The 57,671-nt window shown below is 50.8% G+C and carries 55 protein-coding genes and 1 riboswitch (1 of these 56 cut by a window edge); of the genes, 9 read left to right on the top strand and 46 right to left on the bottom strand.

What is annotated here, in order from left to right:
* Nucleotides 1-289 precede the first annotated feature (289 nt).
* A complete protein-coding gene (locus ACE41H_RS14670; RefSeq protein ID WP_375356073.1) occupies nt 290-1,891 on the bottom strand; it encodes an amidohydrolase in 1,602 nt (533 codons plus the stop codon).
* Nucleotides 1,892-1,897: 6 nt separating this feature from the next.
* Complete coding sequence (locus tag ACE41H_RS14665; RefSeq protein WP_375356072.1) at nt 1,898-2,596, bottom strand: 4'-phosphopantetheinyl transferase family protein; 699 nt, start codon at nt 2,594-2,596, stop codon at nt 1,898-1,900.
* Between the two features lie 264 nt (nt 2,597-2,860).
* On the opposite strand from ACE41H_RS14665, the gene yhbH reads away from it, so the two are divergent.
* Nucleotides 2,861-4,021, top strand: coding sequence for a sporulation protein YhbH (gene yhbH, locus ACE41H_RS14660; RefSeq protein ID WP_375356071.1), 1,161 nt, complete (start codon nt 2,861-2,863; stop codon nt 4,019-4,021).
* Between the two features lie 141 nt (nt 4,022-4,162).
* Nucleotides 4,163-5,605, top strand: a complete 1,443-nt coding sequence (locus ACE41H_RS14655) for a SpoVR family protein (protein ID WP_375356070.1) — start codon at nt 4,163-4,165, stop codon at nt 5,603-5,605.
* Nucleotides 5,606-5,797: 192 nt separating this feature from the next.
* Here ACE41H_RS14655 and ACE41H_RS14650 read toward each other — a convergent pair whose 3' ends face one another.
* The 8 genes from ACE41H_RS14650 to ACE41H_RS14615 all read right to left on the bottom strand — a co-directional run bounded on the left by ACE41H_RS14650 (nt 5,798) and on the right by ACE41H_RS14615 (nt 13,555).
* Complete coding sequence (locus tag ACE41H_RS14650) at nt 5,798-6,814, bottom strand: PHP domain-containing protein (RefSeq protein ID WP_375356069.1); 1,017 nt, start codon at nt 6,812-6,814, stop codon at nt 5,798-5,800.
* On the bottom strand, nt 6,811-7,668 hold the full coding sequence (locus ACE41H_RS14645; RefSeq protein WP_375356067.1) for an alkaline phosphatase family protein: 858 nt from the start codon (nt 7,666-7,668) through the stop codon (nt 6,811-6,813). Before ACE41H_RS14645 ends, ACE41H_RS14650 begins: the two co-directional genes overlap by 4 nt.
* A gap of 12 nt (nt 7,669-7,680) precedes the next feature.
* Nucleotides 7,681-8,466, bottom strand: a complete 786-nt coding sequence (locus ACE41H_RS14640) for a DeoR/GlpR family DNA-binding transcription regulator (protein WP_375356066.1) — start codon at nt 8,464-8,466, stop codon at nt 7,681-7,683.
* A 3-nt stretch (nt 8,467-8,469) separates the two neighbouring features.
* Nucleotides 8,470-9,504, bottom strand: coding sequence for an ABC transporter ATP-binding protein (locus ACE41H_RS14635; RefSeq protein WP_375356065.1), 1,035 nt, complete (start codon nt 9,502-9,504; stop codon nt 8,470-8,472).
* Nucleotides 9,501-10,304, bottom strand: coding sequence for an ABC transporter permease (locus tag ACE41H_RS14630; protein WP_375356063.1), 804 nt, complete (start codon nt 10,302-10,304; stop codon nt 9,501-9,503). Before ACE41H_RS14630 ends, ACE41H_RS14635 begins: the two co-directional genes overlap by 4 nt.
* The gene (locus tag ACE41H_RS14625; protein ID WP_375356061.1) at nt 10,301-11,233 is read right to left on the bottom strand and encodes an ABC transporter permease; all 933 of its coding nucleotides are present in this window, start codon (nt 11,231-11,233) and stop codon (nt 10,301-10,303) included. Before ACE41H_RS14625 ends, ACE41H_RS14630 begins: the two co-directional genes overlap by 4 nt.
* A gap of 92 nt (nt 11,234-11,325) precedes the next feature.
* Entirely contained in the window at nt 11,326-12,438 is a 1,113-nt protein-coding gene (locus tag ACE41H_RS14620; protein ID WP_375356060.1) for an ABC transporter substrate-binding protein, read from the bottom strand.
* A 391-nt stretch (nt 12,439-12,829) separates the two neighbouring features.
* Nucleotides 12,830-13,555 (bottom strand): SDR family oxidoreductase, encoded by a 726-nt coding sequence (locus ACE41H_RS14615; RefSeq protein ID WP_375356059.1) that lies wholly within the window; start codon nt 13,553-13,555, stop codon nt 12,830-12,832.
* A 122-nt stretch (nt 13,556-13,677) separates the two neighbouring features.
* Between ACE41H_RS14615 and ACE41H_RS14610 the strand changes: the two genes are divergently transcribed.
* Complete coding sequence (locus ACE41H_RS14610) at nt 13,678-14,304, top strand: TetR/AcrR family transcriptional regulator (protein WP_375356058.1); 627 nt, start codon at nt 13,678-13,680, stop codon at nt 14,302-14,304.
* A gap of 192 nt (nt 14,305-14,496) precedes the next feature.
* Here the strand turns inward: ACE41H_RS14610 and prkA are convergent, their stop codons facing one another.
* Nucleotides 14,497-16,392: an ATP-dependent protease PrkA gene (gene prkA / locus ACE41H_RS14605; RefSeq protein ID WP_375356057.1), complete on the bottom strand. Its 1,896-nt coding sequence runs from the start codon at nt 16,390-16,392 to the stop codon at nt 14,497-14,499.
* Nucleotides 16,393-16,612: 220 nt separating this feature from the next.
* Between prkA and ACE41H_RS14600 the strand changes: the two genes are divergently transcribed.
* A complete protein-coding gene (locus ACE41H_RS14600; RefSeq protein ID WP_375356055.1) occupies nt 16,613-17,407 on the top strand; it encodes a DUF2161 domain-containing phosphodiesterase in 795 nt (264 codons plus the stop codon).
* Nucleotides 17,408-17,423: 16 nt separating this feature from the next.
* Here ACE41H_RS14600 and ACE41H_RS14595 read toward each other — a convergent pair whose 3' ends face one another.
* From ACE41H_RS14595 to ytxC, 15 genes are all read right to left on the bottom strand, one after another.
* Nucleotides 17,424-18,635, bottom strand: a complete 1,212-nt coding sequence (locus tag ACE41H_RS14595; protein ID WP_375356054.1) for an aminotransferase-like domain-containing protein — start codon at nt 18,633-18,635, stop codon at nt 17,424-17,426.
* Between the two features lie 115 nt (nt 18,636-18,750).
* A complete protein-coding gene (locus ACE41H_RS14590) occupies nt 18,751-19,407 on the bottom strand; it encodes a response regulator (protein ID WP_375356053.1) in 657 nt (218 codons plus the stop codon).
* A 362-nt stretch (nt 19,408-19,769) separates the two neighbouring features.
* Entirely contained in the window at nt 19,770-20,024 is a 255-nt protein-coding gene (locus tag ACE41H_RS14585) for an AbrB/MazE/SpoVT family DNA-binding domain-containing protein (RefSeq protein WP_375356051.1), read from the bottom strand.
* 235 nt (nt 20,025-20,259) lie between these two features.
* On the bottom strand, nt 20,260-20,724 hold the full coding sequence (gene trmL, locus ACE41H_RS14580; RefSeq protein ID WP_375356050.1) for a tRNA (uridine(34)/cytosine(34)/5-carboxymethylaminomethyluridine(34)-2'-O)-methyltransferase TrmL: 465 nt from the start codon (nt 20,722-20,724) through the stop codon (nt 20,260-20,262).
* Nucleotides 20,725-20,823: 99 nt separating this feature from the next.
* On the bottom strand, nt 20,824-21,912 hold the full coding sequence (gene serC / locus ACE41H_RS14575) for a 3-phosphoserine/phosphohydroxythreonine transaminase (RefSeq protein ID WP_375356048.1): 1,089 nt from the start codon (nt 21,910-21,912) through the stop codon (nt 20,824-20,826).
* Nucleotides 21,913-22,160: 248 nt separating this feature from the next.
* Nucleotides 22,161-23,585 carry a type I glutamate--ammonia ligase gene (glnA, locus tag ACE41H_RS14570; RefSeq protein ID WP_375356046.1) on the bottom strand — a complete coding sequence of 475 codons (1,425 nt, stop codon included), beginning with the start codon at nt 23,583-23,585 and terminating at the stop codon, nt 22,161-22,163.
* A 262-nt stretch (nt 23,586-23,847) separates the two neighbouring features.
* Complete coding sequence (gene aroF / locus ACE41H_RS14565) at nt 23,848-24,912, bottom strand: 3-deoxy-7-phosphoheptulonate synthase (RefSeq protein WP_375356045.1); 1,065 nt, start codon at nt 24,910-24,912, stop codon at nt 23,848-23,850.
* Between the two features lie 200 nt (nt 24,913-25,112).
* Nucleotides 25,113-26,069: a 4-hydroxy-3-methylbut-2-enyl diphosphate reductase gene (locus ACE41H_RS14560; RefSeq protein ID WP_375356043.1), complete on the bottom strand. Its 957-nt coding sequence runs from the start codon at nt 26,067-26,069 to the stop codon at nt 25,113-25,115.
* A gap of 56 nt (nt 26,070-26,125) precedes the next feature.
* Nucleotides 26,126-27,598, bottom strand: a complete 1,473-nt coding sequence (locus ACE41H_RS14555; protein ID WP_375356042.1) for a sensor histidine kinase — start codon at nt 27,596-27,598, stop codon at nt 26,126-26,128.
* A 1-nt stretch (nt 27,599) separates the two neighbouring features.
* Nucleotides 27,600-28,289, bottom strand: a complete 690-nt coding sequence (locus tag ACE41H_RS14550) for a response regulator transcription factor (RefSeq protein WP_375356041.1) — start codon at nt 28,287-28,289, stop codon at nt 27,600-27,602.
* Nucleotides 28,290-28,415: 126 nt separating this feature from the next.
* Nucleotides 28,416-29,981, bottom strand: a complete 1,566-nt coding sequence (locus ACE41H_RS14545; RefSeq protein WP_375356080.1) for a S1C family serine protease — start codon at nt 29,979-29,981, stop codon at nt 28,416-28,418.
* 220 nt (nt 29,982-30,201) lie between these two features.
* A complete protein-coding gene (locus ACE41H_RS14540; RefSeq protein ID WP_375356039.1) occupies nt 30,202-30,504 on the bottom strand; it encodes a hypothetical protein in 303 nt (100 codons plus the stop codon).
* A 100-nt stretch (nt 30,505-30,604) separates the two neighbouring features.
* Complete coding sequence (locus tag ACE41H_RS14535; protein ID WP_375356038.1) at nt 30,605-31,192, bottom strand: 3D domain-containing protein; 588 nt, start codon at nt 31,190-31,192, stop codon at nt 30,605-30,607.
* Nucleotides 31,193-31,264: 72 nt separating this feature from the next.
* Entirely contained in the window at nt 31,265-33,205 is a 1,941-nt protein-coding gene (thrS, locus tag ACE41H_RS14530) for a threonine--tRNA ligase (protein ID WP_375356037.1), read from the bottom strand.
* Nucleotides 33,206-33,451: 246 nt separating this feature from the next.
* A complete protein-coding gene (gene ytxC / locus ACE41H_RS14525) occupies nt 33,452-34,378 on the bottom strand; it encodes a sporulation protein YtxC (protein WP_375356036.1) in 927 nt (308 codons plus the stop codon).
* 286 nt (nt 34,379-34,664) lie between these two features.
* Between ytxC and ACE41H_RS14520 the strand changes: the two genes are divergently transcribed.
* The 4 genes from ACE41H_RS14520 to ACE41H_RS14505 all read left to right on the top strand — a co-directional run bounded on the left by ACE41H_RS14520 (nt 34,665) and on the right by ACE41H_RS14505 (nt 38,067).
* Nucleotides 34,665-35,756 (top strand): GGDEF domain-containing protein, encoded by a 1,092-nt coding sequence (locus tag ACE41H_RS14520; RefSeq protein WP_375356035.1) that lies wholly within the window; start codon nt 34,665-34,667, stop codon nt 35,754-35,756.
* A 151-nt stretch (nt 35,757-35,907) separates the two neighbouring features.
* Nucleotides 35,908-36,282 carry a hypothetical protein gene (locus tag ACE41H_RS14515; RefSeq protein ID WP_375356034.1) on the top strand — a complete coding sequence of 125 codons (375 nt, stop codon included), beginning with the start codon at nt 35,908-35,910 and terminating at the stop codon, nt 36,280-36,282.
* A 56-nt stretch (nt 36,283-36,338) separates the two neighbouring features.
* Nucleotides 36,339-36,833 carry a cation:proton antiporter regulatory subunit gene (locus ACE41H_RS14510; RefSeq protein ID WP_375356033.1) on the top strand — a complete coding sequence of 165 codons (495 nt, stop codon included), beginning with the start codon at nt 36,339-36,341 and terminating at the stop codon, nt 36,831-36,833.
* 4 nt (nt 36,834-36,837) lie between these two features.
* Nucleotides 36,838-38,067 carry a cation:proton antiporter gene (locus ACE41H_RS14505; protein ID WP_375356032.1) on the top strand — a complete coding sequence of 410 codons (1,230 nt, stop codon included), beginning with the start codon at nt 36,838-36,840 and terminating at the stop codon, nt 38,065-38,067.
* Between the two features lie 53 nt (nt 38,068-38,120).
* Here the strand turns inward: ACE41H_RS14505 and mqnC are convergent, their stop codons facing one another.
* From mqnC to metA, 4 genes are all read right to left on the bottom strand, one after another.
* A complete protein-coding gene (gene mqnC, locus ACE41H_RS14500; RefSeq protein WP_375356031.1) occupies nt 38,121-39,257 on the bottom strand; it encodes a cyclic dehypoxanthinyl futalosine synthase in 1,137 nt (378 codons plus the stop codon).
* A 142-nt stretch (nt 39,258-39,399) separates the two neighbouring features.
* Entirely contained in the window at nt 39,400-40,578 is a 1,179-nt protein-coding gene (locus ACE41H_RS14495) for an aminotransferase class V-fold PLP-dependent enzyme (RefSeq protein WP_375356030.1), read from the bottom strand.
* Nucleotides 40,575-41,759, bottom strand: a complete 1,185-nt coding sequence (locus tag ACE41H_RS14490; protein ID WP_375356028.1) for an aminotransferase class I/II-fold pyridoxal phosphate-dependent enzyme — start codon at nt 41,757-41,759, stop codon at nt 40,575-40,577. Before ACE41H_RS14490 ends, ACE41H_RS14495 begins: the two co-directional genes overlap by 4 nt.
* Nucleotides 41,760-41,786: 27 nt before the next feature.
* Nucleotides 41,787-42,716 (bottom strand): homoserine O-acetyltransferase MetA, encoded by a 930-nt coding sequence (gene metA / locus ACE41H_RS14485; protein ID WP_375356027.1) that lies wholly within the window; start codon nt 42,714-42,716, stop codon nt 41,787-41,789.
* Between the two features lie 112 nt (nt 42,717-42,828).
* Nucleotides 42,829-42,948: riboswitch (SAM riboswitch) on the bottom strand.
* Between the two features lie 484 nt (nt 42,949-43,432).
* Here metA and corA point away from each other — a divergent pair.
* Complete coding sequence (corA, locus tag ACE41H_RS14480; protein WP_375356026.1) at nt 43,433-44,368, top strand: magnesium/cobalt transporter CorA; 936 nt, start codon at nt 43,433-43,435, stop codon at nt 44,366-44,368.
* Between the two features lie 87 nt (nt 44,369-44,455).
* Here the strand turns inward: corA and ACE41H_RS14475 are convergent, their stop codons facing one another.
* The 16 genes from ACE41H_RS14475 to ACE41H_RS14400 form a co-directional block, all read right to left on the bottom strand.
* Nucleotides 44,456-45,460: an HRDC domain-containing protein gene (locus tag ACE41H_RS14475; RefSeq protein WP_375356025.1), complete on the bottom strand. Its 1,005-nt coding sequence runs from the start codon at nt 45,458-45,460 to the stop codon at nt 44,456-44,458.
* A 167-nt stretch (nt 45,461-45,627) separates the two neighbouring features.
* On the bottom strand, nt 45,628-46,500 hold the full coding sequence (locus ACE41H_RS14470) for an ROK family protein (RefSeq protein ID WP_375356023.1): 873 nt from the start codon (nt 46,498-46,500) through the stop codon (nt 45,628-45,630).
* 35 nt (nt 46,501-46,535) lie between these two features.
* Complete coding sequence (locus ACE41H_RS14465) at nt 46,536-47,183, bottom strand: MOSC domain-containing protein (protein ID WP_375356022.1); 648 nt, start codon at nt 47,181-47,183, stop codon at nt 46,536-46,538.
* A 70-nt stretch (nt 47,184-47,253) separates the two neighbouring features.
* Nucleotides 47,254-48,372, bottom strand: a complete 1,119-nt coding sequence (locus tag ACE41H_RS14460) for a phosphodiester glycosidase family protein (RefSeq protein ID WP_375356021.1) — start codon at nt 48,370-48,372, stop codon at nt 47,254-47,256.
* A complete protein-coding gene (locus ACE41H_RS14455; RefSeq protein WP_375356020.1) occupies nt 48,369-49,265 on the bottom strand; it encodes a 5'-3' exonuclease in 897 nt (298 codons plus the stop codon). The genes ACE41H_RS14460 and ACE41H_RS14455 overlap by 4 nt, the downstream gene beginning before the upstream one ends.
* Before the next feature lie 123 nt (nt 49,266-49,388).
* Nucleotides 49,389-49,754 (bottom strand): arsenate reductase family protein, encoded by a 366-nt coding sequence (locus ACE41H_RS14450; RefSeq protein WP_375356019.1) that lies wholly within the window; start codon nt 49,752-49,754, stop codon nt 49,389-49,391.
* Nucleotides 49,755-49,810: 56 nt separating this feature from the next.
* Nucleotides 49,811-50,773, bottom strand: coding sequence for an RluA family pseudouridine synthase (locus ACE41H_RS14445; RefSeq protein ID WP_375356018.1), 963 nt, complete (start codon nt 50,771-50,773; stop codon nt 49,811-49,813).
* Nucleotides 50,770-51,339, bottom strand: coding sequence for a cob(I)yrinic acid a,c-diamide adenosyltransferase (locus tag ACE41H_RS14440; protein ID WP_375356017.1), 570 nt, complete (start codon nt 51,337-51,339; stop codon nt 50,770-50,772). Before ACE41H_RS14440 ends, ACE41H_RS14445 begins: the two co-directional genes overlap by 4 nt.
* A 25-nt stretch (nt 51,340-51,364) precedes the next feature.
* The gene (locus tag ACE41H_RS14435) at nt 51,365-51,919 is read right to left on the bottom strand and encodes a bifunctional adenosylcobinamide kinase/adenosylcobinamide-phosphate guanylyltransferase (RefSeq protein ID WP_375356016.1); all 555 of its coding nucleotides are present in this window, start codon (nt 51,917-51,919) and stop codon (nt 51,365-51,367) included.
* Nucleotides 51,920-51,965: 46 nt separating this feature from the next.
* Nucleotides 51,966-52,529 (bottom strand): hypothetical protein, encoded by a 564-nt coding sequence (locus tag ACE41H_RS14430; RefSeq protein WP_375356015.1) that lies wholly within the window; start codon nt 52,527-52,529, stop codon nt 51,966-51,968.
* A 120-nt stretch (nt 52,530-52,649) separates the two neighbouring features.
* Nucleotides 52,650-53,867, bottom strand: coding sequence for an aminotransferase class I/II-fold pyridoxal phosphate-dependent enzyme (locus ACE41H_RS14425; RefSeq protein ID WP_375356013.1), 1,218 nt, complete (start codon nt 53,865-53,867; stop codon nt 52,650-52,652).
* A gap of 15 nt (nt 53,868-53,882) precedes the next feature.
* A complete protein-coding gene (locus tag ACE41H_RS14420) occupies nt 53,883-54,383 on the bottom strand; it encodes an Lrp/AsnC family transcriptional regulator (RefSeq protein ID WP_375356012.1) in 501 nt (166 codons plus the stop codon).
* Between the two features lie 177 nt (nt 54,384-54,560).
* On the bottom strand, nt 54,561-55,775 hold the full coding sequence (locus ACE41H_RS14415) for an MFS transporter (RefSeq protein ID WP_375356010.1): 1,215 nt from the start codon (nt 55,773-55,775) through the stop codon (nt 54,561-54,563).
* Nucleotides 55,776-55,865: 90 nt separating this feature from the next.
* Complete coding sequence (locus ACE41H_RS14410) at nt 55,866-56,426, bottom strand: hypothetical protein (protein WP_375356009.1); 561 nt, start codon at nt 56,424-56,426, stop codon at nt 55,866-55,868.
* 37 nt (nt 56,427-56,463) lie between these two features.
* On the bottom strand, nt 56,464-56,895 hold the full coding sequence (locus ACE41H_RS14405) for a DUF350 domain-containing protein (protein WP_375356008.1): 432 nt from the start codon (nt 56,893-56,895) through the stop codon (nt 56,464-56,466).
* Nucleotides 56,896-56,935: 40 nt separating this feature from the next.
* Nucleotides 56,936-57,671: the 3' portion of an endonuclease MutS2 gene (locus ACE41H_RS14400; protein ID WP_375356007.1), read on the bottom strand. It continues 1,628 nt past the right edge of the window; 736 of the gene's 2,364 nt are visible here — the last part of the coding sequence; its start codon lies off the right edge, out of view; its stop codon occupies nt 56,936-56,938.

Below are 57,671 nucleotides of genomic sequence, written 5' to 3'. Positions count from 1 at the left end.
TTAATATCTCATTTTCGCTCCACCATTTATTCTGTCATAGACACGAACCAAATGGCTTCGCGGATCGGTTTTACGATGTAAAACCTACTCACTCGTTGTTCAGTTTTCAAAGATCAAACTTCGTTTGTCGCTTCAGCTCATCGCGTCAGCAACTTTTATATCTTAGCACGCCTTATCCAACTTAGCAACCCCTATTTTTAAAAAAATCTGTCTTCTTTTCACCCTCCCATAATCTAACCGCTACAATTAATGAGGAGCTTTCACAACAAAAGCCCCTCTCTGATCCATATTATGCTTGATAAGCTACCGTACCGTTTACAATCGTCATAAGAACCTTCTGGCTCAGCAGTTCATCCGGGGGTGCTTCAAAAATGTTCTGCTTTATAACTGTAAAATCAGCAGCATACCCTTCAGAAATCTTCCCGCGCAGGTCCGCTTCACCCGCTGCAGTCGCGCTCCCCGTTGTAAACAAATGTAATGCTTCCCCTAAATCAAGCTTTTCTGCGGGCAGATAACCGTCATGGGTTTCTTCGGGCTTACAGCGGGTAACTGCTGCATGGATTCCAAGGAACGGATCCAGCGGCTCAATAGGAGCATCGCTCCCCCCTGCACAGGCAATACCGGCATCAAGCAGCTTCCTCCATGCATACAGATACCCGGTTCTACCAGGACCGACTCTTTCAAGCACCCACGGAAAATCACTCGCCACAAACCTCGGCTGAATATCCGCGGCCAATCTGAGACGAGCCATTCTTGCCACAAGTTCTTCATCCAGCACCTGAGCATGGATAAAGCGGTCAGGCAAACGCGCGGCCGAATCCAGCCGATGCTTTTCCATCGAGGTTAGAACCATATCGGCGGCCCCGTCTCCAATGGCATGTACTGCTATTGGAAATCCGGCCCCCCGTGCACGTGCAGTGATATCCTCCAGCTGCTCCTGAGTTAAAATCGCCATTCCCCTTGTTCCGGGCGCATCATGATATGGCTTGCGAAGCAGAGCGGTTCGACCTCCGATCGCTCCGTCGGCAAATAGCTTCACCGCCCCAACAGCCAGCCATTCATCAATTACACCAGCTCCAACCCCCAGTTTCTGAGCCTCCTCAAGGAACGGATAATAGATCAGTTGATGCGTTCTGAAGACGAGTCCTTCTTCACGCAGCTCCTTGTAGACACGAAACATCGTCTCGATACTGCCCAAAAAGCGAAGATCCTCGGTATGGGCCGCCGTCAGGCCGAGACGCAGCGCATCTTCACATGCCCGTTTAATGCTGGATTTTTTGACGGCATACTCAGGCTCCGGCTGAGCCCGGTTAAACGGCTGAGACGCTTCTTCATAAATCCAGCCGTTCAACCTTCCATGCTCATTCCGCCCATAGGCTCCAGACACCGGGTCAGGCGTATTCTCATCAACCCCCGCTCTCCGGAACGCTTCAGAATTACCAAGGAAGGCATGAAAGCAGGTACGGGTAAGAAAAACAGGATGTCTGTCCGTGACCGCATTCAATTCATGAATATCGGGAGCGACGGCAGGCTTGAACGCATTTTCGTTCCAATTCAGCCCCAGAATCCATTCTCCTGACGGAGTTATTTCCGCCCGCTTGCGCAGCATTTCCAGCATTTCCGCCTTGGATTTTGCTGTGGTAAAATCAAGCATTCCCAGCTTCATGCCATGCATGGAGAGATGCATATGCGAATCAACCAGCCCAGGCAGCACGTAAGCGCCTTCCCAATCAACAGTACGATAACTCCGGCCGCTGAGCTGCAGCTTCAGATCGTCTGTCTGTCCTATCGCAATGATTTTGCCGTTCTCAACGATAATCCCGTCTTCTTTGCCAAAGCCTGTCGGTACGGGAAAAGCAAGCTTGCCGTTTTTAAACAAGGTTAGACTCATAATAGATCACGCTCCGATTCCAAACGAACTCAATTGAATATCTGTACAGGAAATAAAATGTACGGTGTCGGGAAACCGCTCATGGGGAGCAGCAACCGCTGCCTTATAACCCGCTTCGATGCTGTATTGTTTAAAATATCGAAAAGGTGAATCCCACCCGTCGGTATGTATAACACCGCCAGCCTGACCGACAGAGAACGTTACTTTTTTTAATGGAAGGTTAAGTCCGCGGCCATCGGCTTTGGCAAAGCTTTCTTTTAAAGTCCACAATTCATAAAAAGAGTCCAAGCGCTCCTTTTCCGGACACTGCATCAACGCTGCAAACTCCTGCTCCGAAAAGCAAATACGCCCCACCTCCAAATCAATGGACCGCATTTCTTCAATATCCACACCTAACGGTTCGGCATCCATCGCACACAGCACCCATTTGCCAGCATGGGAAACATTGAACTGCAGCTCCGGACAGCCTTCTATGAAAGGCTTGCCATGCTGTGCTCGGGCAAAAACAACCTGATCGTTCGCCAGATTCAGCCGACTGCATGCCAGCCAGCGCACCAGCACCTCGCCTCCGAGCCCCCGCAAAGCATCTTCTTTCCGGTGAAATCTTTGAAGACGATTTCTTTTCTCGACAGGCACCCAGTTCAGCATTTGCTCATACCTTGCAGCCATAGCCTCTTCAGCTATATCCAACGCAAAAATTTCCATATAAGTCCCCCTTCTCTTCCGCTTTGTACATGACTATCTTAGCAAAAAAGCCGACTGGGCTTCTATCCCGGCAAGTTTCGGCGTACCCACAAGCGTATCATTTCTACATCAAGCCCGTATAAAATCTTCCCAGCATGCATGTATTTTTGAGCCTGATCCGTGAATTTATATCCCACCCTATCACATATCAGACCGTTCCCTGAATATACTTAATAACCAAAGAATCAGGTTGAATGCAGTGAAATCCATAAGGGGGTGCCTGACATGTCAGAATTACGCCAGCCGTCGTTTGTTGTGTCCCGCGAAGATTGGTCGCTGCATCGCAAAGGGTACCAGGATCAACAGCGCCACCATCAGAAGGTAAAAGAAGTCATCAAGCAGAATCTGCCTGATTTGATCACCGAAGAAAATATTATCATGTCCGACGGAAAACAAATCATCAAAGTTCCGATACGCAGTCTGGACGAATACCACATCATCTACAACTTTCAGAAGCAGAAGCATGTAGGTCAAGGAGATGGTGACAGCCAGGTCGGCGATGTCATCGCCAGAGATCCCGCTGCCAAGCAGCCGGGTAAAGGGGAGAAGGCCGGCGACCAGCCGGGTTATGATATTACGGAAGCCGAAATCAGTCTGGAGGAGCTCGAGGATATTCTTTTCCAGGAAATGGAGCTCCCGAATCTGAAGCGGAAAGATAAAGATGAAATGGAAGTTAAATCAATCGTTTTTAACGACATCCGCAAGAAGGGTATGCAATCCAATATCGACAAAAAACGCACCATCATGGAAAATCTGCGCCGCAATGCACGGCAGGGCACCCCGGGAATCCACCATATCAGCCCCGACGACCTTCGCTACAAAACCTGGGAGGATAAAATCGTGCATCAGTCCAACGCCGTCATCATTGCCATGATGGACACATCAGGTTCCATGGGCTCATTCGAGAAATATTGTGCGCGCAGCTTCTTTTTCTGGATGACCCGGTTTCTGCGGCGCCAGTATGAAAAAGTGGAGATTGTATTCCTCGCCCATCATACCGAGGCCAAAGAGGTTACCGAAGAAGAATTTTTTACCCGCGGCGAAAGCGGGGGCACGATCTGCTCTTCAGCCTACGTCAAAGCATTGGAAATTATCGACAAGCGCTACCCTTCATCAAGCTATAACATCTACCCTTTTCACTTCTCCGACGGAGATAACCTGACCTCGGATAACGAACGCTGCGTCAAGCTCATCGGCGAACTGGTGAAGCGGAGCAACCTGTTCGGCTACGGAGAAGTCAACCAGTATAACCGCAGCAGCACCCTGATGTCCGCCTACCGGCATATTAAAGCAGATCAGTTCATGTATTATGTCATCAAGGAAAAAGGCGAAGTATATAAGGCTCTGAAAGCCTTTTTCCGGAAAAGGGAAGAAAGTCCGGCCTAAAACCTTACGCGAGGAAGGCAGCTGCTTATCGGCAGCTGCTTCTTTGATTCACCTGCACATAGAAATTGTCATCGTCCTCATAAATCGGTTGTCCCCACATACAATGGGAAGAACCGTACTTCGACAAGCGGAGGGAATGCTATGACTCAAGATGAAATGGTCCTGCTGGAGCGGGCGATTGCAGAAATTACCGAGATTGCGGCAGGCTTTGGCCTTGATTTTTATCCGATGCGTTATGAAATTTGCCCGGCAGACATTATATACACGTTCGGGGCTTACGGCATGCCGACCCGTTTCAATCATTGGAGCTTCGGTAAAAACTTTCAGAAAATGAAGATGCAATATGACTTTGGACTCAGCAAAATTTATGAGCTTGTGATCAATTCCAACCCCTGCTATGCCTTTCTGCTGGAGGGCAATTCCCTGATTCAAAACAAGCTGATTGTTGCGCACGTGCTGGCCCACTGCGATTTTTTCAAAAACAACGCACGCTTCTCGGCATCCAATCGCAACATGGTGGAAAGCATGTCAGCCACAGCCGAGCGGATCAGCAGCTATGAGCTTGAATATGGCACCGAAACTGTAGAATCGTTCATCGATGCCGTGCTGGCGGTCCAGGAGCACGTCGATCCGCAGCTGTTCAAGCCGCGCCAACTGGATAAGCAGCGTTATCTTAAGCTCAAAATGCAGGAGCAGAAACAGGCGGCCAATGAATATCGTCCTCCCGGCAAATACGATGACCTCTGGGCTTTGGATGACCTGAACGAGCCAGCTTCCAAAACTAAGGAGACACAGATATTGCCTTTTCCACCCGAGCCCGAAAAGGATGTTGTCTGGTTCATTCAGGAATTCTCCGAAGTGCTTGAGGATTGGCAGCGGGACATCATGACCATGCTGCGCGATGAAATGCTGTACTTCTGGCCGCAAATGGAAACAAAAATTATGAATGAAGGCTGGGCCTCCTACTGGCATCAACGTATCATCCGTGAAATGGACCTTACCAGCGACGAGACGATTGAATTTGCGATGCTGAATGCCTCCGTGGTGCAGCCCTCCCGGCAAAGCCTCAACCCCTATTATCTCGGGCTGAAAATTTTTGAAGATATTGAACGGCGCTGGGACAATCCGACAGAGGAAGAGCAGGAGCGCAGCGGCCGGGTACCAAACCAGGGGCGTGCCAAAATATTTGAAGTGCGGGAGTTTGATTCCGACATCTCATTTATCCGCAACTACATGACGAAACAGCTGGTGGAGGATCTGGACTTATATGTATTCGAAAAACGGGGGCCGGATTGGAAAATCACGGATAAGTCTTGGGAAAATATCCGCGATCAGCTCGTTTTCTCCCGGGTTAACGGCGGAGTTCCCTACCTTGTTGTGCAGGATGGCGATTATATGCGGACTGGCGAGCTCGTTTTAAAGCATCACTATGAAGGTGTTGAGCTTGACCTTAAATATTTGGAGCGTACCCTTCCTTACCTTTACACTCTATGGGGGAGAACTGTGCATCTGGAAACCATGGTGGAAGACAAGAAAGCCATGTTCTCCTATGACGGCAGCAAGCATCACCGGAAGTTTTTATAACAGCCTTGAACATTCTTTCGTATTTTGCGAGACGCTCCGAGAACGAAGCATTCCTGCTATTTATACCGAAAAGAAATCGCAGGCTCCTGCTATTTCCGACTTAAAAAAGATCAAGAACAGGATACTCAAATCCCCCCTGTTCTTGACCTTTTGTACTTTCACGCCCATACGTACCATGCTGGTTGCGGGCATTTATACCGAATGGTCGGATAAACTGCCAATCGGCAGAGTATATGGCTTCCGTTCACGATAAATCGTTAATTGCTGATAACCTGCTTCAAGGGCGGCATTCGCGGCTTCATCCAGCAGCCTTCCGATATCATCGGGGAAGTGGGAATCCGAGGACAAGGTAATAGGCACGCCCAGTTCAGCAAGAACAGATAAAAACAACGGACTTGGGCAGCTTTCCGCTACTGGATATCGATAGGCCAATCCTGTATTGATCTCAGTCCCTACACCACTGCGAATCATTTCTTCTGCCACCTCGCGGTAATATGGAAGCAGAATCGCTTCATCTGCCGGACGGAAATTGAATACTTTGAGATTGTCGGGATGGGCAATAAATTCAAACAGCCCTGATCTGCAGGCTCCCTTCAGTAGCTCGAAATAGCGGCCATATGTCTCCAGCACGTCCAATTGAGCAAAGCGTTCCCGTGTATCCGGATTGTCAAACCCCCATCCATCCATATAATGGACAGAGCCAATGACATAATCCCAGCCATAACCTGATAGCAAACGTTCGAGCTCAGCCTCCCCGCCGCCGAAATAATCCGCTTCTATTCCAAGCAGCAGATCAGGACGATCTTTCTTGGCTTCCGTCACAAATGAAACAAACTCATCGAGAGACGCGACACACACCTGATCCAGCCATTGTCTCTGAATCAGACCGACCGGGCTCTCGTCCAGCAGCAAATGCCTTTCATAATAGGATCTGCATTCACGAAACCGATAGAGATGATCCACGACTCCAAATACAGAGATGCCCTTGGCTCGTCCCGCAGTCAGGTAACGGTCCAGCCAATCGTTACTGAAGCAGCCCTGGCGCATCCGGTCACTCAACTGTCCGGTCAATTGCCCAGCCCATTCAAGAGAATGATGCCCTTCCTTGCCGGACGAGCGGCTCGTATTCCTCAGCGCGTCCAGTGTTCGTGACAGCCAGCGATGCGAATAGGGCCCTTCTTCCAGATGAAAATGCAAATCTACCTTCAATGCGCTGCACTCCCCGCTTTTAAAATTACCGTCGCTCGGATACTGTCCATAGAGCGCATAGCCGGTGAAGGTTCCAGACCAAGATATTGGCAAATCAGCGGTGCCATGGCAAGCTGGGGCAGCGGTTGCCCTTCCTCAAGCTGAACGGGAATCTCAACGTTCATATATAGCGGGACAAGCCGCTCCTCCACTGCTGTTCCCCCATGCTGGCCGCTCGCGTTCATCCCGTGGTCGGCTGTGACAATGACACGGTAGCCCTGCGTTAACCATCCAGGAACCAGAACCGCCAGCAGCCCATCAGCCGCTCTGACGGCAGCCTCATATTCCTTGCTGTCACCGCCGTACCGATGCCCTGCGTCATCTATATTCATCGAGTGTATATATAGAAAGTCAGGGCTATGGTGGACACGCAAATGCTCCGCATCCGCGAACAGGTGGCTGTCCGGATAATGATCCTCGAAATAGAAAATGCCATGCTGAATCGGCTTGCTCACATCGTGCTGCTGGCGATCTGTCAGCGGATTGAACGGAGCAGAGTTATATAGCTCGCTTACCCAATGATAGGCGGCCGCTGCTGTAGTCAGATTCGCCTCCGCAGCCAGATGGAAGACACTTTTCTCCTTGCTCAGCCGGGCCATCGAATTCGTAGTTACTCCATTTTTATATGCCGCAACGCCTGTCAGCAGCACTTCATACAACGGCCGGGACAGACTCGGCAATTCGGACCACACCTGATGACAGGCCAGCTCGCCCTGCTCAACCAGATGCTCCATAAAGCCCATATACTTTCTGGCTGCGTCGTATCGCAAGCCGTCGAGCACTACCACGATACATCTATTTTCTGAATACGTCACGTTCTCCACCTCTCATTTCGCTTCAATCCATTGCAAATGACGGGACTTGATCAGTTGAAGCCATTCTTTCGGCGGGGGCACATTGCTGACCACGGTATGCACTTTGCGGATCGGCGCAATTTCCGCAAACGCCTCCCGGCCGATTTTCGAGTCATCCGCGAGCACAATGGTTTGCCCGGCATTTTCCATCATCAGACGGGACATGCCTGTTTCCCCGATATCGTAGTCGCTGATTCCCCGCTTCACCGATATTCCTCCTATGGAAATAAACGCTTTATCCACACGAAACCGGGACAAGGTCTGCTCGGCTACAGAACCTGACATGGATTGTTGCTCAGGATTCAAGTCTCCACCGATCACGATGATTTTCCCTGAAAAACGTCCGGAGTTTAGAGATTCCATTAAGTAGTAAGCCACAGCGATGGAATTGGTCAGCACCGTGAGCCGCTCACGGTCGGAAATAGCCTTGGCCAGCTCCAGCGCAGTCGTTCCAACGTCAATGACAATCGTATCGCCGGATGCAATCAATTCAGCGGCCTTGCGGCCTATTCTCTCTTTTTCCTCCGCCTTTACCATTTGACGCTGCAGATAAGGAGGCTCATAAGCGCTTGACTTGACGGTAATCGCCCCGCCATACACCCGCTTCACAAGACCTTCCCTTTCCAGCAGAAGCAAATCGCGCCGCACCGTTTCCTCTGAAACCTCACACTGTGCAGACAGCTCCGCTACTTTTACCTGTCCTTCCAGTTTTAGCTGCTCCAGAATGAATCTTTTTCGCTCCTCCGACAAAATTGACATTCATCAGGCACCTTCCTTCTCCAGCTCCAATAAGTATGAGGGGTCAAGGCTGATGCGTACTCGCTCTCCTTCCCCAACCTGCAGTGAACGCCCGTCGTTTAACTGATCAATCGTCAAACGGACTTCCGCCGCATCTACGGTGTAGCGTAAAATGTTCCCCAGAATAGAAACGGTGTCCACCCTTCCTTCAACAACCTTCTTCTCTACTCCCGTCTCCCGGTCTGTCGGCAGTAGGGTAATCGCTTCAGGACGAATAGCAAAGCTGTCTCCCGCTGTTTTCAGCCCGCCGAAGAGACGGATGGCCTCACCACGGGTAAGCAGGTTGTAGCTGCCCATGAAACGGGCGACAAATTCCGTTTTAGGCCGGGTATATAATGTTTCTGGCGTACCTTCCTGTACGATGCGGCCTTGATTCATCACACATACCCGGTCCGACATCATCAGCGCTTCCTCCTGATCATGTGTAACGAAGATCGTCGTCATGTTAAAACGCTGCTGAATGTCCCGAATTTCCGTACGCAAGCTTTTGCGGATTTTGGCATCCAAAGCGCTGAGCGGTTCATCAAGCAGCAATACTTTGGGCTGAATGGCCAAGGAGCGTGCCAATGCGACACGCTGCTGTTGGCCACCGGACAACTGCTGGGGATACGAGTCCCGTTTCTCTTCCAGATCGACAACCGCCAGCAGTTCATCGGAGCGCTTGCGCCTCGCTTCCTTCGAAGCTCCCCGCATCTTCATGCCATATTCAATATTTTCTTTTACCGTCAGGTTCGGAAATAACGCATAGGACTGGAAGACCATGCCCACCTCCCGGTTCCGTGGGGGCAGCTTGCCGATGTTTTTGTTGTCCAGGATAATGCTTCCTTCATCAATCTCGGTAAGACCGGCAATACATCGCAGCAGGGTGCTTTTGCCACAACCCGACGGACCAAGCAGCGTCACCAGCTCACCTTCACGGATTTGCAAATTCACCTGATCCAGCACCCGGGTTTCTCCGAACATTTTGCGAATCCCCCGCAAGTCCAAATATGCACTCATGCCTCTGACCCTCCATTCATTCGCTTGCCCAGCTTCATAAACACCGTGGACAAGATGAAAATGAAAATAAAATATGAAATTGCAATTGCGCTCGCCAAATGCCCGCTTGAATTCATTCGTTCAACCAGATAAATCTGCACGGTCTTGATATGTCCGCCCACCAGCATATTGGTCAGTACAAATTCTCCGAACAATACAGAGAACGATAATAGGGTGGAGACAAGCACACCTGGCCATATATTGGGGATGATCACACTTCGGAACGCATTGATCGTGCTTGCTCCCAGCAATTCGGCCGCATTTAACAGCTCCACCGCCGATACGGTAAGCAGGCTGTTGCGAATACCCTGATACATATAAGGAAGAATGGCAATAAAATACGCTCCGATGAGCAAATAGACGGTACCTGAAATATTAAACGGCCCGCTGGAGTAAGCACGAATCAGGCCAACTGCCGCCACGACGCCGGGTACTGCATAAGGAAGCACGACAATGCCTTTCATCAGCACTTCCCATTTCGGAAAATAGACGGTAATGATAAAAACCGCCGGCAGCATAATGAACAGGCTTAAAGCTACACTGATCAGACATAAATACAAGGAGGTCCACAAAGACTCAAGAAACTGCAAATCCTTGAACATCTCGCCAAACCATGCCAGCGTCCATTGGTCGGGAAGCAGACTGTCCTGCCAATTCAGGGCAAAGGCGTACAGTCCGGTTACCGCCAAGGGCAGCAGCAAATAAATCATCAGAAGCAGCATGAAAAACCGGTTGATCCATCCTGTCTTGGAGCCCGTCATGATCCCGCCTCCCCCTTTGTATTTTTCCAGAACAGCGTTCGCGGGCTTCCGGGTTTCCGTTTTCGCAGCGGCCTCTCCGCCCTTGCGGAGCTGAACGCTTCCGTGCGTTTAGCCATTCTCGAATTGAGGAAAACGGCCAGAAACGTAGTTAAGGCAAGTACGACAGCCAAGGCGCTTCCCAGCTCCGGCTGGTTGACCACATCCCCGGCAATCAGGGAGCTGATGCGGGTCGCCAGCAAATTATAGTTGCCTCCGACAAGCGCATAGGCGGTGGCGTAAGCGCCCATCGAGTTTGCGAACAAAATACCCATCGTTCCAAAAATAGACGGTGCCAGCACAGGCAGGCCGATCGTTCTCCAGAACTGCCACGGGCTTGCTCCAAGCAGGGAAGCCGCCTCCTTCCACTGATCGCGGATTCCATAGAAGGACGGGTATAATAGCAAAAGTGAAAGCGGCACCTGAAAGTACACATAGACAAGGGCAAGCCCTGTCCAGCTGTACAGGTTGAAATCCTCAAATACGCTCCAGCCCCACTGCTGGAATAACAGCGTAAATATTCCGTTATTCCCGAGCAAAATAATATAGGCGAAGGCCAGCGGTATGCCGGAAAAATTGGATGTCATGTTGGAAACCATAAGCAGCCGGTCCCGTATGGCCGGAGCAAAGCGCGTTACCGAGTACGCGCTGATTAATCCGATGATGATACCGGCAAGGGTAGAATATACGGAAATCAGTATGCTATTTTTAATGGCCTGCAAATAATAGGAGCTTTTAAAAATAGTAACGTACTGGATAAACGTAATACCTGACTGGCCTTTTTCCCGCAAGCTTCCTGTCACCATCAACAATAACGGCACAAGCTGAAACGCCGCTATCATCAACGCAAAAGGCAGCAGTCCGAGCGCAAGCCAGCGGATGTTTTGTTTCACGCCTCCCACTCTCCCTACCTTGAAAATAAAGCGGAACGCCTTCTACGGCATCAAGAAGACGTCCCTTAACATAAACGACAGTTTGTCCTGAATCAGTTCATGTGCACCAGCACGCGTTCCTGCCACAGCTGAGGAAGCGTCTTCGCAGTTTCTTCCCATACTTTGTAGTCATTTATAGGCTTAACATTTTTGTATTCGTCGACAGGCAGCAGCTTGGCAGCCACATCTTCAGGCAGTTGAACATTGTCGCGGATCGGTCTGGCATAACCTTTCGCCAAATTGATCTGCCCTTCATCGCTCAGAATATATTCGCGGGCCAGCTTGGCCGCGTTCGGATGGGGAGCCCATTTATTGATAATGGTCGCATAACCGCTCATGACGCTGCCTTCCGCAGGAATAACAACGTCAAATTGATCCTTGTTAATCGCATCTCTATCGTTCAGGTTGTTAAAGTCCCAGGCAATCATCACTTCCACTTCGCCTTTTTCGATATTGGCGCGGGAGCCCTCAGCGTTGGACAGGCGTCCCTGCTTGGCAAGCTCTTCAAAATAGGCGATCCCCGGTTCAATATTCGACTCATCGCCACCGTAAGCAATCGCTGCCGCCAATACGGCCATTTGCGCCTGAGCTGCTTTGGTAACGTCTCCCACGATGATTTTATAATTACCGTTTTTCATGTCCTCCCAGCTTTGCGGAGGGTTTTGCACCTTGTTCTTATTGGTAAGAAAAGAAATCGTGCCTGTGTAGCCAATGATCCAATGACCATCCTTGTCCTTGGCCCAGTCAGGAATCTCGTCCCAGTAAGATGTTTTGTACGGCTGAGTGACTCCCTGTTCAAGCGCCACCGGCGCAAATGCGCTGCCTACATCACCGATATCTGCGGTCGGCTTTTCCTTCTCGGCTTCGAATTTGGCAATTTCCTCAGCACTGGACATATCCGTATCTGTGTGGGAAATGCCATACTTTGTATTCAGTTGATCCCAGGTGTCCTTCCAGTTCGCCCATGTATCCGGCATGCCGACGCTGACGACTGTACCTTCTTTTTTAGCATTCGCCTCAATTTGCTCAAGTGTAAGCTGCTCCGTCTCCGCAGCCGCTTCAGAGCCGGACGACTGATCTTGCGCCCCGGCACAAGCAGCAAGCAGCATCACACCTAAGCAGAGCACCATTCCAACAGACAAATACTTCCTGAATGAAAGTTTCATCGTTTCTTCCCCTCCAATTTTGTTGTTTGTTGTGGATTATGATCTAATTGTTGTGGTTTTCATGATTCAACTATAATTCTCTATTATTTAGGCAGCATTATATGAACTGAATTGTTTTGTAAAAAATCGAGAATTGTTCTGCCGACCGGAGCATTTCTTTCGTGTGTTGTGAGAGGCTCCGTGCATAACCATACTTAAAGCACAAGCGATAAAAAGAACCCGCCAATTTTTTGCGGTTTTTGATTTGGCGGTAAAAAAATAGATCGAGAACAGGGCAAGCTGCCCGTTGTTCTCGATCTATTTCTTTTTGTCTCTGGTGCCTGTTTCGGCACCTTATGGTGCTCTATGGTTAGCTAAGGCTAGATGCTGATATGGTATAATTTACAATTTATTAGATACCAGACAGGATCGCACCACCCTCGACTTGAAGCACGGACCCGGTTGTGTATGTGTTTTTCGCCAAGTACACGTATGCCTCGGCGATCTCTTCGGGTTTTGCAACATGCTGTAGTAAAAGGGACTGGGCAGCCTTCTGGAACATTACTGTACGACTTTCGGCGTCCATTCCACTGAAGACAGGTGTATCCACCACTCCTGGCGACACAGCGTTGACACGTATCGGCGCCAAATCCATCGCGAGAGTGCGGACAAGGCCCTCAATGGCTGAGTTTAGTGCAACCACCGTCGAAGCGCCCTTTACAGGTCGTGCGGCAAAAGCACCGGAAGTCAGCGTGATCGACCCGGACTGCCTGATGAAAGGCAAAGCGGCTTTCACGGTTGCATATTGTCCCCAGAACTTGCTGTCAAACTCAGCCCTCGCAACATCGATTCCCAAAGAACCAAAGGGGCCAGGGGAAGTCGCGTCCCCGGCAGCAGTAACAACGAGGTGATCGAAGTCACCGATCTTTTCAAAGAACTGTTTCATCTGGCTTTCATCCTGAAAATCCAGGGCATACCCTTGTGCTGTCCCGATCTCCTTCACTGCCGCGTCCACTTTCTCTTGTGAGCGACTGGCAACGATGACCTGAGCACCTTGAAAAAGAAATAATTTAGCAGTCGCCAAACCAATGCCCGAAGTACCACCTACGATGACGGCTCGATGATTTTGCAATGACATGTTCATACCTCCAGAATAGAGTGATTTTTATAAAACGGAACAATTACTCCGTTTATTATACGGAATACAAACTCCGTTTGTCAATTTAGTGTATAATGGGTTTGTGTGAGGAGGACATTCATATGCCAAAAAAAAAGCCTTCGCAAGCTCAAGAAGATAAGGGTTTAAATTCAATCGGTACAGTTACAGCGGGAAAATCATTACGAGCGGACGCCAGACGAAACAGAGAGCGTATACTCGACGTTGCAACAAAAGTCTTCGCCACCGAGGGGTTGGAGGTTCCAATAGATGAAATTGCCAATCGTGCAGGGATGGGGATTGGAACGGTGTACCGTCACTTTCCGACGAAAGAAGAGTTAATTGAAGCTGTGGTTTTCAGTTTTAAGCAACGTCTCATCAAGAAAGCAAGGGAGATGCTCGAGCAGGACGATCCAGGTCAGGCTTTTTTTAACTTTCTGTCGTTAATTGTGAGAGAAGGCACGGGAAACAAAGCGCTGATCGCCGCTCTGGCCCGTTCTGGTGCAGACATTCATCGTCCGCTCTCTGGCATCTCCCTGGATTTTCAAAATGCAATAGGGGAGCTACTGAATTGCGCGCAGCAAGCGGGTTCAGTTCGCAATGACATTCAAGTAACCGATATAACAGCTATTCTATTCGGTGTTATGCGGACTCTTGAATACAACGATGATTCCGGATTATCAGAGCGTATCCTGTCGGTTGTATGCGACGGGTTACGTGGCCGTTGCTGAATTGACTAATGAAGCAACAAGAAGAAATCGCAGCATATTGGCGATTTCTTCTTGTCTTTTTAAAGTAGCTGGATGCTCAAAGCAGCGTAGAGAACGAAGCAATTCCAGAAAAGCGGAGCGGTCGCCTTTGGCCCGGAGGGTCAACAGCGATGGGAGGAATGCTTCGTTCTCGGAGCGTCTCACAGTGCTCGTTCACCGGTTAAGCAGGCTCCCCACATAACGCAGCAGGTCATTGGCGCTGGTGGCCGTATAGCCGTGCTCCTCCACGAGTCTTTTAATCACTTCATTCATGCGCTTTAACTGATCTGCATCAGGCGTCTTGGTTGAAGTTGTGATCTTCACAATATCTTTCAAATCCGCAAACAGCTTTTTCTCAATCGCCTCGCGCAGCCTGTCATGATTATGGTACTCGAATTTTCTCCCCTTCCGGGAGTACGCCGAGATCCGGATCAGAATTTCCTCACGGAACGCTTTTTTGGCATTTTCGGACACACCGATCTGCTCCTCGATGGAACGCATTAACCGCTCATCCGGGTCCATCTCCTCATCCGTGAGCGGATCGCGGATTTTCGTCCAATTGCAGAACGCCTCGATATTATCCAGATAGTTCTCAAACAAGGTTCTGGCCGATTCCTCGAAAGAATAAACAAACGCCTTCTGCACTTCTTTTTTGGCCAGCTCGTCGTATTCCTTGCGCGCGATGGAGATGAAATTCAGGTAACGCTCTCTCTCATCCTTCGTAATGGAGGCGTGCTGATCCAGTCCATCCTTAATGGCCCGCAAAATATCAAGCGCATTGATGCATTCCAGATCCTGCTTGATCAGGGCGCTGGAAATCCGGTTGATGACATAACGCGGATCGACACCGGACATGCCCTCCTCCAGAAACTCATTCTGCATTTCCTTCAGATCGGCATCCTTATAACCCTCGACCTCCTGCCCGTCATACATGCGCATTTTTTTGACCAGATCCATGCCCTGCTTTTTGCTCTCCTTGAGGCGTGTCAATATGGAGAAGATCGCAGCCGCCCTGAGCGCATGCGGTGCGATGTGCACATGCTTCATATCGCTTTGCTGAATAAGCTTGTGGTAAATCTTCTCTTCCTCGGAGACATTCAGATTGTACGGGACCGGCATGACAATCATCCGGGACTGCAAGGCCTCGTTTTTCTTGTTTGCGATGAACGATTTGTACTCCGCTTCATTCGTGTGCGCGATTATAAGCTCATCGGCACTGATCAGTGCAAACCGTCCTGCCTTGAAGTTGCCCTCCTGGGTCAGGGACAGCAGGTTCCACAGAAACTTCTCGTCACATTTGAGCATCTCCTGGAACTCCATCAATCCGCGGTTCGCTTTGTTCAATTCTCCGTCAAAACGATAGGCGCGCGGGTCGGATTCCGAACCGTATTCCGTAATGGTTGAAAAGTCGATACTGCCGGTTAGATCGGCAATATCCTGGGATTTCGGATCCGAGGGGCTGAACGTTCCGATACCGACGCGGTTGTCCTCGGAAATGAGCACTCTTTTGACCTTTACGTTCTCAATGTTGCCGTCATACTCCGTCCGTAGCCTCATTTGACAAGAAGGGCACAGATTCCCCTCGATGCGCACCCCCAATTCTTGCTCCACCTCCGGCCGCAGCTCATGAGGAATGAGATGCAGGGGCTCCTCATGCATGGGGCAGCCATCTATGGCATAAACAGCTCCTTTATCGGTGCGGGAAAACTGCTCAAGCCCGCGTTTCAGCATGGCAACGAGCGTTGATTTGCCACCGCTGACCGGCCCCATAAGCAGCAAAATGCGCTTGCGGACGTCCAGCCGTTTGGCCGCGGAATGAAAATATTCCTCCACCAGCTTTTCAACGGCCCTGTCCAGACCGAAAAGCTCCTGTTCAAAAAACTTGTATCCCTTGTATGGTCCGGAACTGTCCACCCCATAGGATTTGATCATTTCATATACCCGGGCATGGGCGGTCATCGCAGGGGTGGGGTCCTTGCTGAGAATTTCGATGTAATCCCGAAAAGTACCGGCCCAGGCGAGCCGTTCGCTCTCCGCCTGATATTGCGCAACTCGCTCAAAAATCTTCATGTCGTACCTCCCATGGCTTCCTTAATCATGTTCCCGACAACCGGACTGTAAAAGTTCGATCTTTTCAAGGCAAAAGTGTAATACATACGTATGCGCCCGGACAGGAATGTTGACCTTTTTTTTACTTGTTACCCCGATTTATAAACCGGCTGCGGCAGGAACAAACGGCTCCTGTGCTATAATGAACCATTAGTAGACAGCATTAAAGGAGCGGGCAGAAATGGCAGTCAGGCAGGAAACGGAATTGTATGCGCCGGTTAAAGCATTTTTCGAAGCCAGGGGATATGAGATCAAGGGTGAAGTAAGAAACTGCGATCTGGTAGGGATGAAGCAGGGCCAGCAGGAGCCGCTGATCGTAGAGATGAAAAAAACGTTTAACCTTGCCCTGCTGCTGCAGGGGATACAGCGTTTGAAGCTGAGCAGCGAAGTGTATGTTGCCGTGGAGCGCAACCGCAGCAAGAAAGGCGCGGTGAACCAGCGCTGGAACGAGCTTGTTGATTTGTGCCGCAGGCTTGGCATCGGGCTGATTACGGTAACGCATTATAAAACAAAAGCGCCGCTGGTGGAGGTGCTGTGCGCTCCCAATGCAGCGGCCGTGAAGCCCGCCCCCAGAATCGGCTCCCGCAGGGATCGGTTGCTGCGGGAGTTCAATGCGCGCAGCGGGGACTATAATGTGGGCGGAAGCACCCGCCAGAAGCTGGTCACCGCTTACCGTGAGAAGGCGCTGCGTGTCGCAGCCTCACTGGCTGCGCTGGGGGAGGCCTCCCCCGCGCAGCTTGCCCGGGCCTCTGCCGTCAGCAGCGCCGCGTCGATCTTACAGCAGAATTATTATGGCTGGTTCCGGCGCATCGTGCGCGGAAGATATGCATTGACACCATTCGGGCAAGCGGCCCTTACCGAATATGCCGCTGTGCTCAAGGACCATGCGGCGGCTGTGGACTGGCAGACGGCCGACCGGGTCGCGGAACCGGCTGCGGGAATGTCTGAAGGAGCGAGCCCGGACCTAGCGGAGTAAATTTGCAGCCTTCCGGTCAACTGCGGGCTGTGAACTCGGCAATCGTTTCCCCGATCAGATTCATGCCCAGAAGGAGCTCGTCGCGGCCGGGATGACTGAAATTCAGGCGGATATGCGACGCCCCCTCTTTGCCGGCCGTACATAGTCCCCCTGGCATAAAAGCCACTCCCTTCGGCAATGCCGCTTTCAGCAGCATGGCGCTGTCCAGCCCCTCAGGAAGCCGGGCCCACACATACATGCCTCCCTCCGGCATACGCCAGGTCACTTCTTTCCATAGCGGCCGCTTGAGCAGCTCCAGCATCAGCTTTAGCCTTGTCGCATACTCCTTGTTCAACTGGGCAAGGTGATCATGCCAGCTAAAGCCGGGCCCGGTGAGCAGACGGTGCAGCAGCCTTTGATTCATCGTGCTGGACTGCATATCAGCAAGCTGCTTCAGCACTGTCATGCCTTCGATAACATGAGACGCTCCTGCGGCCCAGCCTGTTCTCAGCGCAGGCGCTATCGTCTTGCTGAATGAGCCGATATAGAGCACCTGTCCCCCTTGTCCTCCATCATCCAACGCAAATAAAGAGGGGTGTACTTCCCCTCTCTTAAGATTCAAATCAAGCTCTCCGTAGGAATCGTCCTCCACAAAGAGCACACTGTAGCGCCGACACAGCTCAAGCACGTCCTGCCGGCGTCCCATATTCCAGACGCCTCCCGTGGGATTGGAGAAAGTAGGAGCCGCAAACAGCAGCTTCGGACGATGAAGCTTCATCTGCTGCTCCAGCTCATAAACGAGCAGCCCGTTCCCGTCAGAGACGGCCGGAATCACCTTGGCTCCCTGCATCGATAACACCTGAAGACAGCCCGGAGATGTAGGATTTTCCACCAGCACCGAATCGCCTTCATCCACCATGAGCCGTACCACCAAATCGATAGCCTGCTGGGTTCCGGTCGTCAGCAGCACCTGCGAAGGAGCTACAAATGTGTTCTTTCTGCCCCTCCACTCGGCGGTAAGCCACTCGCGCAAGGGACCGAAGCCTTCAGGCTCACCATATTGGAGCACGTCGGGCCCCGACGCTAGCACGTCCTGAGCAGCCTCCTCAAGCCGCTTGACAGGAAAAAGCTCCTGTGCTGGAAGCTCCTCAGCAAGAGATATGAACGAGTTCAAGCGCGCATTCTCCCTGATCTGGCGCAAGGGGGATGATAAAAGTGAAACTGTACGTGATGCAAAGGAATAACGCATACAGAACCTCCTTGCCTTCATCCGTCGTTTCCCCCATCCGGACCACACGCCCATGGACGAAGCCGGGAGGAACTGCTACAGCATATTCGGTTCATTCACCGAGTATACCCGGTGCTTAAGCGTATAACTGCTTGTTCTGACGCGCATAAAGCGCATAATGCTCAATCGCCTGCGCACGGCTGGATACACCGAGCTTCGCGTAAATTTTGCGCAGATAATTGTCGATTGAGCGGCGGCTCACTTCAATTTCGAGCGCGATTTTGTCGTATGTAATCCCCTGAACAATCCGTTCCATAATAAATACTTCCGTTTCCGTAAGCTCGTCAAAAGGCTCATGGGGCACTAAAGGCATATTAGGCCAGCTTCCGTTGCGTACCCAGTCAAGGGGCACAGACACGATCCCTTCCCTTAAACCGTTAATTAAATGAATAAGCTGACTCGTTGAGGCCTGCTTCGACAGCATGCCGCTAGCTCCCAGGGAAGTCATCTGCTGAAACAGAGCCACATTGTCTTCATCAGTCATCACAACGGTATGGCTGCCTGGAGACATGCTCTTCATTTCTGTCAGAAACGGCTCGACCGTTCCTTCCGGCAATTTATAATCAATCAATACCAGATCCGGCTGAATCGAGCGAACCAGCTCAAGCGCTTCCGTTCCGGTGGAAGACATACCTCTTACGAGCAGGTCCTGCTGATCCTCAAGAATCAGCTTGGTCCCCAGCATACTCGTCGGATGAATATCAACAAGCACAACCTGCCATACTTTCTTCATTTCCGAACCTCCCGTTGTTTTCACAAAAACGACATCCTTCCCCTTTAAATCTGCCTGCCGTGCGCTAGCTGTTTTTTAGGTGAAGTTTTTAATAATAATTGTATATTTTTCCACAAATAAACCAGTTCTTCTCACGCAGTGCAGGCTATTCTAGTATTTATTGCGTTCGTTTTGTCCCGGTTTCAGAACCTTTTTAAGGGAATGATATCGCAGTCCTTCCCCAGCTTGCAATTCATTTTTCGTATATAAAAATGGACAGAGGATTGCCATCATCCCATCGAAATATTTCGATTTCAAGCCTTAAAAATTTTATACAAAGAGCATCACGTGTGAACCACAGCGTGATGCTCTTTGTCATAATATCAGGCGTTCTTCTGCAGTTGAGTCATTTCAGACATACACTGGCCGCAGAGGTAGCGTTCCTTAAATTCGACTACACCCTCCATAGAACCGCAAAATACGCACTTCGGACGATAGCGCTCCAGAATGATGTGGTCACCCTGCACCAAAATTTCGACAGGATCACCTTCATTCATCTGGTATCTTTTTCTCAACGACTTGGGTAAAACGATTCTTCCCAGCTGATCCACTTTTCGGACAACGCCAGCAGGTTTCATATGTTTCACTACACCTCTCTGTTTCAGAAATACTATGTATTTAGTTTCCACACCATTGATACATTCGCCATTTTTGTGTCGAATCCTGCTGTACATAGCATATTTTGTTATACTCTTTCATAAGCTCATCAGAAGCAAAATGCGAAATTTTTTTTGCGCCTTACATATTTATCGTCCGCAAGCATCTATATCATTAGACCTAATTAAAAAATATATTTTCAGTACGCTTTTCACATCATTCCAGCCCTGGAAAACCAAGCTGTCTCAGCGCTTCATACACGATGATAGCTGCAGAATTGGACAGGTTAAGCGACCGTACATCACCGGTCATAGGCATACGCATACATGTACTTTTATTGGCTTGGATCAGATCTTCAGGTAGGCCTTTGGTCTCTTTTCCGAATACTAAAAAATCATGATCACGAAAAGAAAAATCAGTATATTTTTTGTCTGATTTTGTAGTTGCATAGAAAAAACGGCTGTCAGGATACCGGCTCTGAACCTCCGCAAATGAATCATGATAATGGATATTCACCGCATGCCAGTAGTCCAGCCCGGCGCGTTTTAAAGCAGTGTCATCCGTCCGGAAGCCAAGCGGTCTGACCAGGTGCAAATGAGTGCCGGTTGCGGCACAGGTTCTCGCTATATTGCCTGTATTGGCCGGAATCTCCGGCTCTACCAGTACGATGTGCAATGGCATAAATATACACCTCCGTATGCGTGTAAAAAGGGGGCCCAAAAGGTCCGTTTGACCAGGGCACCCCTTCGTATCATTCCTTTGTAAATGCTCAATAACATATTAACCGTGCTGTTTCTGGAAAACCTCCATAAAATCAGCCAGCGCTTTGCAGCTCTCGTAAGGAACCGCATTGTAAATGGATGCTCTGAGCCCTCCCACACTGCGATGTCCCTTCAGTCCGACAAAACCTTCCTTCTCGGATTCCTTCACGAACAGCTTCTCCAGTTCTTCGGAGGCCAGTCTGAACGTGACGTTCATCAATGAGCGGTCCTTAGGTTCGGCACAACCTCTGTAAAAGCCTCCGCTTTGATCTATATGGTCGTACAGGAGCGCTGCCTTATCACGATTCATTTGCTCAATGGCGCTCAGCCCGCCTTCCTCTTCAATCCAGCGCAGCACCTCATTCACCATATAAACGGAAAAGGACGGAGGTGTATTGTAAAGAGAGTTGTTCTTTAAAAATGTACTGTAACGGAGCATGGCGGGGATATTCTCTGCCTGCTCAGCCAGCATCTCTTCCTTGGCAATGACCACAGTGACGCCCGATGGACCAAGATTCTTCTGGGCGCCAGCGTAAATCATATCGAAGCTGTCGACATCTATCGGCCGGCACAGAATATCACTCGACATATCGGCAATGAGCGGTATCTGGCCCGTTGCGGGATACTTCTGATACTGCACGCCTTCAATCGTTTCGTTTGAAGTAACATGAAGGTATGCCGTATGTTCAGGAAGCTCAAGGTGATCCAGATCAGGAATCCGCATATATTGATCTTCCTTGGAGGAAGCCGCGATATGGGTTTCACCAAACAGCTTGGCTTCTTTCAGAGCCTTATCAGCCCAACTGCCTGTCATCACATAGCTGCCAACCTTCCCCTGCTTCAAGAAATTCATCGGAATCATGGCAAACTGAGTGCTGGCTCCTCCTTGCAGGAAGAGTACCTTATATCCCTCCGGGTTGCCTAACAGGCGAAGCAATCGCTCCTGGGCTTCATTGTGTACCGATTCGTACACAGCCCCTCTGTGCGACATTTCCATAATGGACATTCCCGTTCCGCGGAAATCGACAAACTCGGCCTGAGCCCGCTCCAACACCTTCAAGGGCAGCGCGGCAGGACCTGCGTTAAAATTATAGGCTCTCTTGTTCAACTTTCCCCCGTCCTTTCGTCTGCGCACGGCAATCAACCATTACATGTCATGTAAAGTTTTGATATATGGACCTGTTTGCTGCGGTAAAGCAGTGCAAATATTAACGCTTATAATAGCAGTAATCAACAGGCTGATCAAGAGCAAGAAGTCACTTTTTTGTGAAACTGTTCACTTTACATCTCAAAGCCCCTAATGCCTCAATTAAAAAGGCCCCCCGACAAACGAGGGACCAGCGTATAAGTGCAATTTTAGCAGTCGAAGTAAAGGCTGAACTCGTGTGGATGAACACGAATCGCAACATCCTTAGCTTCGCTACGCTTGAACTGGATGTAGTTGTCGATAAAGTCTTTTGTGAAGACTCCGCCTTCTGTAAGGAACTCGTAATCTGCTTCCAAAGCGTCCAGAGCTTCATCGAGTGTTCCAGGAACACTGCGGATTTTCGCTTTTTCGGCATCAGACAGCTCATAGATATTCGTATCCAGAGGACCGTAGCCCAGTTCGATTGGATTCAATTTGCGCTTGATACCATCCAGACCAGCCATCAGCATAGCCGAGAATGCCAGATAAGGGTTGGCTGTGGAGTCCGGTGTACGGAACTCGATACGACAGCCTTTAGGTGTTACGGCAGCAACCGGAATACGTACCGCAGCGGAACGGTTGCCTTTGGAGAACACCAGGTTCACCGGTGCTTCATAACCAGGCACCAGGCGTTTGAAAGAGTTGGTGCTTGGGTTCGTCAGGGCGATCAGCGCCGGAGCGTGATACAGGATACCGCCGATGTAGTTCAATGCCATTTCACTCAGGTTAGCGTATCCGCCCTTTTCATAGAACAGAGGACTGTCGCCGTTGAAAATGGATTGGTGAACGTGCATCCCGCTTCCGTTGTCTCCAAACAGCGGTTTTGGCATGAATGTTGCCACTTTGCCGTATTGACGTGCAGTGTTATGCACGATGTATTTGTAAACCAGCAGGTTGTCCGCTGTTTTTCTCAGGGTGTCAAAACGGAAGTTGATTTCCGCTTGGCCGGCTGTTGCAACCTCATGGTGATGACGTTCAATGCTCAGGCCGGCTTCTTCGAGCAAGCGGCACATTTCACTGCGGATATCCTGCTGTGTGTCCACAGGCGCAACCGGAACATAACCGCCTTTTACGCCTATCTTGAAGCCAAGGTTGCCGCCTTCTTCCTTACGGTTCGTGTTCCATACCGCTTCTTCGGAGTCTACTGCATAGGAAGAGGTGTTCATGCCGCTCTCATAACGAACGTCGTCGAAAATGAAAAATTCGGACTCTGGTGCGAAGAATGCAGCTGTACCTACACCGCTTTTCTGGAGGAACTCTTCAGCTTTAACCGCGATGCCGCGAGGGTCGCGATCGTATTTTTCGCCGTCAGGTGTTACGATATTACACATCACGTTCAGTGTCGGATGTTGTGTGAATGGGTCTACATAGCAAGCCTCCGGATCAGGCATCATAACCATGTCGGATTCTTCGATACCACGGTAACCGGGAATGGAAGATCCGTCGAAAGCCACACCATTTACAAAAGTCTCTTCATCTACTGCGGAAGCCGGAAGCGAAATATGATGTGTACGACCGGAGAGATCAACAAAACGGAAGTCCACCCACTCAATATTGTTTTCCTGGATCGTCTTTAAAACATTTTCAACGGACATGTCTTCTTCCTCCCAATTTTCCCGAACATTAAACGAATTTCACGCAAAAAATGTTCATGATCAAATTATTTTTCTGTCGTCATTATAAAGCTCAAATGTGACATGGGTCAAGTGCTATGTCAGGTATTTTTTAAAAGCATGTCAGCTATGCTCACGCTTTTGACACGGTTATCAGATGCGAAAAACGCCCAAAACACGCCGTATTCAGGCGTATTCGGGCGTTTTCGCTTTTTTGCAGCATTGCTTTTTTGCAGCATTGCTTTTATGCATTAACGCTGGAAGGAAACAATTCCGATGGCTCTTTGTCTGTTGCGAATGATTTGCCCACGATGGGGGCAAGCTGCTCCAGATCGCGGAGAAGGCCGGCAAATTGGTCAGGGAACAACGACTGCACACCATCACCTGTCATGGAATTGTCCGGATCGGTGTGCATTTCAATGATCAAGCCGTCCGCTCCTGCCGCCACCGAAGCCTTGGCCATCGGCTCCACCAGTTCCCTGCGGCCCGTTCCATGGCTTGGATCGGAAATGACCGGCAGATGGCTGAGCTGCTGCAGCACCGGAATAGCCGACAGATCTAAAGTGTTGCGGGTGTAGTTCTCAAAGGTTCGAATTCCGCGCTCGCACAGCATGACATTCGGATTGCCGCCAGCAAGAATATACTCGGCGGCATTCAGCAACTCATCGTATGTAGCGCTGAAGCCGCGTTTAAGCAGAACCGGCTTGCCACACGTTCCCAGCTTGCGCAGCAGGTCAAAATTCTGCATGTTGCGGGTACCGACCTGCAAAATATCAGCGTATTCCGCACAGATATCGACATACTCCGGAGTCATGACCTCCGTAATGGTCAGCAAGCCGTGCTTCTCGCCCGCCTCAGCCATCATAATCAGCCCCTCTACGCCAACGCCCTGGAAGCTGTAAGGGCCGGTACGCGGCTTGAATGCCCCTCCGCGGAGTACTTGTCCTCCCGCCGCTTTGACCAGCCCGGCAATCTTATCAATTTGCTCTGCCGATTCCACGGCACATGGCCCGCCCATAACCACCAGTTCGCCACCGCCAATGTTTACGCCCTTGATGGAGATGACCGTATCATCAGGATGAAAGTCACGGCTTGCCAGCTTATAGGATTTCGAAATTTTAACGACATTTTCGACTCCCTTCATCTGTCGCAAATGCTCGGCCAGCTTCGGCGCCACACTGCCAATCAGGCCAACGACAGTCCGGTCCGCTCCATGGGAGACATGAGCCTGCAGCCCTTCCTTTTCAATCACTTCCACGATGTCCTGAATTTGCTCCGCTGGTGTATTCTTGCCTGCAATAACAATCATTTGGTCCCGTCCCTTCAATAGTTAAGGTTGATTTATATATTTTTACACTTAAACGCTTGTTCGCTTTTAAGCTTTTATTCGTTAAAGCAATCATATCAGATTGCCCCTTGCTCGTCAATTTCTTTCTTAGACTCATTACAAGCACAAAAAAGCAGAAGAACAGTCTGTGCTGCTCCTCCACTTTCATTAAAGCGACCGCATCAGGATGAACTCTTGGTTTTCTCCCTTACAGGCGGCAAAATTTTGCGTTTATCGATCGTGCGTTTGATTTCCCAGGTCTCCGGTTTTTCCGGATCATACTGCTCAAGATACTGGATGACTTCCTTCGTGATCAGGGTAGGGGTTGACGCGCCGGACGTGACACCAACCTTGGACACTCCTTCCAGCCATTCACGCTTAAGCTCCGTTATATCAGCTATACGGTAAGACTTTACCCCGGCAATTTCCTCAGCAACCTGTGCAAGCCGGTTGGAGTTGTTGCTGCGCGGATCACCGACCACGAGGACCAAGTCTGTCTGTCCCGCCTGCTCGGCTACAGCCTCCTGGCGTACCTGGGTCGCAAGGCAAATTTCATTATGAACTTCGGCTCCCGGGAATTTCTCCAGCAGCTTTTTCATAATATGCTTGATGTCCCATTGGCTCATCGTCGTCTGATTCGTAATAATAATGCGCTCGCACTCCACATTGAGGCCGGCAATTTCCTCTTCCCGCTCAATTAAATGCACATGGTCTGGAGCGATTCCGATCGCACCTTCAGGTTCGGGATGCTCTTTTTTGCCGATATAAATGATCTCGTATCCATCGGCAGCCTTGTCCCGGATCAGGTCGTGGGTCTTCGTTACATCAGGACAGGTGGCGTCCACCGTAGTGAGTCCCTTCTCCCTGGCGAGCTTCCTTACCTCGGGAGAGACACCGTGGGCTGTGAATATAACGGTGCCGCTGTCTACCTTCTGCAAAATTTCCATCCGGTTGGGTCCGTCCAGCGTAATGATGCCTTCCTCTTCAAACGATTGGGTGACATGGCTGTTGTGCACAATCATGCCAAGTATATATATAGGCCGCGGAAGATCCAGGTTTTTGGCCGCCTGCCGGGCCATCACCATAGCGTCCACTACTCCATAACAGTAGCCGCGCGGCGAGATTTTCAGTACTTCCAAATTTAGCACCTGCTTTCTGTAAGCCGGAATATGATAGGGCCATTCCCCATTATACCTTATTCAAGCGGGGCGGAAAAGCTCACAGGCAGCCAGATGACAAAGGTCGTTCCTTCACCGCGGCGGGTAACCACCTCCACTGAGCCGTGGTGCTCGTCGATGATCCATTTGGCGATGGACAGTCCGAGCCCGATTCCTTCCGTCACTCCGCGGGATTCGTCAGCCCGGTAGAAACGTTCGAAAATGTGAGGCACTTCATCTTTATCCATGCCGATTCCCGTGTCGCTAATCCGCAGCCCGACCTGGCCCTGATACAGAATCGCGTCAAGGCGCACATTGCCTTCAGGCGTGTATTTAAAAGCGTTATCGATAAAAATAAACAGCATCTGCTGCAAATAATCCTTGTTTCCTTCCAGATAAATCCCGTTCAGGAATGAAAAATCCCCCACGATCCAGTCCGCGCTTCTTTCCAAAAATTGCGCACGCCGCGCCACTTCCGTGACGAGCGGCTGCAGGGCGGTCGGCCTTTTTTCAAAGGTCTGGCCCGTGTCCGCTCTGGCCAGCGACAGCATGTCACCGACCAGCCTGCTCATCCGCTTCCCTTCGTCCGCCATATCCTCAATGGCCTCCAGCGACAGCTTTCGGATCGTCTGTTCGTCCATATCCGGCCGTTCTTCCGGATGGGCGGTCCACAGCTTTTCCAGGAAATCTACATTGCCACGCAGCGTCGTCAGCGGGGTACGCAGCTCATGGGATGCATCCGCCACAAAGCGGCGCTGTGCGGCATAAGCATCCTCAAGCTCCTTGTAAAATACCTCCGTCCGCCCCAGCATCTTGTTCACCGTGGCGATCAGCTGTCCTATCTCGTCAGGCGGGCCTTCATACTCAATCCGGACACTCAAATCATCCCCGGACTGAATCTGATTGGCGCCTTCTATGACCTTTACCAGCGGGCTCATAGACTTGCGGGCCAGGAACAGCCCGGACGTCGCCGCAGCAAACAAGGCGACCAGCGAGCCGTACACGAGCACATTCTCCAGTCTTTGCAGCAGCCTGTCCTGGGAATTGGTCAGCTGCGCAACCTGCAGCAGCCCGACCACCTGATTGTTGTCCTCAAGGATCAGAGGCTGGTAATAAATCAGGAATGAGTTCCCCTTTTCGCTTACTTTCTTGAAGCCCTTGCTGGCATACGCCCCCTTCGGTGTCGAAGGCACGGGCAGCCGTATACCTTGAAGGTTCGCTGACGTCTTCAGCACACCTGAGGTGTAATTGTAAATCTGAACGTAGACCTCCGTGTCGTCCAGTCTTCTGTCCAGGTTAAAGTCAAGATTGGGCTCTGTACCCCCGAAAAAGTCCCCGTTAATCGTCACCTTCAATTGCTGCTGAATACGCAACGCTTCCTGTTGCACCGAGCTTTTCAATTCACTGTAGGTTGAATAATATACAAGCCCGTAAATGGCAACACCGAATATGACAAGCACGATGGCCAATATACTCGAATACCAGGCTGTCAGCCGCCATCGTATGGACATACTATGAGTCACCTCTCAAGATGTAGCCGGCCCCCCGTATAGTCTGGATCAATCGTTTACCTCCGTGCTCCTCCGTCTTCTGCCGCAGCATCGCAATGTACACCTCCAGCACATTGGATTCGCCGCTGTAATCATAACCCCAAATTTTATCCATAATGAGATCCCTGGAGAGCACCCTTTTTGGGTTTTGCATAAACAGGTTCAGGAGTTCAAATTCCTTGGCCGTCAATTCCAGCCGGTGCCCCCCGCGAATAACCTCCCGCGAATCATTGTCCAGCATAAGGTCCTCGAACACCAGCTTATGTCCGCCCCCTTCGTGCTGTTCTGTCTTCCGCCGCAGCAGCGCACGTACCCGGGCCAGCAGCTCTTCAAGCGCAAAGGGCTTAACCAGATAATCGTCAGCGCCGATATCCAGCCCCTTGACACGATTCTCCACCTCATCCTTGGCGGTCAGCATCAGTATGGGCACGGTGCTTCCTGCGGCTCTTAACCGGCGGCATACCTCGAACCCGTCAACCTGGGGCATCATCACATCCAGCACCACAAGATCGGGCTCGTCGGCCAGCATCTGATTCAATCCTTCCGCACCATTAGCGGCAGTTGTTACTTCATATCCTTCAAACGCCAAACCTCTGCGCAGCATAGAAACAATTTTTTCATCATCATCAATGATGAGTACTTTGGAACGCATGCCGGATCAAACTCCTTTTTTATCTATTCAAGCTTATTGTAACAGGAGCATTCTACCTAAATCCAACAGCCCTCTGCAAGAAAAAAGGAACGAAAGGAATGCCCTTCCGCTCCGCCGTTTGCCTTATTACTGGCCGCTGTTTTGATTCAACTGTGATGCAAAATCGTTCTTGTTGCCGATTTTCACAGTCAAATCCGTTTTTTGTCCATTACGTTCAATGTTCAAGGTGATGCTGCTTCCAACCTTCTGAGACTGGATAAAGTCGATCAAATCCTGCGCTGTCGCATACTTCTTGCCATTTGCACCCATGATAATATCGTAAGGGCGGAGATCTGCGTCATAAGCAGGAGATTTGTATACGACCTCGCCAACGACAGAGCCTTCTTTGAGCGAAGTACCCATCTGGGTTGCCACTTGTGACGTCAGATCAATCAGACTGGCGCCGATGAACGGCACAGGCTCTTTCGGAATTTCCTGATTATTTTTCAGCTGATCCAGTACGTTCTTGATCGTATTGGACGGGATGGCAAAACCGATACCCTGAGCATCCGCGCTTACCGCCACGTTCATACCGACCACCTGACCGTTGAGATTCAGCAGCGGGCCGCCGGAGTTACCGGGGTTGATGGAGGCGTCCGTTTGAATCAAATTTTTATATTCGTTAGGCTGTCCTGTATTTTCATCGTTAATTGTAATCGTACGGTCCTTCGCGCTCAACACGCCGGCGGTAACCGTGTGTTCAAAGCCCTCCGGGTTGCCGATGGCCACCATCCACTCGCCTACCTGGGCCTGATCGGAATCCCCCAGCGAAACAGTCGGGAAGCTGTCCCCTTCGATTTTGAGGACAGCAAGGTCAAGATCAGCACTGCTGCCAAGCACCTTGGCCTCATAAGGCTTGTTATTGCCTTCTACGGTAACCTGAACGACATCCGCTCCATCAATGACATGGTTGTTGGTCAGAATATAGCCGGTTTTGTCAAAAATGAAGCCTGAACCAATGCCAAGCGGCTGCAGCTGTCCACTTTGGCCGTTGTTGTTATTCTGGTTTCTGTTTCCGAAGGAATCCCCGAAAAAATATTGATACAGCGGGTCATCGAACTGACTATTGCGGCGACTGCTGCTTGATTGGCGGGCCAGCGTCTCGATCTTGACGACTGCGGGGCTGGCCGTTTTTACAACAGACTGAACGTCAGCCGTACCTGCAGGCATCACTGCGGCAACGGCATTTGAGCCGCTGTTGCTGCTTAAGGTGCTTGACGAGCTGGCTGGAACAGACACGGATTCAGCCGCATCGCCGGTGAACAGATTCATACGGTCAGCCGTATACATCAGAACCGTAATGACCAGCATGCCTGCCACAAACGACAGGAAGGCTGTTTTAAAAACAGACTTGGGCTTCTTCTGTTTGAACTGCCAATTGCCTTCCTGACGGTTTCGATTTGAATAATCCTGGGAAGCACTGCTATGAAGCTTTGGTACAGGTTTTACCGGAGCAGGCTCCGTCACCTCGACTTCGGTACGCTCTTGCACCCCATTATTCGCGCGTTTATCTTCAGCGTTCATGGATGAAAAAGGGCCGTAAGAATAATAATAGGAAGAATCATTGCCTTCCGGCTGCCGAGCTTCATGATTTCGTTCGGATTCATCCTCTTCACGGCGTCCGGTATTGTTGTTTTTGTTGAACTCATCCATCATATATCTCCTCCTAAACTTTCGCTTGGCAAATAACTCGTGATCAACTGTCTTTATTTTGAACTTTAAACCTTAATCTCACATTAAAATCAACATAAAAGCAGATAAAAACCTGATACTGTGCGGGATACAGCCGCTTATGTACAACATTTCAATATAAAATCCAGGCCCCCGATGATCATCGGGGGCCATTGAAATAAAAATTCATCAAGTCAGATGATTAGTTGTCAAAGCCTTCGTCAAATTTTTCATTCGGGGTTTTATAGTTGTCCTGAACTTTACTGCGTTTCGATTGCTGTGCTTTTTGACGAAGCGTACCTTGAGTTTCGGAAGCAAACTCGGACGAAAACTTTTCGTTCGGGGTTTTAAAGCTATCCTGGATTTTGTTCTGCGCCGATTTCTGTACCCGCTTAGCTACAAGAGGGACGTCGTTATCCTGTGCAAATTCGGAAGAAAGTTGTCCTCCCAATTGCTGCGCAACTTTTTGACGGCCTCCGGGCTGCTGATTGCTAAAATTGTTCACAGTAAAATTCCTCCCTGACTTGAATTGTGGGATGTTGTATCCCTCAAGTAGTATGGGGAGCCGGGAATCACATTATGCAATCCCTGACCTCAAGGAATACCTACATATTTACCGTCTCATCCAGCATTTCGGGTGGAATGGTTTTGTGAACCTCAATCGCTTTCCGAAATTGGGTGATCATCGGTTCAGTGCATTTTCCATTGCCGAGTTTAATGATCTGTACATCCACTTCCCGTTTGCCCCATTCCTTATATACTTGCTTAATTGTAGAAAAATACAGGTCGATTTTCTTCCCTTTAATTGCTGAGCCGGTATCCGCTACGATCCCGTAACCGTAGCCCGGAATATACAGGATGCTGCCCAAAGGAAATATTTTGGGGTCAGCGGCAATCGTCGAAAGTGTGTTTCTATCCCTGCGGACCTTTACCCCCGAATAGGTAATGCCATACAGCGGGTGATTGGGTTTTTTTCCAGTAGATTCATAGCCTGCAGTATACCCGGTCGCCATAACTGTGATCGTTGTCAGCACCTGCTCGTCACGCGGGGCAAGCACAGACACGGATTCTTTGTCCGGAGATGGCTTGGTTGCCGCGTGTGCCATGAACACCGGGTCAGGCGCGATTGGCAGAAGCAATGCACAAATCATGAGCCATAAAAAAATCCTCTGCCTGTGCGAAATTGAAATCATCCGACAAACCTCCCTCATGAAAGGTTTTCCAGAGTTCTCTTCCGTTATACAGCAGAGGACGAAAAATAAATGTCAGGAAATGCTGCGGACAGCAATCTCTTCCTTCAGCATGGATACGGCCTCGTCCAGCGGCTTGGCGCCCAGGTCTCCCTGCCCGCGTTTGCGCACGGAAACGCTGCCTTCATTTTTCTCATTTTCACCGACAACGAGCATGTACGGAATTTTTTCCAGCTGTGCTTCACGGATCTTATAACCCAGCTTCTCATTGCGCAGATCGGCTTCCACGGTAACCCCTGCACGGCGTAATTTGTCTTCCACCTCGCGGGCATAATCCTCGTAGTTGCCGGAAACCGGAATAACTTTGACCTGGACCGGTGACAGCCAGAGCGGCAGATTGCCTGCAAAGTTCTCCAGCAGGAAGGCCGTAAAGCGCTCCATGGTACCCAAAATACCTCTATGGAGAACAACCGGGCGGTGCTTCTGCCCGTCTTCGCCCACATATTCCAGTTCAAAGCGTTCAGGCAGCAAAAAGTCAATTTGCACGGTGGACAGCGTTTCTTCCTTGCCAAGAGCGGTTTTTACCTGTACGTCCAGCTTAGGGCCATAGAATGCTGCCTCGCCATCCGCTTCGTAAAAGGGCAGCCCCATCTCTTCAACGACCTGACGCAGCATGCTTTGCGCCGTATTCCACATCTCGTCATTTTGGAAATATTTCTCGGTATCCTGTGGATCACGATAAGAAAGGCGGAAACGGTAATCGTGAATGCCGAAATCCTTATAAGCGATCATAATCAGCTCAATCACCCGTTTGAACTCATCCTTAATCTGATCCAGACGCACGAACAAGTGCGCATCATTGAGCGTCATCGCCCGTACTCGATGCAGTCCAGTCAGCGCGCCGGACATCTCATAACGATGCATCATGCCAAGTTCGGCAATCCGGATCGGAAGATCACGGTAGCTGCGCATTTCACTTTTGTATACCATCATATGATGCGGGCAATTCATCGGACGAAGCACAAGCTCCTCGTTATCCATTTCCATTTTTGGAAACATGTCTTCCTGATAGTGCTCCCAGTGTCCGGATGTCTTGTACAGCTCCACATTTCCCAGGACCGGTGTGTAAACATGCTGGTAACCGAGTTTCTCCTCAAGGTCAACGATGTACCGCTCTAACGTACGGCGCAGCTTGGCTCCATTCGGCAGCCAGATCGGAAGCCCCTGTCCTACCAGTTGGGAGAAGGTGAACATGCCGAGCTCTTTGCCTAACTTGCGGTGATCGCGCTTCTTCGCTTCCTCCAGCATGTGCAGATGTTCATCCAGCTGAGCCTTCTTCACGAAAGCAGTGCCGTATATACGTTGCAGCATTTTATTCTTGCTGTCCCCGCGCCAGTATGCGCCGGCCACATTCATCAATTTGAACACTTTAAGCTTGCCGGTTGATGGCACGTGTGGTCCACGGCAGAGATCGAAAAATTCTCCCTGCTCATACATGGAGATTACGCTGTCTTCAGGCAGGTCACGAATCAGTTCCAGCTTGTACGGATCGCCTGCTTCAGTGAAAATGGACAATGCTTCTTCGCGGCTCACCTCTTTACGGGTAATCGGCAGATTTTCACCGGCAATTCTCTCCATTTCCTTCTCGATCTTGAGCAGATCTTCAGGATTGAGCGCATGCTCCAGATCCATATCATAATAGAAGCCATCTTCAATCACAGGACCAACGCCCAGATGCACCTCCTTGCTGCCAAACAGTCTTTTCACTGCCTGTGCAAGCAAATGTGCGGTACTGTGGCGGATAACCTCAAGCCCTTCCGGTGTGTCCTGGGTTACGATTTCGATCTGTGCCCCTTCTGTCAAAGGGGTGGACAAATCTACCACTATTCCATTTAATTTGCCTGCTACGGCATTTTTACGCAAGCCGCTGCTGATCGAAGCGGCCACGTCGTCGATGCTGCTCCCGTCCGCATATTCACGGACAGAGCCGTCGGGCAATTGAATACGAACTGCCATTTCCTGTTTCCTCCTTTTTGTGAACACAAAAAAACACTCATCCCGCAAAAGGGACGAGTGTTTACTCTCGTGGTTCCACCCTATTTTGGCAAATCAGCGGTTATTCACACTGACTGCCCTCATTGGCGTCCTGTAACGGGAACGGGCCCGGCGCATCTTAATGCCCGGTAACCGGGGTTCGGAGGCGCAGCTACAAAGGGGTAAACCAAAGCCGGTAACGTAAGGAAATTTCAGCACCATGTTTCCTCATCTCTGGGACGGCCTGTCTTTGGTTCTTGTCTTTGTCTCAGCTTTTTCTGGAAAATGCGGGTTCACCCGTTTCAGTGACCCTGATTCACAGTTATTATAATTCTCTGTTTCTTTTCCGTCAAGATGATCCGAATCCCTTATCCAGGCCCCGCAATCCGGGCAGAAACGGCACAGCTCAACCTTATCTTCAAATATATTCATCAGGGTATGCACAACAAAGGCACTCGGATCCTGCGTATGCAGCATGATGCGTGCCGGAGCGATGGATATCAGGCTGCTGACAATCATGTCCTCGGCCGGCATTCCCACTTCCACACCCGGAAGCTCAATCGTAATGGGATCTGCCTGCACGGGGCTCAAAAGCCTCATTTCCGCATCCAGTATGGTGAAGCTTTGTTCCTCTCCGTGAATCACATGCACGAGTGGAACATGGTTCTCCTGAAAGTAAACAAAATACTTTAATAATTGTACAAATTCTTCGTATTGACGTTCCCCCCAAAACTCGTCCAAAGCGTATTCAACGAGCTCCCGAAGCTCCTGCTTATACGCTGGAAGACGAAACCGGATCACTCCCTCCAGATTAACGAACTGGAGCTCCTCAAGGCACTGCATAAGTGAGGTGGCGATCATATTCCTTCTTTTTTTGCGGCCGTTGTTCAGATCCTTCAGGAGCAGCCCGGTACTGATTTCACGCATTCTTTGCGTCTCTTCGCCGCTCATGTACCTGCATTCCCCGGATACAGCCGCAAGGAGCAGCCGGAACTCCCATTGATCCTGAATGTATCCCGCAATGACGTCTGCCATGAAGGTCTTGACACGAATAAGCAGGGCTTGATCTGCTTGCTCCCGGCCCTTGTGCTTACAGGTCCAGGCCACTCTGTTTCCGGACTGGCTGAAGGATAAACTTAATCCGTAACGTGACATATGTAAACCTCTGCCTTTGCCTTTCAAGGCTTGGTAAAAACATTCTGCTTCCATTGGATCTTTAGTCTCAGTCCATACCGTGAACAGTTCCATTGGCCCACCCCTTTCACTGACTGCTCTAAGTATATGGCGCCATGTTCAGGGTTATACGAGGTGAACTGCTGGAAGCCCTAGGCACATTTATTTTTTCGCTTCCTCCTATTTCAATGAGCGGTTACACGTGTTATAGTTTGATTGTTGTTCTATCGGACGACAGGCCTACGACGATTCGGAGAGTGATCGCAACTTGTTCAGGCAATATGTCAAAAGGCTTAGAGAGCCCTCCGGCAGAGCGCTGGAATGCATGTTGTTTTTTATTGTAATCAATCTGATTTTTACCATCATTTTTGATTTGAACGTATATCATACCTTGACGCAAAATTTACTTCATACTGTCCCGGTATGGCTGCAACTTCTTGTCCTGTTTATTACAAAAATGGTTGTTGACAAGCTCCCCTCTCCCCTGAAATATTTCGCAGGGATAGCGGGAATCGCAGGCATCTCGATCATTCCTGTACTTGCTCATCCGGAAAGCAATACGTTGTTTCTGATATTGGCAGCCCCTATATTGCTTTCCGCGTTCAGCTTTGAGTATAAAAAAATTGCTTTCGGTTATATCTGCAGCATGATTACCTTGATCGTCAGTTACTGGTACGTAGACAGCATACGGAGCCTGCAAACGGAGGAGCTGCTCATGTTGATCATCTATCACTTTTTTCTGACGATACTGATGTGCAGCATTGTACAATATAACCGGCTTTTGATGAACCATCTGGAAAAATCACTGAAAAATAATGAGCAGCTTATGATTCAAAATGTCGCGATGGAGTATTTAAACAAAACCGATCCGCTGACCGGACTTTATAATCATATGACCTTCCAGGAGTATTTGGACAAGCTCATTGTTCACAGTGAAGATAACCCCTTCCGAATTCATCTCGCATTGATTGATGTTGATAATTTCAAATGCGTCAACGATATCTATGGGCACCGCGCAGGAGATATCGTACTGAAGAACGTATCAACGATTATACAGAAGCATGCGGGACCGAATGATTTTGCCGCCAGATACGGCGGGGAGGAGTTTGCAGTTATTTTTACGGAAAAGAAAACTGCGGAAGTATTCGCTACGGTTGAATCGATCCGCCGGGAAATCTCCGCCCATACGTATGAACGGTTGAACAACTCGGCTGTAACCATCAGTACGGGAATCAATAAGTATCAGCAAAGCAAAGGAAAAGAAAATTTCTTTCAGGGAGCAGATACAGCCCTTTACACCGCCAAACGAACCGGTAAAAACAAGACCGTGCTCCATTCGGACCAAGAATTTAATATGTGAATAACAAGCGCACTTCCGGTCAAAAAGTGAATTTCTTTCCGGCATGACAGGCGCTTTTTTTGTTCAGAAATTTGAATAAGATCAGGATTCTGTGATAAAGTAAGCATGATACGCTATTTAAGCTTACATTCGGCAAGGGGGGAGATGAGTAATGAATCCAATCATTTCGGCTGTACGTTTATGGACCGTTATGCTGCTTGGCACCATTATGCTGTTTTCCTTCCCTGCCCCTTTCTTTGATGAAGCTCGCGGGATGAGTGCGGGGGGCGACGGCTTGGCGGAATCCTTCAGCCTGAGCCACCCCAAAGAAACCTACCAGAAGCCCGCAATCCGGGCTCAATCCCATGGATGGGTCAAAATGATTGCGGCAGCCAAAGCATTGCCTTTCTTTGCCGTTTTGCCCATTTTAATGGTATGGTCCTGTCCCCGGCCCTCTTTGCCCTTTTTGCCCATCATTTATATAGCTTTCAAGCGAATTTATTTGAAGCCGCTGAAATTTACCTCCAGATTCGTGGTGTGTGCCTGATCATGTCATAAATTGATCAGAACTGCAGCACATTAGAATTCAGGAGGCTAACCACAATGGAAATACGTGAATCTGTATTGCCCGGAATCGGGATGAAGTATCAAATGGATACAGCCAGCGGAGACCGGCTCGTGGTCATTATCCACGATGACGGCAGACGTGAGCTGTATCATTTCGACTATGAGGATTTGGAACAGAGCATATCTATGATTACGCTTGAGGATCAGGAGGCCAGACAGATTGCCTCGATTATCGGCGGCATGGCCTACAGGCCAAAAAACCTGGAAAGTGTAGACATGGCGTTTAACGACCTCATCATTGAATGGTATAAGATCGAACCCCAGTATGCCTGTGCAGGCAAAACTATCGGTGAACTGGATGTCCGCCAAAATTCAGGCGCATCCATTATAGTCGTCATGGAAGACAAAAAAACAAAGCATATCAACCCGGGTCCTGATGTTGTTCTTAAGGCGGAAGCAACTGTGCTTGCTGTTGGAGAACGAGAACAGCAGAAACGCTTTAAACAAATCCTGATAAGCGGAAGCGGGTGATTGGATGGACCATATCGTATTTGAAGTTGGATTGGCCATTGCACTCATCGCTTTGTCAGGCCTGATCTCCGCCAAGCTGCGGTTTTCGGTCATCCCCTTTTATATCTTGGTCGGCATGGCCGTCGGCCCTCATGCCATGGAAATATGGCACTTTGACTTCCGGTTTATCGAAAGTGCGCCATTTATCGATTTCATGGGCAGAATCGGCGTCTTGTTCCTGCTGTTTTATCTGGGTCTGGAGTTCTCCGTCGGCAGGCTGATCAAATCGGGACGGTCCATTGCTGTCGGAGGAACTATTTATATCCTCATCAATTTCACTTTGGGGCTTGCCCTGGGCTTCGTTTCGGGCTTCCCCATTGCTGAAACGCTGGTCATCGCGGGCATTACCACCATTTCGTCCAGTGCCATCGTAGCGAAGGTATTGGTGGATTTGAAACGGACCGCCAACCCGGAAACCGAAATGATCCTTGGCATTATTATGTTTGAAGATGTCTTTCTTGCTGTGTATATCTCCATCCTGTCGGGGCTTGTTCTCAGCGACTCATCCTCTATCGGCGGAGTAGTGCTGTCCGCTCTGATCGCCTTGGGCTTTATGCTTGCGGTCATCCTGATCGGGCGAAAAGCCGTCCCGCTTCTGAATAAAGTTCTGAATATCCGCTCGAATGAGCTATTTTTGCTTGTGATATTTAGCACACTTTTCCTGGTGGCCGGCTTTTCGGAGACGATTCATGTGGCCGAAGCCATTGGAGCGCTGCTGGTGGGACTGGTGCTGGCGGAAACGGATCATGCGAAGCGGATCGAGCACCTGATTGTGCCGTTCCGGGATTTTTTCGGGGCTATGTTCTTCTTCAGCTTCGGACTGTCCATCGATCCGTTGTCCCTTGGCGGCACTGCTGTCTGGATCGCCCTTGCGGCGGTGCTCGTTACGCTGTTCGGGAACTTTACGGCAGGCATGCTTGCCGGACGCACAGCATCCCTTTCCCCTAAAGCTTCCGCCAATATCGGACTGACCATTGTATCGAGGGGCGAGTTTTCCATCATCATGGCGAACCTCGGACGGGAAGGCGGCCTGATGGAGATTCTGCAGCCTTTCGCAGCTATATACGTCCTCATTCTGGCCATTCTCGGTCCGGTGTTGACCAAGCAGTCCAAGCCAGTATTTATGGCTTTGAATAAGGTACTCAAGTTCAAGGATCCTCGTATACGGAAAGAAAAAAGCACCGGTACAGGTTGAAAAAAAGCTTGCCGCATTTCATCACGCGGCAAGCTTTTTTTCATATATTCGTTTTAGTTCTGCATTACAAAATCGCGCTCAATGCTGCTGCTTTCGTCAAAGACACGCAGAATATCATATCTGGTGTTGCGCTGGGCAGGCGTATGCCCCGTTTCGCGGATCAGCTGCAGGATCGACTCAATGTTGACTTTATATGTAGCCCCGGCTGCCGACACTACATTTTCCTCAATCATGGTGCTGCCGAAGTCATCGCAGCCGTAATACAGCGACTTCTTGCCGATTTCAGGCCCCATCGTTACCCATGAAGACTGGATATGCTTGATGTTATCCAGCACGATCCGGCTGATGGCCACTGTCTTCAGGTACTCCTCCGGCGTTTGTCTTTCCAGCTTCAGATTGGTGTTGTCAGGCTGGAATGTCCAGGGAATAAACGCAAGGAAGCCTTCCGAATCATACTTGTTGGCAATGCATTCATCCTGGGCATCACGCACCCGCATCAGATGCAGCGCCCGCTCTTCCATCGACTCGCCCAGTCCGATGACCATCGTAGCGGTGGTGTTCATGCCGATTTTGTGGGCTGTCTTCATGACATCCATCCAGTCTGTCCAGGAGCCCTTCAGACGGCTGATCTTACGGCGTGTGCGGTCATCGAGAATTTCCGCTCCGCCACCGGGCAGGGAATCAAGGCCAGCTTCATGAATTTGCCGGATCACCTCTTCCAGCGACAGACCGTCTGATACGACTTTCATCTTCTGAATTTCGGCCGGCGAGAAGGAGTGCATCGTAATGTTCGGAAAACGCTCCTTGATCGCTTTTAACAAATCCGTGTAATAGCTGAAGGGCAGGTTAGGGTTCGTTCCGCCCTGCATCAGAATTTCCGTGCCGTAGACATCCTCTGTTTCCTGAATCTTCCGAAAAATGACTTCATCGGGAAGCACGTAGCCTTCGTCCGAACCGGGTCTGCGGTAAAAAGCGCAAAAACGGCAGTACACGTCGCATACATTCGTATAATTTATATTTCGCCCGATGACAAATGTCTTGATCGGATTCGGATGCATCCGGTTCATGATCACATTCGCCGCATCCCCCATCTTCTCAACCTCATTGGATTCAAACAGGGCAATGGTATCCTCCAGGTTCATTCGTTCACCGCGCAATGCCTTATCCAAGATATGGTCTATTCCACTCATTTGTCGCTTCCTCCCATCCTTCATCCTGTAAGAAATCTCTTATGAAAATAATGATATATGAAACCACTATATTACCATCGTAACACAGGTGCAATGTGAAAAACAGCACCTATTCCAAAGGTACTGTTTTTGCAAGGGCATTCTATTCAAATGGCAGAGCCTGTTCGAGATCGGAAATGAGGTCTTCAATATCCTCAAGGCCTACCGAGAAGCGCAGCAAGCCGTCCGTAATGCCGCGTTCAAGCCGGACGCTGCCCGGCATGGCCGCATGGGACATCATGGCAGGGTAGGAGAGAATGCTTTCAACAGCGCCAAGGCTGACGGCAACGATCGGAAGACGCACACGGTTCAGCAGTGCCTTGGCGCGTTCGCCTGAACCGACGTCAAAGGAGACTACGGCACCGTAACCGCTGGACTGCTTCTCATGAATTTCGCGTCCCGGATGATCAGCGAGGCCCGGATAGTAAACCGCCTTGATATCCTGCCTGGCATGAAGCCATTGGGCCAGCCGGCGTGCGCTTTGCTCACTGTGTGCCATACGGGCTTGCAGTGTCTTCATTCCCCGCATCAGCAGCCAGGATTCCTGGACGCCCAATACGGTACCCAATCCGTTCTGCAGCTGCTTCAGCTGCACAGCTAATGCTTCCGTGCGGGCAACGGCCAAGCCTGCCAGCACGTCGCTGTGACCGCCGAGAAACTTGGTGGCGCTGTGCAGAACAATATCCACTCCCATTTCGATGGGACGCTGATAATAAGGGGTCATAAACGTATTGTCCAGCATGGTGATGAGATCATGCTTATGGGCCCAGCTTGTGACCGCCTCAATATCCGTTATTTTCAAAGTCGGGTTGGACGGGGTTTCCATATATACCGCTTTAGTGTTGGGCTTCAGGGCTTGTCTGACTTCATCCAGATTCGTCATATCGACAAAGGTGGACTCGATGTTCATCCGGTTCAATATTTGGGTCAGCAGCCGATAGGTCCCGCCATACACATCCTCGGTTACGATCATATGGTCACCGGCCGACAGCATCAGGAAGGCGCTGGAAATAGCCGCCATCCCGGATGAGTAAGCAAATCCGCGCACTCCGCCTTCCAGCAGCGCAATATAATCCTCCAAAGCCTGCCGGGTCGGATTGCCGGAACGGCTATAGTCAAACTGCGGCGGATTAAAAATGTCATGATGATGAAAGGTGGAGGCCTGGTAAATCGGCACACTGGACGCGCCAGTTTGGCTGTCAATTTCCGCTCCAAAGTGCAGGAGCCGGGTGCCGAACTTCAGCTCTTGCTCCCCTTCTTTCCGCTGCCCGTCTCCGCTCATTCCGCAGCCCCCCCTTCGAGCTCACGATGTGCGGCTTCAAGCGCACCACCCAGATCCTGAATAAGGTCCTCCGCATGTTCAATGCCAACGGAGAAACGAAGCAGCCTGTCGTCGACGCCTACCGCATCCCTGATTTCCGCCGGAATGTCCGCATGGGTCTGCACCGCAGGATAGGTCATAAGTGATTCAACCCCGCCCAGACTTTCGGCAAAGGCGATCAGCTTGATATGGCGCAGCAAAGGCTCTACCAGGCGGGCATCCTTGACCTTGAACGAGAAAATTCCCGTATTCCCGGAGGACTGTCTGTTTTGAATCTCATATCCCGGATGGCTCTCCAGGGCCGGATAGTATACGTCCGTCACCAGCGAGTGAGTCAGCAGATACTGTGCGATCTGTGTGGCATTCTGTTCATGTCTGTCCATGCGCAGGGCAAGGGTTTTCATGCCTTTCATCAATTGGTAGCTGTCGTTCGGGGACAGCACGGCCCCAATCGAGTTGTGCAGGAAGGCCATTTCTTCGGACAGCTCTTTTCCTTTGGTGACGATCAGTCCGGCCAGGACGTCATTATGACCGCCCAAATATTTGGTGGCGCTGTGAACTACGATGTCGGCACCCAGTTCAATCGGTCTTTGGAAATATGGCGTAAGCAGCGTATTGTCCACAATCGTCAGCAGATCATGCTTTTTGGCCCAGCCGGCTACCGCCGCGATATCGGTAATCATCATGAGCGGGTTGGTCGGCGTTTCGATAAATACGGCCTTCGTGTTCGGACGGCGTGTCTGCTCCAGCGCATTGAGGTCATTCGTATCCACATAAGAGGCGGTTACGCCGTATTTGGAGAGGATGCGTTCCAGCAAACGATAGGTTCCTCCATACAAGTCAAGGGAAACGATCAGATGATCCCCTTGTCCGAACAGAGTAAAAATCGTCTGCAGAGCGGCCATGCCGGAGGAACAGGCGAATCCGGCGTCTCCGGATTCCAGCTCCGCTGCTGCTTCTTCGAGCACCTTGCGAGTCGGATTCGTGGTACGGATATAATCGAAGCCTGTGCTCTGTCCGAGCCGCGGATGACGGAAAGCTGTCGACTGGTAAATCGGAAAATTCACCGCACCGGTTACAGGCTCATTGACGGAACCGATTTGGGCTAATCTGCTTTCGATTTTCAATTTTGGGTTATCCATATAAATCCTCCTGTTCGTTTTTACTTATTAAATTTGAGGCCCGATATCACCGATGTCATAAGGGGTCTCCTGGTACACATAGTAGTTCAGCCAGTTAGAAAATAATAAGTTGGCATGGGCCCGCCACGTGGACGGCGGTGTACAGGTTGGATCATCCTGCGGGAAATAATTTTGGGGCAAGGGAACATTGTCCAAGCCTTTGGCCATATCCCGGTCATACTCCCATTTCAGGGATAACGGATCATACTCGGAATGGCCTGTCACAAAAATCTGCTTGCCGTCCGTCGTAGCGACAATATACACACCGGCTTCTTCCGATTCCGAGAGCAGTTCCAGTTCGGGAAAACGTTCAATATCCGCGCGGCGGACTTCCGTATGCCGTGAGTGAGGCGCATAGAAGACTTCGTCAAAGCCGCGCAGCAGCTTCACATGAGGCTTGCTAACTGTATGCGCAAAAACGCCGAAGCATTTGCTGTCCAATCCGTATTTGGGAACCCCGAAATGGTGGTATAAGCCCGCCTGCGAGGCCCAACAGATATGCATGGTGGAGGTCACATTCGTCCGGGTCCAGTCAAAGATGCTGCGAATCTCCTCCCAATAATTTACATCCTCAAATTCAAGCTGCTCTACAGGCGCACCTGTAATAATCATGCCATCAAAGCGGGTATTTTTGATTTCGTCAAATGTTTTGTAAAACATGTCCAGATACTCCTGGGACGTGTTTTTGGACACATGCGACTGCGGGTGAACGAGCGTGACATCCACTTGCAGCGGGGTGTTGCCGATCAGCCGCAGCAGTTGGGTTTCGGTCGTTTCTTTGGTCGGCATCAGGTTAAGAATCGCAATGCGGAGCGGACGGATGTCCTGGTGATAGGCCTTGCTCTCGTCCATGACAAAAATGTTCTCACCCGCAAGAACCTCCTTCGCCGGCAAGGTGTCTGGAATTTTAATCGGCATAATGCTCACTCCTGTTCATGAAGTTTGCGAAAATCATTGCTGAGATGCCGGGCATATTAAAAATGACCTTTCTCGCAGCACGAGAAAGGTCATATCTGATTCATATGCGCCTCTCTCATCTCTCAGATCCAGTTTCTAAAGAAAATGTGACCTGCAAGAATTAGCACCGTGCGGATCACCGCCGGTTGCCGGGTTTCATCGGGCTAGTCCCTCCACCTGCTCTTGATAAGATTTCGCTATTTTCAATTTTAACTAATTCAAATATCCTGTATCAAACTTTAAAGCATGAACACCTCTCTCGTCAAGCAGAAAAATCCATTCATCGCGCACACGGATTCGGCTGCCTCCATAAGATGAAAACAGCAAATGAAAATGTCCAGTTTAGCCCTTGAAAGGCCATCTGGCGGGCGTTATACTAGACAAGTGCTGCAGGCGGCTGAAACTATATGCACAGTTCAAGATTGGCGTATAAAAAAGGACTGCTGCGGCTCATCTTAATATAATTCGATAGGGGTGACACCAACCATGGAAGGCGACCCGAGTCCGAATAGGCGGCGGAAGCATGACAACAGCATAGGAATGACTTCAGCTTGCCGGAGACGGGACGCACGTTCTTCATGTCTGTGGAGCTTCTAACTTCCTGGGTCTGGCACCAGTCTGAAAGCATTCCTTGTGAACATCATTCGCCCTGGGGCGAAGCATAAGGAGTGAGAGAAATGAAAATCCGGTTAGTGAACAACGGGGTATTTACCCTCATTGACGACATTGAAAATACATTGACGGCACCGGCCGACGGCTTTTACTGGATTGATGCCGATGTTGAAGATCTCGCGGTGCTGCAGCCGCTCTTTTCCATTCATGATCTGGCTGTGGAAGACTGCCTGAGCGAAGAAGACCAGCGTCCCAAAATTGAAATATATGATAATCATTACTTTATCGTTGTAAACAGCATCCGGTTTGATGATGAAGAAATCTTTCTGCGTTCCCTCAATATTTTTCTCGGCAGACATTTTATCATCACCATCACCAGACAGAAGATCAATGAGCTTCGTTCCCTGAAGCCGCTGCTTTGGGAGCAGGAAGTGAATTCTCCTGACCGTTTTATGTATCTGCTGATCGACCTGATCGTAGACAATTATTTTCTCGTGGGCGACCGGATCGAGGTTCGAATCGAAAAGCTTGAGGAAGACATTCTGATGCATACGAAAAAATCTCATTTGAACGAAATTATCGGTCTGCGCAGTGAAATTTTATGGCTTAAAAAAGTGCTTGGCCCGCAGAAGGAAGTCATCAATACGTTGAACAAACGGGATTTGCGCCTGATTGACGAGCAATTGCAGAAATATTTTAGCGACATTTATGAAAACGCCGTAAAAATTTCCGAAACCTTCGACACCTACCGTGATCTGATGGGCAACCTTCGTGAAGCCTACCAGTCCAGCATTGCCAACCGGGCCAACGAAATCATGCGGGTTTTTACAGCGATCACCACCGTATTTATGCCTTTGACCGTCATTACAGGAATTTATGGAATGAACTTTGATAATATGCCCGAGTTGCACACCCGCCACGGATATTTTGTCGTGATTGGCGTGATGATTGCACTGGGCAGCAGCATGTTTCTGATTTTCCGCAAGAAAGACTGGATCTGAATATTTTACAGAATAGGAATGAAAGACGGAGCCTTCCTTCGGGACAGGGTCCGTCTTTTTGGCATTCACCACTAGATGCAGTTTGCTTTAGCTGGCGCTCTGTTTGCCTCCTTCATCGCGACGGTAACAGATACGCACCAGCCGCAGACGCTCATAAATTTCATCCAGCTTCATATCCCCGTGATTTGGATCGCCATACACCCGCTGCATAACAGGCTTCAAAAAGCGGTCTCCCAGCTCCTGGTAGGCCTCCCGAATCGCCTCCTGCTCCTGCTCTGTAGCGCCCGACAGCTCACTCCGGATCACGTTATCTACATCGTACCCTTCTCGCTCAAGCACCTCCAGCATTTCAATGACTTCCCTGCGCGGCAGTTCCGCCTGCCGACTTATGTCCTCCAGGCCAAGACCTTCCGCCGCCCCCTTCAGAATCGCCTGGCGCTGATTAAATCTGTCGAGCTCCAGCTTGTACTTCTGTTCCTTCTGGCGGTAGCTCCAATTGATAAAGTCCTGGGCATCAAGCTCTTCCATCACCCAATGCAAAGGAAATGGACGATACTGCTCACCCTTACAGGTGATAGCCAGCAGTTCCGCTCCATAGGCCCGCACCTTGCTCTCCCCCATGCCCGGCAGTTCAAACAGCTCCGCTTCATTCCGTGGGAGAAAGACACTGATCAGCTTCAGCAAACGGTTGCTTGCAATCATATATGGGGCCCTGTGCTCGGCTGCCGCCCGGCGCCGGCGCCAGACCGTAAGCTCGGTATACACATCATCACGGGGATGAAGATCGCTGTAGCAGTATAGCTTCTGCACAAACAACCCACGGCTCCCGCCTTCTTCGCGCTCATGGAATACCCCGTCAATAAGCGGACGGTACCCTTCGGACAGCTTCAAAGCCAGCTGATAGCGGTAAATGGAGAGCATCTCCTGCCATGAACGTCCCTCATACCAGACGCTATCCTTCTCGCCATCCCCTTCTGTAGTCCGCCAGCCGACAGACCATACTCCCTCTTCTTCCCCGATCCATACCTGGGCAGCCCCCAGTCCGTCGGCTTCCTCCGTCTGCGACAGCTTGTTCAAGAATACAATCTCCATACTACAAAACCTCCTCTGGTTATGTATCAGTATCAGCATCCGGCAACAAAAAAAGCACCTATTTCGCGTATTCGCAAAATAGGTGCTTCCTTATAAACCGTGCTATGCTGTTAAGCTCATCTTATAACGGAAATGTATGCCAAGTCAAAGTTTTTTTTCACAAATGATCATATCCCCAGACGGGCCAGCGCAAACGCACCGGACAAGCCGGCATTGTCGCCAAGTCCGGGAGGAACGATATAGCTGTCGATATCCGCCGTAAGGCTTGCATGTTGAACGTAACCTTTAAGCATCTCCTGCAGCTTGCGGCGGATCAGCGGAAAGAGCTGCGCCTGCTTCATGACTCCTCCGCCCATAATAATTTTTTGCGGGGAAAGAATCAGAACGTAATTCATCAAAGCCTGAGCCAGATAATAAGCCTCCATCTCCCATGCGGGATGATCCGGAGAAAGCTCCGCCCCTTGGGTCCCCCACCGTTTGCTGATGGCAGGCCCTGCGGCCAGGCCTTCCAGACAGTCGCCGTGATAAGGACAGAAGCCTTCATACGTGTCTTCCGGATGGCGGCGGACCAGAATATGCCCCATTTCCGGGTGGGACAAACCGTGAAGCATTTGCCCTCCGACAACGGCCCCTGCGCCGATGCCTGTTCCAACCGTAATATAAATGCAGCTGTCCAGGCCTTTGGCGGCTCCCCAAGTATATTCACCCAGAGCGGCTCCGTTCACATCCGTATCAAAACCCATCGGAACATCAAAATGAGTCTTCAGCTTGCTGATAAGATTATAGTTGCTCCAGTGAGGCTTGGGCGTTGTGGTAATGTACCCGTATGTACTGCTGCCGACAATCGGATCAATCGGCCCGAAGGAGCCAACCCCGATCGCTTCGACATTCTTTCCTTCGAAATATTCAATGACCCGGGCCATCGTTACTTCGGGTGCTTCCGTCGGGAAGCTGACCCTGCCCATAATTTCCCCCTGCTCATTGCCGATACCGCATACAAATTTAGTCCCGCCTGCTTCAATTGCACCCAATACTGTCATTCCAACCTCTCCCTCCCTTATACAATGCAATCCCTTCAGCCCAAACGTTTGCGCAGCGGCATCTTCCAGCTCTCCGACAGCGCCTCTACTTCCAGCAGCCGCTTCGTCTGTTCAGCATGATCCTTCTCCTGGTACATGATCCGGTTGGCCTCCATTACAGTGATGTGCTCCTTCGGCCTCTCCACCAGCTCCATTGAGTCCCCTGGAGACAGTTCCCCCTCTTCAAGCACTCTGAAATAATAGCCCGTGTACCCAGTCTGCTGAAATTGCTGCGGAAGCTCCTTCCATCCGTATCTTGCCGCCAGTTTGAAGCAAGGCTGGCGGGGCTGGCTAATCTGTACGAGCGCACGGCCAAGCCGGTAGATGTCCCCAATGCTGACCGTATCCTCCGCAGCCCCAGACGTCGTCACATTTTCCCCGAAAGCTCCGAAAACAAGCTCGCGGTCCATGAGCTGCGCAAAATACGCATAGCGGCTGTGATCATAAACGCATACCGCCTTGTCCGGGCCGCCATGATGCACGAGATCCGCCTGTCCGTCACCGGGAATCCCGCTGCGTGTCAGAAGAATGGGCCTGTCTGCGGGTAATTTGTTAATGCCGCTAAGTACTTCCTTGCCACCGTGCATAAGTACGGCCGGCAATGCAATGTTCACGGACACAGCTGACGCCGCTGCATTGTTCATTTCTGATCCTCCTGCGATCTATACTTATCCTATCTTCTCCCGAAATGTTCCAAACGTCAATTGGGTAAAGCTAAAACGTTTGCAGATTCGTTCCGAATATGAGCGTATTGCTCAGTTTGCGGCCGGGAGCCGTCTGTATTTTGCCCCCTGCGTACATGCCGGAGGAGGCACCCCCGTCTAGATTCATGGCCTGCTTGGCGCCCAGCTTCTCCATGATTGCTGCCCATTGCTTCATGGTCGCCGCCGGTACCGTGGCGAGCAGGACCGATCCGTCAGGCATGATGGCAATTCCGCTGCGCGCCCCGGAAGCGTTCAATATCTTCGGATCCTTGAAGCCCTCCGCTTCAGGATTCAGGGAGACTTTACCGTCCGTGATCAACCGAGGCCCGGCGCCTACTCCGGTCACTACGTCCTGCCAATCAAGGACTTCACCCTTTTGGTTGCTGTATGTCGTGGTCACGGTTACGGCCGCTCCCTCTGCAAATCGCTGCGCCGTGCTTCTCATCGTCCCGGTAAACACGAGCACATATCCATCCTTCGGAATGGAGACATTTGTATTTATCCCATTTTTAACGACAATCCCGTCACGTACGGTTACGGCAATGCCCCCCTTGAACCCTACCGTCGCCCCGCGTTCCGGCGTGTACAGCATCGAGGTGTTTGCATTTTCGGCAGGAGTTCTGTTCATAAAGGTCGCATACCAGCCCAAGGATCTGCCATCTTTTCCTGTTACCCGTCCCGTGATACTGACACTCAACGCGTCCATAACAACTGTTCCATCCTGCTTGAAGCCAACCGTGGTGCCATATCTGCCAATGTGAATGACCTTGCCCCCGGATATCAGCATGCCATAAGGATCCGGAGCTCCGTTATACGCTTCGAAGAACGCGCCGTTGATGGCAGCTTCGGCATGATATTTTTGGACGATGCCGCTTAAATCCTGGGTTTTGCCGACCTGTCCCTGTGCCAAACCGATTGCCGCCGGTGTGCCTTTCGGAATGCTGACTGTCTTCACGGTAAAAGTGCGTCCCGCAGCAGTTACTTTTTTCACCGCTGTTTGTATCCCTGGCTGCGCCGAAGCCTCCACCCGGGGTATACCGTCTCCGGACAGCAAAAAGGACACCGACATCGTCAATGCCAGCATCCCGGGTATCCACTTTTTCCATCGCTTGCGCGCCCAACTGCTCATGATCCTGCCGCCACTCCCATCATTATACTCAAGCTTTTCATTTCAAGCTGTTCAAATTTGTCCGCGATCAGCGCGTGATCAAGCTGCAGCAGACTGCTTTCCAGCGAGCAGGCAACCGGCACCTCACAATGGATCTCGGCCAGCTTGCGCGACAGGTGGAGCATGTCCAGATCGTTCTCGATCTTCTTTTTGACGGAAGGACTCAGATGCTCCAGGTTAGCCAGAATACCCTCAATGGAGCCGTATTCCTGTACCAGCTTTAGCGCCGTTTTCTCGCCGATGCCTCGCACCCCGGGGTAGTTGTCGCTTGTGTCCCCCATCAATCCTTTGACATCTATGATTTGACGGGGCTGCAGCCCTTTTTCCTCCATCAGGCTTTCGGGTGTGTAGACCATATAGTTGCCTTGGCCCTTTTTCATAATAATGACTTTAACCCGCTCATCCACCAGCTGCAGAAGATCATGGTCGCCTGAGAGAATCAGCACGTCCGTATTCTCGTCACGGGAATAGTGGCGGGCCAGAGTACCGATGCAGTCGTCCGCTTCATAACCTTCCGCCCCGATGTTCGGAATGCCCAGGCTGTCCACCACTTCACGGATCAGAGCAAACTGGGGAACCAGATCGTCCGGGGCTTCTGCACGATTGCCTTTGTATGCGGCAAAATGCTCGCCTCTGAACGTCTTGCCTCCCATATCCCAGCAGCAGACGACATGGGTGGGACCGAAGGCCTGTACCGCATCCCAAAAATAGCGGATAAATCCATAGATAGCATTGGTCGGGATTCCTTCTTTGGTGCGCCGTATATATCCATGGGCCGCTGTTGCGTAATAGGCGCGGAAGAGCAGCGCCATCCCGTCTACCAGCATAACCGATTGTCCGTTGTTTTGTGTCACGTAAGTGTCTCGCTCCATTTCCGTAAAAATAACCTTGTTCGAGTATACCATATTGGCTGACGTTCAGGGACTGTCCATGAAGTTCCAGTTAAAGAATCTTTAGCAATTTGCAAAAAGACAGGCTCACGCCTGTCCCCATACCTCGCCGTATTGATCCTCTTTAAATCCGACGGTGACCCGCTGTCCGTCGGTAACGACAGGCCGTTTAATCAGCATGCCGTTGGAGGCGAGCAGGTTCAACTGCTCCTCCCGGCTCATGCCCGGCAGGCTGTCCTTCAGCTTCAATTCCTTGTACACCTCGCCGCTTGTGTTAAAGAACTTTTTCAGGTCAAGCCCGCTCTTATCCACAAGCTCCGCAAGCTGGCCGGCTGTTGGCGTATCCTCTACAATGTGATGAAGCTCAAGCTCATGCCCGTGGTTTTGCAGCCATTTAACAGCATTGCGGCAGGTGCTGCATTTCGGATATTGATATACTGTCAATTTACTCATATTGCATGTCCTCCATCATTCCATCCCAATACGATGCTTTTCTTTAGTGTTATATGTTATTTTGCAGCTTGCAGCACTTCTTCCAAACGAAGCAAATCCGGCGGCAGCGGAGCCCGGAACGTGCATCGCTCTCCTGTAAGCGGATGATCGAAGGAAAGCTCGGCGGCATGCAGCGCCTGTCTTGAAATCAGACTGTCGAGAAATGCTCTTCGTTCGGCCTTGCCGGTATCAGCACTTTCATCCGTGGCATTGGCAAAATACATCGGATCTCCGATCAGCGGACAGCCGATATACGTCATATGCACACGAATCTGGTGAGTGCGTCCGCTTTCCAGCTTCAAAGAAATTCTGCTGCCTTCCGGCCATCTCACCTCAAGATTGTAAAGCGTGAGGGCAGGATACCCATCAGGAGTTACGATGCGCTTGTGCGGGTTGAGCGGATCGCGGTCGATTGGGCCGTCCACTCTTCCTGCGGGCGGCTCCGGGCTGCCATGCACATAGGCCTTATAGCGTTTGTCCACCATGCCTGCAATCATTTGCTCTGATATATGCTGATGGGCATACGGGTTTTTGGCGATGGCCAGCACACCCGAGGTATCCTGATCCAGCCGGTGAACAGGCCGGAAGCGGAACGATTCTCCCTTGGACTGCCAGTAATACACAACCGCATTGGCCAGCGTTCCCGTGTAGTGGCCATGTGTCGGATGAACAATCATGCCCGCAGCTTTATTCACAATCAAGAGATGCTCATCCTCATAAAGGATGTCAAAAGGGATAGGCTCAGGCAGAATATCCTCCGAGGTTTCCCGTTCCATGCGGATTTCCACACAGTCCCCCGGGCGCACCTTCACATTGACGTACACGCGGCTTCCATTGAGCATAATCCCCTGCTCCGTAAGCTTCAGACGCGACAGGAGCTTGCGTGAAACGCTCATTCTTTTGTGCAAAACCGTCTTTAGCAGCATGCCTTCATCTTCCGGAGGAATCTCATATACAATCGGATCATAATAAGCGGTCATTCTTTTCTACCAAACACCTTTTTGCTGCGAACGTATTCCACATCAGCCACTCCCAGCCTTGCATTGGCCGTACGCGCAGCCACGAAGAAATAGTCGGACAGTCTGTTCAAATATCTGCGGACAGCAGGATTAATCTCCGCATGAGAGCCGAGTGTAACAGCCCGCCGTTCGGCGCGGCGGCATACCGTGCGGCATACGTGCAGAGCCGAAGAGAAGCGGCTTCCGCCCGGAATAATAAAACGCTCCACCTTCGGGTTCTCCGCTTCACAGCCGTCGATCCACTGCTCAAGCCGCAGCACCATCTCTTCCTTTACCTTATATTTTTTATCGCTCAGCCTTACGAAAGCCAAATCGGAGCCGCAGTCGAACAGCTCCTGCTGGATCTCGGCCAATTGCTGCCGCAGGTCTTCGAACACCTCTTCCTCGGCAAAGCTGATCGCCTGTCCCACAAAGCTGTTCAGCTCATCAATGGTGCCGTAAGCTTCAACCCTGTCATCATCCTTGCGCACCCGTCCTCCAATGACAGAGGTTTCGCCTTCATCTCCCGTTCTCGTATATACACCCATCATATTCCTCCTTTACGATTTAGCCCTAATATCGCAAGCTGCGCTCCTTCAATTCCACCGCCAAACCTGCCGTCAACTGGAATACCCTGTCCGCCCGCTCCGCCATTTCCATGTTCAGGCGGGATATCAGCCTGCCGTACAGCGCTTCTTCTGCACTGGGATGAAGCATGGAGGATATTTCATTCGTTATGACGAGCAGCATCCCCTGATAGCTCAACAGCTTGTCCGATAATCGCTCCGCTTTCACCTCAAGCCGCCTTCGCTCCGCTTGCTCCAGCGGTTCGCTGCCAAATTCGTCGCTCAACCAGCCTGTAATGCTGTCAACAATAACGATCCTGCGGTCGGCACGAAAGATGTTGGACTCCAAATTGAGGTGCTCAAGCACATTGGGCAGCGGCATCTCATGGTCCACGCTGATCCTGTGGTAAGATGGCGGCAGTTCGCAGCCTCCGGCAGATGCTCCGGCGGCAAGCCGGCCAGGTGCCGAAATATAAATCCCTTCACGTGCAAGACGTGTTGCCATCGACAATGCAAACCTTGTTTTCCCTGTACCGAGTCCTCCTGTAACCATGATTAACATACGAATTCCTCCCAGTCACCGTACAGAACAGAGGTAAATAATCACCTTATTCAGCCAAAGCCTTCAATACGCTGACCGCTTCCTCCAGATTGCCCGTTCTTGGCGGGACCGTTGCATACAGATTGGATGAGGCGTAGCCAACCTCCTTGAACAGAGCCATCTCGTCGGCAGGAATACCATACAAATGGGTTTCCATCACCGTCTCCTCTGCTGCTTGCCCATCTTTATTCACAGCCTCGAATACAGCTCCTTCAAAGACGCCCCCTGGATAGGCTTCCTTGTCAAAGTATTCATCGAGGGGCAGGTTCCCGCCTTCTCTGCCGTTATTTCTCATATCTTCCTCCGGCAGAATGAAAATATCATGCTCCCCGGCCACGTACTCCACCAGCAGCTTTGAGCGGTCATAAATAGGGCTGGTAACCACCTCGACAGCAGGGCCCCCTTCACTTAGCTTCTGCTGCAGCTTTTGCTCGAGCTCCTGACTGATGGCCGACGGATCCCCCTGATTATCAATAATAAAGATGGAAAATGCCTTGTTGTCGTCCTCCCCGCAGCCAGTCGCCACGAGCAGAAATGCAAGCACACCGAACAGCTTCAACAGCCTCTTCATCTATGTACCTCCCTTTCCCCATGCATTCAATATAGCACAGGTTGGGAAGGCAAAAAAAGAAGCCCACCGCGGGGCCTCCCATTAGTCCTAAGAAGACAGTGCAGCTAACCGGATCATCGGTCAGACGCCTTCTGCTTTCAGCTTGTGCACAAAATTTCCGATCCGCTCCAGCGCTTCCGTCAGTTGGGCAACAGATGTGGCATAGGAGCAACGCAAATATCCTTCGCCCCCGAGACCAAATACATTTCCTGGCACGGCGGCGACTTTGGCATCATAGAGCAGTCTTTCGGCAAACGCATCCGAGCTTAACCCGGTGGATTGAATACTCGGGAACACATAGAAGGCCCCCTGCGGTTCATGGCAGTCCAGCCCCATGTCCCTGAAGCCCTGTACCATCAAACGGCGGCGCTGATTGTAGGCATCGACCATCCGGTCCTTTTCCCCCATTCCGTTGCGCAGCGCCTCCAGTGCGGCAACCTGCCCCATCGAAGGAGCGCACATCACCGTGTACTGATGAATTTTCAGCATAGCCGAGATGAGATCACGGTGGCCGCACGTATAGCCGATTCTCCAGCCTGTCATCGCAAATGCTTTGGAAAAACCGCTGACGAGAATCGTCCGGTCCAGCATTCCCGGGATGGCCGCAAAGCTGACATGATTCTGATCATACGTAAGCTCGGCATAGATTTCGTCCGAAATCACGATCAGATCATGCTTTTCAACCACCTTCGCAATCGGGAGCCAATCCTCATAGCTCATTGTTGCCCCCGTAGGGTTGCTCGGGTAACAGAGAATCAGCACCTTGGAGCGGGGCGTGATTTTCGCCTCAAGCGCCTCCGCCGTCAGTTTGAAGCCGTTATCCGCGAACGTCTCGATGCCCACGGCTACACCGCCGCCAATCGCTGTTATCGGAGAATAGGAAATATAACAAGGCTCCGGAATGAGGATTTCATCCCCGGGTGTAATCAGGGCCCGCAGGGCGAGATCAATGGCCTCGCTGCCCCCGACCGTTATAATCATCTCATCCTTTGGATTATAGTTGACGGAGAAGCGGCTGCTCAAATAATGGCTGAGCTCCTCGCGGAGCTCCGGCATGCCTGCATTGGACGTATAGCTTGTAAATCCGCGCTCCAGGGAATAAACACAAGCCTCACGCATATGCCAAGGTGTTGTAAAATCAGGTTCGCCCACACCAAGTGTAATAATATCCTTGCTTCCTCCGACCAGATCGAAAAACTTCCGGATCCCTGAGGGCTGGATGTCTCGAACCAGGGGAGCCAGATAGGAGTTCATGGATTTGCTTCCAGCCTGCAGAGCCTGTTCTTGATTAAGTGTCATTATGAGTCGCTTCCTTTACGGCGAGATCATGAGACGGTTATCTTCTTCCTTGTCATCGAAGATAATGCCGTCCTGCTTGTATTTTTTCAGGGTGAAATTCGTTTTGGTCGACAGTACGGAGTCAATCGGGGACAGCTTCTCTGATACAAAATTCGCGACTTCGCGCAGATTCTTGCCCTCCACCTCCACCAGCAGATCATAAGCTCCGGACATCAGATAGACCGATTTCACCTGCGGATACAGATAAATGCGCTCCGCAATGCCTTCAAAGCCTCTGCCCCGCTCCGGTGTTATTTGGACCTCAATCAACGCGGTGACCTTCTCGTCATCCACCTTGTCCCAATTGACGACCGCTGCATATTTCACAATGACATGCTTGTCTTCCAGCTCTTGAATGGCGGCTTTGACCTCCTCCTCGGTTATGCCGAGCATGGTCGCCAGCAGGGCGGGCGTACGTCTGGCATCCTCTTTCAGAAGCTCCAGCACTTTTAATTTTGTCTCATTCAACTCTGTCATGCAAAGACCTCCAGCGTGTTTTCGCGGACGTTGACCACTCTTCATGTCAGGTCTGCGAAAATGATAATACTTATATTACATCAATTTATATCAGGTGCAAAGCAAAAACAGCCATTCATACCTGAAGGGCTGCTGCAGTGAACCTATTGTTTTGCAGAGTAAAAATATGCTGCACAGCTATTCCGATGCCGGCTTCCAGCCTGCGGATTTCATCATTCCCCGCACAAAGAACCAGCCGATTACGGGCGCACATCCAAGACCGATCATCAGCCACGTGATAACATGCGGCATGCGGCTCACCGAGAGCACCCCGATAAAAACAAACGTACCGATCAGACGCCCCGTCATGAGACACAGCTCGCGCAGCACGACCAGCTCGACGCGTTCAGCAACGTTGCGGTCCGTCGCTCCCATTAAGTCGAAGCCCAGTGTAGTAATGGGGATCAGATAAAGCGGGATAAACAGCGACGTACCGATGCCCATGAACAGAAGTGTGCCATACTGCACCTTCCACAGCAAAGGAAGCAGGACCGCTACCAGCAACAGTGCGCCTATCAGCATGCCTGCGGAGCGGTAGCGCGGCCGCAGCCATCTGCCTGCCGCCCAGAAGCTGACAAGGGATACCGCCGACGTAATAAGCGAAAACTGTCCAAGCTTCCATTCCTGCTTGGTGGCCACAAAGACGAGCAAAGTGATAAGAAAAGAAAATACCCCTTCCCGGATTCCTTGGGCGGCAAGCGCCAGGGAGAGCGGTCTCCATGGGCTCCCCCCGTCAGTCAACCTGTTCCACGGCTCGGCCCAGTTATATTCTTCCTTGACCTTTCGCTTCTTGAGGAAGAAGCTGAGGATGACTCCAACGATATAAATCGCCAATGAAATACTGAAAATGACACGGTAACCTGTGTCGTTTTCCATGCTTGCTATAATCCAGCCCGAAAGCCACGGACCCACGATGCCGGCAAAAGATCCAAGCAGCCCCACCCAGCCGTTAAACCGATCCCTGTTGCGACTGTCGGTAACCTCAAAATAGACCACATTAAACGCAAGCCAAAACAGACCAAGCGCAATCCCCAGCAGAATGCCGAGCGGCCAAATATAGTGAACAGCTCTGGGACCTGACCATAAAACAAGCAGATAAAATATTCCGGACAGAGCCGTACCTGCGCGGAGGGCATTCATTTTGTTGTGTTCCTTTACCCACTTTCCCGCAACCCAGAAGGTCAGTCCGAGCGCCACCTGCTGGCTGACGGTAAACCAGCCGATCATGGCATAATCCGGTTTGGTTTTCCACAGGTACACATTGAGAAACGTGCCTGACAGCGCTCCTGCTAATACAAACAGCCCATTCATGCCAAGCAGTAGAATGGACTGTTTATTCAAGCTCGATTTCAACAGTGTCCCCCCTCTAACCAAGATCCGCCCAGCGGGCTCTCCGTTAACATGCCCTAAAATGTTCAAAACATGTCAGGGGACAGCAGTCTTTTATTTACGGCCGGATCCAAGTGCATGCATCAACCGGAGTCTGTCATCCTCGGCGAGGCTATGCTGTACCTGGAAACACCCGGTGCACACATAGATATTCATGGTAAAAGGCGGTTCAAGCACAGGCTTCCCAAGCGGAGCCGGAACAGACGGGACAAAGGTATCTGCCGTGACGGTTCTTGTTCCTGTCAACAGCATGTATTCCCGGCAGTGCGGACATTCCGGGACCTCTTCCTGGCTGTCGAGCACCTTTTCTACACCTTCTTCATAAGCCAGCAGATCTTGCCCGCTTTCTTCATATTTCTGCAGCGTATGCAGAACCGGAAGCCTGTGAAGGCCCTCATCCTGCCAGGCTAACAAGTCCTCATCCCCGGCTTCCTCGTCATCATGTTCATCGGACTGGCGCCCATTCAACATTTCTTCCTCTTCCTCGCCGATATCAACCGTTAATGTCCGGTACCCCTTCAGCTCGTTATGACAGTAAGGGCACTCTTCCTCCGGGCCAAGCTCCTCATCCCAGACGATTTCCGTCTGGCACCACGGGCAAATGGTTTTCTCCATATCCGTATCCTCCAATTCATTGCGCTTAAAAAGTAATTTAACCAACACTGGCACCGATCACATAGGACAGCGAGATGGAAATGATCATGGAAAACAGGCCTACAGCCCTGTTATCTTCCTGGATCTCCTTATCGATCGAAAATACGGGTGTCAGAAATTCAAACAGGAAATAAGCAGCGAGCAGCAGCAGAAACCCTACAAACGACCAGATCATCGTATCGTACACACTGGAGCTCCCGGAAATGGTAAAACGCATAATATTGCATATCCCGAATACTTTCCCGCCGGTGGCCATAGCGACAGCCACATTGCCCTTGCGGATTTCATCCCAGCACTTGTAGCGGGTCACCAGTTCAAAGCAATATAAATACACAACAAGTTGAAGCACCGCAACCGAAAAATACCCCAGCATCATGCCAAGGGGATAAGTCAGCAACTGATCGATCTCCTTCACTCTCTCCCTCCCCATCGGCCACAGGCCGTAAACAGTCGCTCATATGCAGGGCGAACTATTTTAACTCGGCGACGGTCACACCGGATCCGCCTTCCCCGTAATTACCCAGTCTGTAGCTTTTTACATGCTTGTGACTGCGCAAATAGTCCTGAATGCCGGAACGCAGCACGCCCGTGCCTTTGCCGTGAATAATGTAGACCTGGCCCAGATTGGCCATAAAAGCTTCGTCCATGAACCGGTCCACTTCAATCAGCGCTTCCTCCACATTGGCTCCTCTTAAATCAAGCTCGCTCCGGACCCGGTCGTCGCGTGTACGATTCACACCGGCAACCGTACGCTGCTTGGGCTGAGCAGGCTTCGGCGCATCCAGCAGCTCAAGGTCAGCCAGACTGACCTTCATTTTCATAATGCCCAGTTGTACGATAGCTTCCTTGCTGCCGGACAGCTCGACGACATGCCCCTTCTGCCTCAGACTGTGCACATGAACCTCATCCCCTGGCTCAATTGCCCGTGCTTTGGCGGACTGTCGTGGAGCGGACGATTTTTTGCGCTGCTTCGGTTCCGCCTCGTCAAGCTCCTTGCGGGCAGCAATCAAGCGGTGTTCCTTCACTGCGGCGCCCTCCTCCAGGGCAAGCTTGCGCAGATCGGCAATAATTCGTTCCGACTCGCTGCGGGCCTTCTGCAGCACCTGGCGGGCTTCTTCCTCCGCTTTTTCCAGCATGCGTTCACGCTGGTTGTCGAGCTTGTCGAGCTCCTCCTGATAACGGGTGCGAAGCTCTTCCGTCTCCCTG

It is taken from the genome of Paenibacillus enshidis (genome assembly GCF_042136365.1).
Classification (GTDB): Bacteria; Bacillota; Bacilli; order Paenibacillales; family Paenibacillaceae; genus Paenibacillus; species Paenibacillus enshidis.
Note: the sequence above shows the minus strand (reverse complement) of the source record. Positions and strands in the feature narration are given on the sequence as shown.

Excerpts from the sequence above, each read along its gene's own strand:
- ACE41H_RS14670 (WP_375356073.1), bottom strand. The coding sequence starts at position 1,891 with ATGAGTCTAACCTTGTTTAAAAACGGCAAGCTTGCTTTTCCCGTACCG.
- ACE41H_RS14665 (WP_375356072.1), bottom strand. The coding sequence starts at position 2,596 with ATGGAAATTTTTGCGTTGGATATAGCTGAAGAGGCTATGGCTGCAAGG.
- yhbH (WP_375356071.1), top strand. The coding sequence starts at position 2,861 with ATGTCAGAATTACGCCAGCCGTCGTTTGTTGTGTCCCGCGAAGATTGG.
- ACE41H_RS14655 (WP_375356070.1), top strand. The coding sequence starts at position 4,163 with ATGACTCAAGATGAAATGGTCCTGCTGGAGCGGGCGATTGCAGAAATT.
- ACE41H_RS14640 (WP_375356066.1), bottom strand. The coding sequence starts at position 8,466 with ATGTCAATTTTGTCGGAGGAGCGAAAAAGATTCATTCTGGAGCAGCTA.
- ACE41H_RS14635 (WP_375356065.1), bottom strand. The coding sequence starts at position 9,504 with ATGAGTGCATATTTGGACTTGCGGGGGATTCGCAAAATGTTCGGAGAA.
- ACE41H_RS14630 (WP_375356063.1), bottom strand. The coding sequence starts at position 10,304 with ATGACGGGCTCCAAGACAGGATGGATCAACCGGTTTTTCATGCTGCTT.
- ACE41H_RS14620 (WP_375356060.1), bottom strand. The coding sequence starts at position 12,438 with ATGAAACTTTCATTCAGGAAGTATTTGTCTGTTGGAATGGTGCTCTGC.
- ACE41H_RS14615 (WP_375356059.1), bottom strand. The coding sequence starts at position 13,555 with ATGTCATTGCAAAATCATCGAGCCGTCATCGTAGGTGGTACTTCGGGC.
- ACE41H_RS14610 (WP_375356058.1), top strand. The coding sequence starts at position 13,678 with ATGCCAAAAAAAAAGCCTTCGCAAGCTCAAGAAGATAAGGGTTTAAAT.
- prkA (WP_375356057.1), bottom strand. The coding sequence starts at position 16,392 with ATGAAGATTTTTGAGCGAGTTGCGCAATATCAGGCGGAGAGCGAACGG.
- ACE41H_RS14600 (WP_375356055.1), top strand. The coding sequence starts at position 16,613 with ATGGCAGTCAGGCAGGAAACGGAATTGTATGCGCCGGTTAAAGCATTT.
- ACE41H_RS14595 (WP_375356054.1), bottom strand. The coding sequence starts at position 18,635 with ATGCGTTATTCCTTTGCATCACGTACAGTTTCACTTTTATCATCCCCC.
- ACE41H_RS14590 (WP_375356053.1), bottom strand. The coding sequence starts at position 19,407 with ATGAAGAAAGTATGGCAGGTTGTGCTTGTTGATATTCATCCGACGAGT.
- ACE41H_RS14585 (WP_375356051.1), bottom strand. The coding sequence starts at position 20,024 with ATGAAACCTGCTGGCGTTGTCCGAAAAGTGGATCAGCTGGGAAGAATC.
- trmL (WP_375356050.1), bottom strand. The coding sequence starts at position 20,724 with ATGCCATTGCACATCGTACTGGTAGAGCCGGAGATTCCGGCCAATACA.
- glnA (WP_375356046.1), bottom strand. The coding sequence starts at position 23,585 with ATGTCCGTTGAAAATGTTTTAAAGACGATCCAGGAAAACAATATTGAG.
- aroF (WP_375356045.1), bottom strand. The coding sequence starts at position 24,912 with ATGATTGTTATTGCAGGCAAGAATACACCAGCGGAGCAAATTCAGGAC.
- ACE41H_RS14555 (WP_375356042.1), bottom strand. The coding sequence starts at position 27,598 with ATGTCCATACGATGGCGGCTGACAGCCTGGTATTCGAGTATATTGGCC.
- ACE41H_RS14550 (WP_375356041.1), bottom strand. The coding sequence starts at position 28,289 with ATGCGTTCCAAAGTACTCATCATTGATGATGATGAAAAAATTGTTTCT.
- ACE41H_RS14545 (WP_375356080.1), bottom strand. The coding sequence starts at position 29,981 with ATGGATGAGTTCAACAAAAACAACAATACCGGACGCCGTGAAGAGGAT.
- ACE41H_RS14535 (WP_375356038.1), bottom strand. The coding sequence starts at position 31,192 with ATGATTTCAATTTCGCACAGGCAGAGGATTTTTTTATGGCTCATGATT.
- thrS (WP_375356037.1), bottom strand. The coding sequence starts at position 33,205 with ATGGCAGTTCGTATTCAATTGCCCGACGGCTCTGTCCGTGAATATGCG.
- ytxC (WP_375356036.1), bottom strand. The coding sequence starts at position 34,378 with ATGTCACGTTACGGATTAAGTTTATCCTTCAGCCAGTCCGGAAACAGA.
- ACE41H_RS14515 (WP_375356034.1), top strand. The coding sequence starts at position 35,908 with ATGAATCCAATCATTTCGGCTGTACGTTTATGGACCGTTATGCTGCTT.
- ACE41H_RS14510 (WP_375356033.1), top strand. The coding sequence starts at position 36,339 with ATGGAAATACGTGAATCTGTATTGCCCGGAATCGGGATGAAGTATCAA.
- ACE41H_RS14505 (WP_375356032.1), top strand. The coding sequence starts at position 36,838 with ATGGACCATATCGTATTTGAAGTTGGATTGGCCATTGCACTCATCGCT.
- mqnC (WP_375356031.1), bottom strand. The coding sequence starts at position 39,257 with ATGAGTGGAATAGACCATATCTTGGATAAGGCATTGCGCGGTGAACGA.
- ACE41H_RS14495 (WP_375356030.1), bottom strand. The coding sequence starts at position 40,578 with ATGAGCGGAGACGGGCAGCGGAAAGAAGGGGAGCAAGAGCTGAAGTTC.
- ACE41H_RS14490 (WP_375356028.1), bottom strand. The coding sequence starts at position 41,759 with ATGGATAACCCAAAATTGAAAATCGAAAGCAGATTAGCCCAAATCGGT.
- metA (WP_375356027.1), bottom strand. The coding sequence starts at position 42,716 with ATGCCGATTAAAATTCCAGACACCTTGCCGGCGAAGGAGGTTCTTGCG.
- corA (WP_375356026.1), top strand. The coding sequence starts at position 43,433 with ATGAAAATCCGGTTAGTGAACAACGGGGTATTTACCCTCATTGACGAC.
- ACE41H_RS14475 (WP_375356025.1), bottom strand. The coding sequence starts at position 45,460 with ATGGAGATTGTATTCTTGAACAAGCTGTCGCAGACGGAGGAAGCCGAC.
- ACE41H_RS14470 (WP_375356023.1), bottom strand. The coding sequence starts at position 46,500 with ATGACAGTATTGGGTGCAATTGAAGCAGGCGGGACTAAATTTGTATGC.
- ACE41H_RS14465 (WP_375356022.1), bottom strand. The coding sequence starts at position 47,183 with ATGAACAATGCAGCGGCGTCAGCTGTGTCCGTGAACATTGCATTGCCG.
- ACE41H_RS14460 (WP_375356021.1), bottom strand. The coding sequence starts at position 48,372 with ATGAGCAGTTGGGCGCGCAAGCGATGGAAAAAGTGGATACCCGGGATG.
- ACE41H_RS14450 (WP_375356019.1), bottom strand. The coding sequence starts at position 49,754 with ATGAGTAAATTGACAGTATATCAATATCCGAAATGCAGCACCTGCCGC.
- ACE41H_RS14445 (WP_375356018.1), bottom strand. The coding sequence starts at position 50,773 with ATGACCGCTTATTATGATCCGATTGTATATGAGATTCCTCCGGAAGAT.
- ACE41H_RS14440 (WP_375356017.1), bottom strand. The coding sequence starts at position 51,339 with ATGGGTGTATATACGAGAACGGGAGATGAAGGCGAAACCTCTGTCATT.
- ACE41H_RS14435 (WP_375356016.1), bottom strand. The coding sequence starts at position 51,919 with ATGTTAATCATGGTTACAGGAGGACTCGGTACAGGGAAAACAAGGTTT.
- ACE41H_RS14430 (WP_375356015.1), bottom strand. The coding sequence starts at position 52,529 with ATGAAGAGGCTGTTGAAGCTGTTCGGTGTGCTTGCATTTCTGCTCGTG.
- ACE41H_RS14425 (WP_375356013.1), bottom strand. The coding sequence starts at position 53,867 with ATGACACTTAATCAAGAACAGGCTCTGCAGGCTGGAAGCAAATCCATG.
- ACE41H_RS14420 (WP_375356012.1), bottom strand. The coding sequence starts at position 54,383 with ATGACAGAGTTGAATGAGACAAAATTAAAAGTGCTGGAGCTTCTGAAA.
- ACE41H_RS14410 (WP_375356009.1), bottom strand. The coding sequence starts at position 56,426 with ATGGAGAAAACCATTTGCCCGTGGTGCCAGACGGAAATCGTCTGGGAT.
- ACE41H_RS14405 (WP_375356008.1), bottom strand. The coding sequence starts at position 56,895 with ATGGGGAGGGAGAGAGTGAAGGAGATCGATCAGTTGCTGACTTATCCC.